Origin of the sequence: Ralstonia sp. AU12-08 (assembly GCF_000442475.1) — a bacterium.
Taxonomy (GTDB): domain Bacteria; phylum Pseudomonadota; class Gammaproteobacteria; order Burkholderiales; family Burkholderiaceae; genus Ralstonia; species Ralstonia insidiosa.
The window spans coordinates 1-40,434 of record NZ_ASZV01000006.1; the positions used below are offsets into that span (position 1 = coordinate 1).

General features: G+C 65.5%; 40 protein-coding genes. 12 read left to right on the plus strand and 28 right to left on the minus strand.

Features of this window, described 5'->3' with window-relative positions; all coding sequences use genetic code 11:
• Positions 1-38: 38 nt before the first annotated feature.
• The gene (locus C404_RS34190; protein WP_021193210.1) at positions 39-416 is read right to left on the minus strand and encodes a cupredoxin domain-containing protein; all 378 of its coding nucleotides are present in this window, start codon (positions 414-416) and stop codon (positions 39-41) included.
• Between the two features lies 1 nt (position 417).
• A complete protein-coding gene (locus C404_RS34195) occupies positions 418-1,380 on the minus strand; it encodes a metallophosphoesterase family protein (RefSeq protein ID WP_021193211.1) in 963 nt (320 codons plus the stop codon).
• Between the two features lie 209 nt (positions 1,381-1,589).
• Between C404_RS34195 and C404_RS34200 the strand changes: the two genes are divergently transcribed.
• The 9 genes from C404_RS34200 to C404_RS34240 all read left to right on the plus strand — a co-directional run bounded on the left by C404_RS34200 (position 1,590) and on the right by C404_RS34240 (position 12,175).
• Entirely contained in the window at positions 1,590-2,231 is a 642-nt protein-coding gene (locus tag C404_RS34200) for an RNA polymerase sigma factor (protein WP_021193212.1), read from the plus strand.
• Positions 2,221-3,054 carry an anti-sigma factor family protein gene (locus C404_RS34205; RefSeq protein WP_021193213.1) on the plus strand — a complete coding sequence of 278 codons (834 nt, stop codon included), beginning with the start codon at positions 2,221-2,223 and terminating at the stop codon, positions 3,052-3,054. The genes C404_RS34200 and C404_RS34205 overlap by 11 nt, the downstream gene beginning before the upstream one ends.
• 251 nt (positions 3,055-3,305) lie before the next feature.
• Positions 3,306-4,982 carry a methyl-accepting chemotaxis protein gene (locus C404_RS34210; protein ID WP_021193214.1) on the plus strand — a complete coding sequence of 559 codons (1,677 nt, stop codon included), beginning with the start codon at positions 3,306-3,308 and terminating at the stop codon, positions 4,980-4,982.
• Between the two features lie 36 nt (positions 4,983-5,018).
• Positions 5,019-5,501 (plus strand): chemotaxis protein CheW, encoded by a 483-nt coding sequence (locus tag C404_RS34215; RefSeq protein ID WP_021193215.1) that lies wholly within the window; start codon positions 5,019-5,021, stop codon positions 5,499-5,501.
• Between the two features lie 5 nt (positions 5,502-5,506).
• Positions 5,507-6,946, plus strand: coding sequence for a CheR family methyltransferase (locus C404_RS34220; protein WP_021193216.1), 1,440 nt, complete (start codon positions 5,507-5,509; stop codon positions 6,944-6,946).
• Positions 6,927-7,631: a chemotaxis protein CheW gene (locus tag C404_RS34225; protein ID WP_021193217.1), complete on the plus strand. Its 705-nt coding sequence runs from the start codon at positions 6,927-6,929 to the stop codon at positions 7,629-7,631. Before C404_RS34220 ends, C404_RS34225 begins: the two co-directional genes overlap by 20 nt.
• A complete protein-coding gene (locus tag C404_RS34230; protein ID WP_021193218.1) occupies positions 7,628-9,997 on the plus strand; it encodes a hybrid sensor histidine kinase/response regulator in 2,370 nt (789 codons plus the stop codon). The genes C404_RS34225 and C404_RS34230 overlap by 4 nt, the downstream gene beginning before the upstream one ends.
• Positions 9,994-11,001 carry a chemotaxis response regulator protein-glutamate methylesterase gene (locus tag C404_RS34235; RefSeq protein ID WP_021193219.1) on the plus strand — a complete coding sequence of 336 codons (1,008 nt, stop codon included), beginning with the start codon at positions 9,994-9,996 and terminating at the stop codon, positions 10,999-11,001. The genes C404_RS34230 and C404_RS34235 overlap by 4 nt, the downstream gene beginning before the upstream one ends.
• A 52-nt stretch (positions 11,002-11,053) precedes the next feature.
• Entirely contained in the window at positions 11,054-12,175 is a 1,122-nt protein-coding gene (locus tag C404_RS34240; RefSeq protein WP_021193220.1) for a diguanylate cyclase domain-containing protein, read from the plus strand.
• Here C404_RS34240 and C404_RS34245 read toward each other — a convergent pair.
• From C404_RS34245 to C404_RS34265, 5 genes are all read right to left on the minus strand, one after another.
• Entirely contained in the window at positions 12,172-14,850 is a 2,679-nt protein-coding gene (locus tag C404_RS34245; RefSeq protein ID WP_021193221.1) for a bifunctional diguanylate cyclase/phosphodiesterase, read from the minus strand. The genes C404_RS34240 and C404_RS34245 overlap by 4 nt on opposite strands.
• A gap of 225 nt (positions 14,851-15,075) precedes the next feature.
• Positions 15,076-16,035, minus strand: a complete 960-nt coding sequence (locus C404_RS34250; RefSeq protein WP_021193222.1) for a fatty acid desaturase family protein — start codon at positions 16,033-16,035, stop codon at positions 15,076-15,078.
• Between the two features lie 27 nt (positions 16,036-16,062).
• The gene (locus C404_RS34255) at positions 16,063-18,189 is read right to left on the minus strand and encodes a 3-hydroxyacyl-CoA dehydrogenase NAD-binding domain-containing protein (RefSeq protein WP_021193223.1); all 2,127 of its coding nucleotides are present in this window, start codon (positions 18,187-18,189) and stop codon (positions 16,063-16,065) included.
• A gap of 12 nt (positions 18,190-18,201) precedes the next feature.
• Positions 18,202-19,407 carry an acetyl-CoA C-acetyltransferase gene (locus tag C404_RS34260; RefSeq protein WP_021193224.1) on the minus strand — a complete coding sequence of 402 codons (1,206 nt, stop codon included), beginning with the start codon at positions 19,405-19,407 and terminating at the stop codon, positions 18,202-18,204.
• Positions 19,408-19,434: 27 nt separating this feature from the next.
• Complete coding sequence (locus C404_RS34265; RefSeq protein WP_021193225.1) at positions 19,435-20,577, minus strand: acyl-CoA dehydrogenase family protein; 1,143 nt, start codon at positions 20,575-20,577, stop codon at positions 19,435-19,437.
• 84 nt (positions 20,578-20,661) lie between these two features.
• On the opposite strand from C404_RS34265, the gene C404_RS34270 reads away from it, so the two are divergent.
• Positions 20,662-21,699, plus strand: a complete 1,038-nt coding sequence (locus C404_RS34270) for a GlxA family transcriptional regulator (RefSeq protein WP_021193226.1) — start codon at positions 20,662-20,664, stop codon at positions 21,697-21,699.
• Positions 21,700-21,726: 27 nt separating this feature from the next.
• On the opposite strand, the gene C404_RS60845 is transcribed toward C404_RS34270, so the two are convergent.
• From C404_RS60845 to C404_RS34345, 15 genes are all read right to left on the minus strand, one after another.
• Complete coding sequence (locus C404_RS60845) at positions 21,727-21,852, minus strand: hypothetical protein (RefSeq protein ID WP_261312900.1); 126 nt, start codon at positions 21,850-21,852, stop codon at positions 21,727-21,729.
• Between the two features lie 63 nt (positions 21,853-21,915).
• Positions 21,916-22,308, minus strand: a complete 393-nt coding sequence (locus tag C404_RS34280) for a tautomerase family protein (protein ID WP_021193228.1) — start codon at positions 22,306-22,308, stop codon at positions 21,916-21,918.
• Positions 22,309-22,360: 52 nt separating this feature from the next.
• Complete coding sequence (locus C404_RS34285) at positions 22,361-22,777, minus strand: MarR family winged helix-turn-helix transcriptional regulator (protein ID WP_021193229.1); 417 nt, start codon at positions 22,775-22,777, stop codon at positions 22,361-22,363.
• A 97-nt stretch (positions 22,778-22,874) separates the two neighbouring features.
• Positions 22,875-23,840, minus strand: coding sequence for a Csu type fimbrial protein (locus C404_RS34290; protein WP_021193230.1), 966 nt, complete (start codon positions 23,838-23,840; stop codon positions 22,875-22,877).
• Entirely contained in the window at positions 23,837-26,176 is a 2,340-nt protein-coding gene (locus C404_RS34295) for a fimbria/pilus outer membrane usher protein (protein ID WP_235180613.1), read from the minus strand. Before C404_RS34295 ends, C404_RS34290 begins: the two co-directional genes overlap by 4 nt.
• Before the next feature lie 53 nt (positions 26,177-26,229).
• Positions 26,230-26,922: a fimbrial biogenesis chaperone gene (locus C404_RS34300; RefSeq protein WP_232317431.1), complete on the minus strand. Its 693-nt coding sequence runs from the start codon at positions 26,920-26,922 to the stop codon at positions 26,230-26,232.
• A 98-nt stretch (positions 26,923-27,020) separates the two neighbouring features.
• Positions 27,021-27,542: a Csu type fimbrial protein gene (locus C404_RS34305; RefSeq protein ID WP_021193233.1), complete on the minus strand. Its 522-nt coding sequence runs from the start codon at positions 27,540-27,542 to the stop codon at positions 27,021-27,023.
• Positions 27,543-27,676: 134 nt separating this feature from the next.
• A complete protein-coding gene (locus tag C404_RS34310) occupies positions 27,677-27,952 on the minus strand; it encodes a hypothetical protein (protein ID WP_152524403.1) in 276 nt (91 codons plus the stop codon).
• Between the two features lie 129 nt (positions 27,953-28,081).
• Positions 28,082-30,277, minus strand: coding sequence for a TonB-dependent siderophore receptor (locus C404_RS34315; RefSeq protein ID WP_080981154.1), 2,196 nt, complete (start codon positions 30,275-30,277; stop codon positions 28,082-28,084).
• A gap of 122 nt (positions 30,278-30,399) precedes the next feature.
• The gene (locus tag C404_RS34320; protein ID WP_021193236.1) at positions 30,400-32,031 is read right to left on the minus strand and encodes a PepSY-associated TM helix domain-containing protein; all 1,632 of its coding nucleotides are present in this window, start codon (positions 32,029-32,031) and stop codon (positions 30,400-30,402) included.
• 2 nt (positions 32,032-32,033) lie between these two features.
• Entirely contained in the window at positions 32,034-32,291 is a 258-nt protein-coding gene (locus C404_RS34325; protein WP_192840329.1) for a hypothetical protein, read from the minus strand.
• Between the two features lie 5 nt (positions 32,292-32,296).
• Entirely contained in the window at positions 32,297-32,581 is a 285-nt protein-coding gene (locus C404_RS34330) for a hypothetical protein (protein ID WP_021193238.1), read from the minus strand.
• A 166-nt stretch (positions 32,582-32,747) separates the two neighbouring features.
• Complete coding sequence (locus C404_RS34335) at positions 32,748-33,104, minus strand: hypothetical protein (protein WP_021193239.1); 357 nt, start codon at positions 33,102-33,104, stop codon at positions 32,748-32,750.
• Positions 33,105-33,325: 221 nt separating this feature from the next.
• Positions 33,326-33,913: a 2-hydroxychromene-2-carboxylate isomerase gene (locus C404_RS34340; protein ID WP_021193240.1), complete on the minus strand. Its 588-nt coding sequence runs from the start codon at positions 33,911-33,913 to the stop codon at positions 33,326-33,328.
• A 28-nt stretch (positions 33,914-33,941) separates the two neighbouring features.
• Entirely contained in the window at positions 33,942-34,676 is a 735-nt protein-coding gene (locus C404_RS34345) for an SDR family oxidoreductase (RefSeq protein ID WP_021193241.1), read from the minus strand.
• Positions 34,677-34,769: 93 nt separating this feature from the next.
• On the opposite strand from C404_RS34345, the gene C404_RS34350 reads away from it, so the two are divergent.
• Positions 34,770-35,351 (plus strand): TetR/AcrR family transcriptional regulator, encoded by a 582-nt coding sequence (locus C404_RS34350; protein WP_021193242.1) that lies wholly within the window; start codon positions 34,770-34,772, stop codon positions 35,349-35,351.
• Here C404_RS34350 and C404_RS34355 read toward each other — a convergent pair whose 3' ends face one another.
• The 5 genes from C404_RS34355 to C404_RS34370 form a co-directional block, all read right to left on the minus strand.
• Positions 35,352-35,888, minus strand: coding sequence for a hypothetical protein (locus tag C404_RS34355; RefSeq protein WP_021193243.1), 537 nt, complete (start codon positions 35,886-35,888; stop codon positions 35,352-35,354).
• A complete protein-coding gene (locus C404_RS34360) occupies positions 35,840-36,364 on the minus strand; it encodes a hypothetical protein (protein ID WP_442792366.1) in 525 nt (174 codons plus the stop codon). Before C404_RS34360 ends, C404_RS34355 begins: the two co-directional genes overlap by 49 nt.
• Before the next feature lie 106 nt (positions 36,365-36,470).
• Positions 36,471-36,788: a putative quinol monooxygenase gene (locus tag C404_RS58735; protein ID WP_021193245.1), complete on the minus strand. Its 318-nt coding sequence runs from the start codon at positions 36,786-36,788 to the stop codon at positions 36,471-36,473.
• A gap of 43 nt (positions 36,789-36,831) precedes the next feature.
• Entirely contained in the window at positions 36,832-37,635 is an 804-nt protein-coding gene (locus tag C404_RS34365) for an AraC family transcriptional regulator (protein WP_064496316.1), read from the minus strand.
• A 74-nt stretch (positions 37,636-37,709) separates the two neighbouring features.
• Complete coding sequence (locus C404_RS34370; protein WP_021193247.1) at positions 37,710-38,609, minus strand: LysR family transcriptional regulator; 900 nt, start codon at positions 38,607-38,609, stop codon at positions 37,710-37,712.
• Between the two features lie 158 nt (positions 38,610-38,767).
• Here C404_RS34370 and C404_RS34375 point away from each other — a divergent pair, with 158 nt between their 5' ends.
• A complete protein-coding gene (locus C404_RS34375; RefSeq protein ID WP_021193248.1) occupies positions 38,768-39,538 on the plus strand; it encodes an SDR family NAD(P)-dependent oxidoreductase in 771 nt (256 codons plus the stop codon).
• Between the two features lie 40 nt (positions 39,539-39,578).
• Here the strand turns inward: C404_RS34375 and C404_RS34380 are convergent, their stop codons facing one another.
• Positions 39,579-40,367 (minus strand): AraC family transcriptional regulator, encoded by a 789-nt coding sequence (locus tag C404_RS34380; RefSeq protein ID WP_031328829.1) that lies wholly within the window; start codon positions 40,365-40,367, stop codon positions 39,579-39,581.
• Positions 40,368-40,434 lie beyond the last annotated feature (67 nt).

Consider the following 40,434-nt stretch of genomic DNA (forward strand, 5'->3'; position numbering starts at 1 on the left):
ATTTCAGGGCGTTTTCTTTGGTACGAGTTGCGCTTGCCTTATGTTACCGTCAACGTCCCATTCATCGTCTCATGCCCCGAGCCGCAGAAGATGTCGCACAGGAAATCAAACGTGCCGGTCTTGTCAGGCGTGAGCGCCAGGCGCACCGTCTGCCCCGGCACCACATCCGCCCGCACGTTGAAATCCGGAATCGCAAAGCCCATCAGGATGTCCTGCCCGGTCAACTCAAACACCACGGGTACGCCGCGTTTGAGCGTGATCTTGTCGGGCGTGAAGGTGAACTTGCGCGCGTGCACGCGGATCACCTGCGGGCCTTCGCCATGCGCAACGCAGGCGAGTGCGGCACCAGCGGCGAGTACGGTGAACTGACGCAGCGCCAGGCGCCGCTTGGGGTTGAGTGCAAGGGTGGGGCGCATGTCAGCTGGTCTCCGGGGTCTTGGTGGTGGCGTTGGTCTCGCTGCTGGCCTGGATCGGTTGTTCGGCCAGCGCCCAGGTGGCAGCATCCTGCTTGCCGTGTTCGGTGATGCTGCGCCAGCCCAGGCCGCGATACGGCGCGGCGGTATCCCACGGGATCGGGTTGCGTTTGGCTTGCGAGCCCGGTGCGGGTGGCGCAGGCAGCGGGAACATCAGCGAGCGCGCCGAGTGGTGCGCGATGTGCCCGGTCATGTGGTGGTGTTCCTGGTGGATGTGGCCGTAGAAGACGGTCACGTTCCGGTGCGGCATCAGCAGGTCTATTACCTGCTGACCGTCGCGCGTGGCCCAGTCCCACTGCGGGTACAGATCAAACAGCGGGCGGTGCGTGAACACCACGACGGGCGTGTGCTCCGGCACCGAGCGGATGTCTGCGGCCAGCCAGGCAAGCTGCGCCTCGCCCACGCGTGCGGATGGGTCCGACACGTTATCGATGGCGATGAAGTGCACGCCCTTGTGGTCGAACGAATAATGCGTGCGGCCGAACAATTCGATGTAGGCGGCGCCGTTGTCGAGCGAGGCGTCGTGCTCGCCCGGCATGTAATGCACCACCGGTACCGTGAGCTTGGCAGCGATATCGCGGAACTCTGTCAGCCGCCTGCGGCGCTCGTCAGGGTCGTCGCTGATGTGGGTGAGGTCACCTGTAAAGACAACGAAATCAGGGGCGGGAGACAGCGCGTTCACGGCGGCAATCGCCTTGGGCAGTGTGCCGCGCGCGTCGGGGTTGGGCGCGCCCTTGAAGCCCCAGTGGCAGTCCGATAGCTGCACGAAATAGAAGTCTTCCTGCTTGCCGCCTACTGCGCGCGTGGTGGCGGCCATTGCCTGCCAGCCGGGCAGGCCGGAGGCATACACCAGACCGCCGACCGCGGCCAGTTGCAGAAACTGGCGTCGTCCGGGTTGTTTGCTCATGGGGTGTCCCCTGCGTTGGGTTGCTGATTCGGTCGTTGATCCAGCGCAATGGAGAACAATGAAGAGAGATGGCGCGCCGGTCCTGTCTGTCATACCGGCCGGCGTGGGCGCGTATTCCACAAAACGCGCGTTTTCAACGAAATTTCTTTCGGCGGGAATAAACTGGATTGCACCCCGGTAGTACGTTCGTCAACCGCCATCAGGCCGCCATGTCCGACCTGTCAGACCCCACGCTCGATCTGCCCACCGACGCCCAGCGCTTCGCCCAGGCGGTGCTGCCGCATGTCGATGCGGCCTACAACCTGGCGCGCTGGCTCTCGGGCGATACGCAGGACGCCGACGACATCGTCCAGGAAGCCTGCCTGCGCGCGTTCCGGCTGTTTGGCGGATTCCGGGGCGGTGATGGTCGCCCCTGGCTGCTGGCGATCGTGCGCAACACGTGGTTCTCGGAATGCGCGCGCCGCAAGCAGGCACCCGCCCAACCGTGGAATGACGAGGCCGCCGCCAGCCAGGCCCAGGCCGATGACGACAGCGCCAGCTACGGTGTGGACCCGGCCGCGCTGCTCGCCCGTATCGACGATGTGCGCCGGGTGCATGCCGCGCTGGCGCAATTGCCGGTGCCGTATCGCGAGGTGCTCGTATTGCGCGAGCTGGAAGATCTGCCGTACCGCGACATTGCCGCCGTGGTTGATGCACCCATCGGCACGGTCATGTCGCGGCTGGCGCGTGCGCGGCAGCAGCTCGCGCGCCTGTTGACCGAAGACACCGCGCCCCCGCGCACCAATGTCACGCCGATCCGTGCATCGGGCGGCACGGGAACCAGTACCAAGGAGGCCCGCCATGAACTGTGACGACATCCGCGCTTTGCTGGCCGCGCGCGCCGATGGCGAACTCGGTGCGGCCGACAGCCTGCGCATGGAAACGCATCTGGGCACCTGCGCGGCCTGCACGGACGTTGCCACGCGCCACGACACCGTGGTGCGGGCGCTGCGCCAGGGGCTGCGCGCGCCAGCGCTGTACATGAAAGCGCCCGCAGGTTTGAGCGAGCGCGTGCTGCACGCTGTGCAGGTTGAAGCGCAGGCCAAAACCGGTGCGCGGCATACACCGCCACCTGTGCCTGCCCGCGCGCCGCGTCGGGCCGAATCCGTCTGGCAGCGTCTGGCCGGATGGCTGATTACGCCAACCCGGGGCCTCGGCGTGGCGGCGGGTGCGCTGGCAGCCGTGGCGCTTGGCGTGGGGGTGCTGGTCGGCCGGCCTGATGCTGCTGCGCTCACTGCGCACGACATCACCGCCAGCCATGTGCGGGCGCTGCTGGGCGCACGTGAGACCGATGTGCTGTCGTCGGACCGCCACACGGTCAAGCCCTGGTTCAACGGCCGGATCGACTACGCGCCGCCGGTCACGGACCTCGCCACGCGCGGTTTCCCGCTCATCGGCGGGCGGCTGGATTACATCGACGGCCGCCCGGTGGCCGTGCTGGTGTATCGGTCCGCGCAGCATCCGGTTGATCTGTACGTGCGCCCCGAGGCCGGCGGCGACGCCGAGCCCGCCCTGCGCACGGAACGCGGTTATCAGTTGATGTATTGGCGCAGTGCCGGCATGGGCTACTGGGCCATCACCGATGCCTCTGCTGACGTAGTGCAAGCGTTTGCGCGTGCCGTGCGCGGTGGTTGAAACCGGTCTTTCTTTCGCGCGTGTGCCCCGGCGCAACGCGCGCCCACAGTGTGCACTTTTGCCGCACCGTGCCGAATGACTGCAATGTTGCCGACGGCTGTCCTGGCAAGGACTTACCCGAATTTGTGTCCGATCGCAAAGGTTTCGGTTCCGGTGGCCGATACGTTCCTTTACCATTCAACTCAGTTTTGTGAGGTGTGCTCTGCGAGCCGCTTCCATGTCTTCCCGGTATCTGTTTGATAGGTTTAAACATGGTTTCTGCGACGCCCCGCATCAGCAACGCAACCCTGGCAAGCATGCTTCGCGGCGGCCGGTTCTCTCTCGGCAACCGCATCGTCTTCAGCTTTGGTGTGCTGTTCGTATTGATGGTCGTCATGGCGGTGGTGTCTTACGACCGCCTGCGCGTGATTGACGAAGAAGCCGTGAGCCTGGAGCGCGACTCCGTGCCGGGGCTGTATCTGGCGACGGCGCTGCGTGGAGCCACGCGCAACAGCCATGCAACGCTCGAACGTGCCCTGTTTGTCGACGCCGACGCTGCAACCGCCAACCGTGATCTTGAGCGCGCCGCCCAGAGCGTGCGCGAGCTCGACCAGCACTCGGCTGCCTACGAGGCCACGATCTTCCGCGAAGACGACCGCCAGCGCTTCCGCGCCTATCGCGCAGTCGTTGACAAGTACCTGCCGATGTTCAACGAGGCCATGCAACTGGCGCGCACCTCCAAGCCCGCCGCACAGGCGGCTACCGTGCGTGGCACCGCACTCTGGGAGGAAGCCACGGTGCTCGCCGACGGGCTGGTCTCCGACAACCGCAAGGTGGCCGATGAATCGGCACGGCAGATCCGCGTCTCCGTGCAAGGCGCCGAGGTGACGCTGGCCGTGGCGCTGGGCTTGGTGCTGCTGGCGGCGCTGGTGCTCGGCTACGTCCTGCACAAGGCGATTACCGTGCCGATGGCGCGGCTGGTGCAGGTGCACGACAACATGCGCACCGGCAATCTGTCTGGGCGGCTGGACCTGCACCGCAGCGATGAATTCGGCACGCTGGAAGAAGGCTTCAACCGCATGGCCGAAGAGCTGGCGAGCCTGGTGTCGCAGGCGCAGAAGTCGTCGCTGCAGGTGACGACCTCGGTGGCCGAGATTGCCGCCACCTCCAAGGAGCAGCAGGCCACCGCTGCCGAGACGGCCGCCACCACCACCGAGATCGGCGCGACCTCGCGCGAGATCTTCGCCACTTCGCGCGACTTGCTGCGCACCATGAACGAGGTGTCGACCGTGGCCGAGCAGTCGGCCACGCTGGCCGGCGCCAGCCAAAGCGGCCTCACCCGCATGGAAGACACCATGCGCGGCGTGATGGAAGCGGCGGGTTCGGTCAACGCCAAGCTGGCGATCCTCAACGAGAAGGCGACCAACATCAACCAGGTGGTGTCGACCATCACCAAGGTGGCGGACCAGACCAACCTGTTGTCGCTCAATGCCGCCATCGAGGCGGAAAAGGCCGGCGAATACGGCCGCGGCTTTGCGGTGGTTGCCACCGAGATCCGTCGCCTGGCAGACCAGACGGCCGTGGCCACCTACGACATCGAGCAGACCGTGAAAGAGATCCAGTCTGCCGTGTCCGCCGGTGTGATGGGCATGGACAAGTTCTCGGAAGAAGTGCGGCGCGGCATGCGCGATGTGCAGCAGGTCGGCACGCAGCTCTCGCAGATCATTACCGAAGTGCAGACGCTGGCGCCGCGCTTCCAGATGGTGAACGAAGGCATGCAGACGCAGGCCACCGGTGCCGAGCAGATCACGCAGGCGCTGTCGCAGTTGTCGGAGGCCGCGCAGCAGACGGCGGAATCGCTGCGCCAGTCGTCGCAGGCGATTGATGACCTGACGCTGGTGGCCAACCAGCTTCGTACCGGCGTGTCGCGTTTCAAGATCGAAGCCTGACGCCTGCCGGAGTTTTTTGCTGTAGCGAGAATCGCCATGCTTTACCTCCTGTTTGAACTCGATGGCGACCGCTATGCGCTCGATGTGGCGCAGATTGCCGAAGTGCTGCCGCTGGCCGCACCCAAGGCGATTCCCGGCGCGCCCGCATGGGTGGCTGGGCTGATCGAGCGGCATGGCACGCCGGTGCCGGTGATTGACGTGCCGCAGCTTGCGCTTGGCCGCGCGGCGCGGCCGCTGCGCTCCACCCGCCTGGTGCTGGTGCAGTACGAGGCAGACACACGCGGTGGCGATGCACCACTGCTCGGTCTGATTGTCGAACACGCCACCCACACGCGCCGCATTGATGCGGCGCGTTTTGCCGACAGCGGCATCGCCATGCCCAACGCGCGTTGGCTCGGGCCCGTCGCCAGTTTGGAAGATGGCCTCGTGCAGCGTGTCGATGCCCAGGCGATGCTCGATGCGCAGGCGCGTGCGCTGCTGTTTCCGGCCGCCGTAGCCGCAGCCACACAGCCGGCCTGATCGTCATGGTGGCCGTTGACCCCCGTTTTGAAGCCTGGCTCTCGCACGAGACCGGCATTGATGCGCCATCGCTCGGCACGAACACATTGGAGCGCGTGGTGCTGGACCGCACCCGGGCCATGCTGGCTGCGCGTGGTGCACCGAACACGGTGGATGCAGCGGCGCTCGACGCGTACTGGCTGCGCCTGAATACCTCGCCCGAAGAGCGCCAGGCGCTGATCGAAGCGCTGGTCGTGCCCGAAACGTGGTTCTTCAGAGACCGCGAAGCCTTTGTTACGCTTGCCCGCCAGGCCGGTGAGAAGCTCGTGCGCGAGCCCACGCGTGTGCTGCGCATCCTGAGCGCGCCGTGCTCGACGGGCGAGGAACCCTATTCCGCGGCGATGGCGCTGCTCGACGCGGGCATCGACCCCGCACGCTTCACCATCGACGCGATCGACATCAGTGCACGCGCGCTTGAAGTGGCCAAGCGCTCGGTCTACGGGCGCAACGCGTTTCGCGGCCATCCGCTTAACTTCCGCGAACGCCATTTCACCGAGGCCGAAGGCGGCTGGCAGTTGAACGACGCCGTGCGCGGGCTGGTGCGCTTTGCGCAGGCCAATCTTTCTGATGCACCGGCTGATGCATTGACCAAGGATCGGCGCTACGACTTCATCTTCTGCCGCAACGTGCTGATCTACTTCCACCGCGATGCGCAGGACCAGGCGATCCGCCGGCTCGATTCACAACTGGCGGACGACGGCATGATCTTCGTCGGCCCGGCGGAGACGGGCCTGATGATGCGCCACGCCATGAGTTCTGCGCGCATTCCGTTGGCGTTTGCCTTCCAGCGCACGCCCGCGGGTGAGAAGCGTGTGCGGACACCGCTACCGTTCCGCTTGCCGCTGCCACCCGAGAAGCCCGCTGCGGCGCCGGTGGGTTTGCCCGGCATTACGCTGCCGACCGTGCCCGTGCGTCCGGTGGCGGCGCGCGTGCCGGCCGCCAAGCCGGCTCCCGCGTTTTCGGCACGGCCTGCGACCTTGGCCGTACCGGCCATCCCCGTTCTGGACGCCCTGCTGCCCGAGCCGCCCACCTTGGCGGAGGCACGCCGGCTGGCCGACGCCGGCCGCTTTGATGAAGCCGAGCACGTGGCGCTGGAGATCGCCAACCTGCGGGCGCCCGAAGCCGATACGTTCTACCTGCTCGGCCTGATTGCCGATGCACGCGGCCGCCACACCGATGCGGGCGACTTCTACCGCAAGGCGCTGTACCTGGAACCGGCGCACTACGAAGCCCTGACCCACCTGGCCGCGTTGCTGGACGTGGCCGGCGACACGGTCGGCGCACGCCAGCTCATGCTGCGTGCAGAGCGGGCCTTGGCGCGCCAGGGCAGGGCGCCTTCCGGACCCTCTGCACCATCCGAACCACCGCAGTACTCACGAGGAACGCATGGCGCACGCCGTCCATGACCACGCGGGCGTCACCACGCTCGTTGATGACTGCTGGAACCGCATCGGCACCCGCGGTGATCAGTCCTGCCCGCAGTTGCCAACGTACACGCGCTGCCTGAACTGCCCCGTCTTTGAACAAGGTGCCGCCGCGCTGCTCGACCGCGCACTCAGCCAGGACGATCTGGAAGCCGCCGCGCGGGCCCACCGCGACGCCGCGCCACTGCGTGCGCACGACCAGATCGACGCAGAACTGGCCGTGCTCGTCTTCCGCATTGCCGACGAATGGCTGGCGCTGCCGGCCACCGCACTGCGTCAGATCGACGAGCCACGCGCCATCCATTCGCTGCCGCATCGGCGCAATCGGGTGGTGCTGGGGCTGGTCAACATTCGCGGCGCACTGACGGTGGCGGTGTCGCTGGGCGAACTGTTGGGCCTGGACTTGTCGCGCAGTGGCAAGCACTCGAGCCGCAATGGCTACGCGCGCCTGCTGGTGGCTGCGTACCAGGATGAGCCGGCCGTCTTCCCGGTGGACGAGGTGGAGGGTGTGCTGCGCTTTCCGGCGTCTGCCTTGCTGCCGGTGCCGTCCACCTTGATCGCCGCCGCCACGGCGCACGCACGCGGCGTGCTGGCCTGGCGCGAGACCACCATCGGCCTGCTCGATGCCGATCGCCTGTTCGATTCGATTGCCCGGAGCCTGCGATGAGCATGGATGACGATCTGGGCCGCCAATCGCTGCTCGCGCTGTTTCACGAAGAGGCGCAGACGCAGACGCGCGTGCTGTCGACCGGCTTGCTGACGCTGGAACGCGCCCCCACCGACGCCGCCGCGCTGGAAGCCTGCATGCGGGCCGCGCACTCGCTCAAGGGGGCTGCGCGCATCATCGGCCTGCAGGACGGTGTGGACGTCGCGCACCGCATGGAGGAATGGTTCGTGGCCGCGCAGCGCGGCACACTGGTGCTGACGGCCGCGCATATCGATGTACTGCTGCGCGGGACGGATCTGCTGCTGCGTGTCGGCCAGCCCGCCACCGTTGGGCAAGTGCCGCGCGCGGAGATTGACGCCGTGCTCGCTGCGTTCTCTGCCGCCGATGGCGCTGAAGCTGGGCCTGCCACTACAACGTTTGCCGACCCCGAGCAGGCCGCCGAAGACGCCACGCTGAAGGCCGCGATGGCCCTGCTGAATGCCGAGGTGGCGGCGCTGTCTGCCCCGGCACCGGCCGCGCTGCCGGAACCGCAACCCGAATTACCGCCCGAGCCCATTACGCCGGCGCCACATCGCGCGCCCATCGGTGCCACGCGCCGAGGTTTCCACGACGGGCAGCGCATGCTGCGTGTGCGTGCCGACAACCTCGACCGGCTGCTGAGCCTGTCGGGGGAATCGCTGGTGGAGTCACGCTGGCTCAAGCCGTTTGGTGAGTCGATGTTGCGCGTCAAGCGCAGCCACCGCTCGGCCACGCTGGCGCTCGATACGCTGTACGAAACCCTGGTCGAGCGGCTGGACCCGCATGCCGATGCCGACATGCATGCCGCGCTCAACGACGTGCGCCAGATGCTCGGCCACATGCAGCAGACGCTGGGCGAGCACATCGACGATCTCGACCGCTTCGACCGCCGCAGCACGCACCTCGCACAGCAGTTGTACGACGAAGCCCTGCAATGCCGCATGCGCCCTTTTGGCGATGCCACACATGCGTACCCGCGCGTGGTGCGTGACTTGGCGCGTTCGCTGGCCAAGCGCGTGCGCTTTGCCATCGTGGGAGAAGCCACGCAGGTTGATCGCGACATTCTCGACATGCTGGATGCGCCGCTGGGCCATCTGCTGCGCAACGCCATCGACCACGGCGTGGAAACCCCGGAAGACCGCGAGGCACAGGGTAAGCCCGCCGAGGCCAGCATTACGCTGGAGGCGCGCCACAGTGCTGGCAAGCTGTTGATTACCGTGGCGGATGACGGCGCGGGCATCGATCTGGAAGCCGTGCGTGCAGCGGTGGTGCGGCGCGGTTTGTCCGATGCCGATACCGCCAGCCGCCTGTCGGACCATGAACTGCTCGACTTCCTGCTGCTGCCGGGCTTCTCGATGCGCGAGCAGGTGACGGACTTGTCTGGCCGTGGTGTCGGGCTCGATGCCGTGCACGAGATGGTCAAGGCGGTGCGCGGCACGGTGCGCATTCAGACCGAGCCCGGTCGCGGCACGCGCTTCATGCTGCAGTTGCCGCTCACGCTGTCGGTCATCCGCAGCCTGCTGGTGGATGTGGGCGGCGAGGCGTATGCGTTTCCGCTGGCCTACGTGCGGCGCACGCTGGAGCTGGCCCGTACCGAGATCGACATGCTCGAAGGGCAGCAGCATTTCCGCTTCGATGGCCGCCCGGTGGGGTTGGTGACCGCGCACCAGTTGCTCGGCACGCAGCCACCGGGTGAGGCGCGCGACAGTGTGCCAGTGGTCGTCATTGGCGAAGGGGCAGAGACCTACGGCATTGCCGTCGACCGCTTCCTGGGCGAGCGCATGCTGGTCGTGCAGCCGCTGGATGCACGGCTGGGCAAGGTGCGCGACATTGCCGCCGGGGCGCTGATGGAGAACGGCGACGCCGTGCTGATCGTCGACGTGGATGATCTGCTGCGCTCGGTCGACAAGCTCGTGCGTGGTGGCCAGCTCGACAAGGTGCAGCGCGGGCAGGGTGTGGTCGTGCAGCATCGCAAGCATGTGCTGGTGGTGGATGATTCGCTCACGGTGCGCGAGCTGGAGCGCAAGCTGCTGGAGAAGCGCGGCTACGTCGTTACCGTGGCCGTGGACGGCATGGACGGCTGGAACGCTCTGCGTGGCGCTCAGTTCGACCTCGTCGTCACCGACATCGACATGCCACGCATGGACGGCATCGAGCTGGTCACGCTCATCAAGCGCGATGCGGTGCTCAAGGCACTGCCGGTGATGGTCGTGTCTTACAAGGATCGGGAGGAGGATCGCCGCCGCGGGCTGGAAGCCGGCGCCGATTACTACCTCGCCAAGGGCAGTTTCCACGATGAAGCACTGCTCGACGCAGTGCGAGACCTGATTGGAGAGGCGCGGACATGAACATCGGCATCGTCAACGATATGCCGCTGGCGGTGGAAGCCATGCGCCGCACGATTGCGCGCCGGCCCGAGCACCGTGTGCTGTGGGTGGCGACCGACGGCGCGCAGGCGGTGGATTTTTGCGCCGCGCAGCCGCCCGACGTGGTGCTGATGGATCTGATCATGCCGCGCTTTGACGGCGTGGAGGCCACCCGCCGCATCATGGCATCGAGCCATCCGTGCGCGATCCTGGTGGTCACCAGCAGCGTGGGCGCCAACGCCTGGCGCGTGTACGAAGCAATGGGCGCGGGGGCACTGGATGCCGTTGATACCCCCACATTGACCAGCGGCACCGATGTCGAGTGCAACCACCCACTGCTGACCAAGATCGACCAGATTGGCCGCCTGCTGGAAAAACCCGTCATGCCCAAGCCGCGCGCCATTGCGCCTGTGCGCGGCGGTGCGGTGCCCTTGGTCGCGATCGGTGCTTCTGCGGGTGGCCCCACTGCGCTGGCTGCGGTGCTGGGCAAGCTGCCGGTGGAGTTTCCGGCCAGCATTGCCGTGGTTCAGCACGTGGACCAGGCGTTTGCCGCCGGCATGGCCGAATGGCTGGATGGCCAGACTGCATTGAAGGTGCGCGTGGCCGTCGAGGGAGATCGCCCGCGTGCCGGCGAGGTGCTGCTGGCGGCCACGAATGACCACATGCACGCGCTGCCCGGCGGCACCTTCGGCTACACACGAGAGCCGGCCGCCACGCCTTATCGGCCGTCTGTGGATGTGTTCTTTCACAGTCTGGTCGAACACTGGCAGGGCACCGCCATTGGCGTGTTGCTCACGGGCATGGGGCGCGACGGTGCCATCGGCCTGAAGGCGATGCGTGCCAAGGGCTATCACACCATCGCGCAGGACGAGGCGACCAGCGCAGTGTACGGCATGCCCAAGGCAGCGGCGGCCTTGGATGCGGCACGCGCCATCCTGCCGCTCGGCCGCATTGCCGATGAACTCACGGTGCTCGTGCGCAAATGAACGCGGCACGGGCCATGATCGACCACACATAACCAAAAACGGGGAGCATCACATGACCAACCAACCACACGACAGTCCAGGCGGCCCAGACAGCTTGGATGGCCCGGAAGACAAGCCTATTCCTGTGGCGGAAGCCACACTGGAGGCGGCGCGTGCCCTGCTGCATACGCCGGCGGCTGCCGACGTACCGGTGATGGTGCTGCTGGTGGACGACCAGGCTATCGTGGCCGAGGCCGTGCGCCAGGCGCTGGCCGGCGAAGAGCGCCTCGACTTCCACTACTGCGCGCGTTCGGACGAGGCAATGATCGCCGCCATTCAGACGCGGCCCACCGTCATCCTGCAAGACCTGGTGATGCCGGGCACCGACGGCCTGACGCTGGTGCGCGACTACCGCGCCAACCCGGTACTGCGCGATGTGCCCATCATCGTGCTGTCCACCAAGGAAGAGCCGGTCATCAAGAGTGCCGCGTTTGCCGCGGGCGCCAATGACTATCTCGTCAAGCTGCCGGACCGCATCGAGTTGCTCGCGCGCATCCGTTACCACTCGCGTTCGTACGTCAACCTGCTGCAGCGCGATGAGGCCTACCGCGCGCTGCGCCAGTCGCAGCAGCAGTTGCTGGAAGCCAACCTGGAGCTGCGCCGCCTGACCAACTCCGACGGCCTGACGGGCCTGGCCAACCGCCGCTATCTCGACGAGTATCTGGGCGCCGAGTGGCGACGCGGTGCACGCGAAGGCACGACGCTGTCGTTCCTGATGATCGACGTCGACAACTTCAAGCTCTACAACGACACCTACGGCCACGTTGCGGGTGACGAGGTGCTCAAGCGCATCGGCAGCACGGTGGAAACGTGTCTGGGCCGACCCGGTGATCTGGCCGCGCGTTTTGGCGGCGAGGAGTTTGCCGTCGTGTTGCCCGGCACCAGCGCAGAGGGGCTGACGGTACTGGCTGAAAAAATCCGGAGCGCAATCGAGGCGCTGCAGGTGCCGCACGTGCATTCGTCCACGGGTGCATACGTGACCGTGAGCGTGGGTGGCGCGATGGTCAACCCGGTGCACGATGTGCCGACCACCACGCTGATCGAAGCCGCCGACCTGGCGCTGTACCAAGCCAAGCACGAAGGCAAGAACCGCACGGTGATCGGCACCGGCGCGGGTGCCGGCCGCAGCGTCTAGGTTTCGGCGAGCTGCCGTTCGAGCACAAAGGCCTCGAACGCTGCCGGCGGCACTGGCGGGCAGAAGAGGTGGCCTTGCCCGTAGTCGCATCCGGCGGCCATGAGGATGGCGCGCTGCTCCTCGGTCTCGATGCCTTCGGCAATGACTTTGATACGCAGTGCGTGTGCCATGCTGACGATGGCGCTGCACAGCGCGATGTCTTTCGCGTCATGCGCCAGGCTGCGCACGAATGACTGGTCAATCTTGATGTAGTCGATATCGAAGCGCTTGAGGTACGACAGCGAGGAGTATCCGGTGCCGAAGTCGTCGAGCGCAATGTCAATGCCGGCGCGACGGAAGTCATTGAGGTGCTCGACCACATCGGCGTTGTCGGCCATCAAAGAACCTTCCGTGATCTCGACAACCAGGCTGTGCGGTGGAATGCCCCTGCGCATCACCACCTTGGGCCAGGACTGATCTCCCGTGGCGTTGACGCGAAACTCTATCGGCGATTTGTTGACGGACACCTGCAGCGCGTTGTCGAGCGTGGCGTGCCAGTGCATGAGCTGGTCCAGCGCCTGGTTCAACACCCACTTGCCGATCTCGACGATCAGGCCCGAGTCCTCCGCCACCGGAATGAAATCTGCCGGATCGATCTCGCCGCGCGCGGGGTGCGTCCAGCGGATCAGCGCCTCCGCCTTGCGTACCTTGCCGGTCTGCATGTCGACGATGGGCTGGTAGTGCACCGCGAGCTGGTCTTGCTGGAGCGCCACGCGCAGGTCGCTCGTGATGCGCAATCGCTCCTGTTCCGCCCGCTGCAATGCCGGTGTGAAGACGGCCCATTGATTGCGCCCGGCGCTCTTGGCGGCGAACATCGCCTGATCGGCGCGCACCAGCAACGTTTCTGCGCTGTCCGCATCGCGCGGGTACAGCGCCAGCCCAATGCTGGCCGACACCTCCACGCTTTCCTGGCCAAGCCGCAGCGGTGACGCGATCCGCGCCAGCAGGGCCCGGATGATGGGCGCCGCGGCGCCGGCATCGGACAGGTCCGGCAGGATGATGGTGAACTCGTCGCCGCCCAGCCGCGCGACCGTATCGGTACCGCGCACGATGGCCGAGATGCGGCGCGCGATCTCCTTGAGCAGGATGTCGCCCTGGTCGTGGCCAAGGGTGTCATTGACCTCCTTGAAGCGGTCCAGATCAATGAACAGCAGCGCGACTTGCGAGTGCGACTGGCGGGCCCGTGCAATCTCCTGGCGCAGACGGTCATAGAACAGGTGCCGGTTGGGCAGATCGGTGAGCGCGTCGAAGTTGGCCTGCCGCCAGATGACCTCTTCCGCGCGCTTCTTCTCGGTCATGTCGTGAATGAGCGCAACGCGGCGCGGTTCGCCCAGCGCGCTGCCGGCAAACGTGTCGATGGTCAGCAAGGCGGGGAACTCGCTGCCGTCCTTGCGGCGGATCAGGTATTCACCACTCCACGTGCCCTTGTCGGCAACGGCCGAGCGCATGGCATCGACGACGGCGCCTTCGTTGCATTCGGAGCGGATGGCATCGCTGGGCTGGCCCTTGAACTCCTGCGCGCTGTAGCCCGTCGTGACGGTAAAGGCCGGGTTGATGTCGACCACCTCGCCGTCGAGCGTCGTCACCATCATCGCTTCGCTGCTGGACGCATAGACGAGCGAGGCCATGCGCATCTCTTCCAGGTGTCGCTTGCGCTCAGCCATTTGCCGACGCAGGGTGAGATACAGCAGCCCCATCAGCAAGGTCGAGGCAATGCCCCCCACCACCGCGGTGTGCCGGTACGTCTCGAACGGCTCCAGCACCGATGCCACTGACTCGCCTACCAGGAAGTAGAGCCCGATCTCGGGCACATGGTGATAGCCGATGATGCGTTCGATGCCGTCGGTGCCCGAGACCACGCGGTAGCTGCCCGTTTCCGGCGCACCCGGTTGGTTGAACTGGCGCTTGCGCGGCGGCTTTTCCATGCCGACGGTCGGGTTGGGTACCCGGGCGATGATCAGGCCCGAGTCCTTGATGATGGTGGCCACGCCGTCCTTGCCCACGGTGAGCGTGTTGGCAAAGCCGGCAAACTGCTCCGGGCTGACCGACACCACCACCACGCCCGCAAAGCGCCCAGCCTTGAGGATGGGCCGCGTGAACTGGATGGACCACTTTTTCGAGACCTTGCCCTGGACCGGGTCACTGATGAACAGCGTGTCGCGTCCGCCCGATGCCTTGTGCACGCGAAAGTGCTCGCGCTGGCTCAGGTCAACGCGGTCGGTGACGGGGCCGATGCTGGAGTAGACCAGCATGCCGTTCTCATCGATGACGGCCACCTGGAAGGTCAGGTCGCGCACGACTTCCTGCCGTTCGTGGATGACCTGTTCGAACACCTCGCGGCCAGCCAGCCAGCTGGCGCGCAGGTCAAGCAGGAATTCCGACACGCGTCGCGTGCTGCCGAGCGAGTACTCGCCAAAGGCCTGCGCTTCGACTTCGGTGCGCGCTTCTGCGTCGCGGATCAGCCGGTCATGCTCCTTCGTGAGCTGGTGGAACGTGAACCACCAGATGAAGACCAGGCATGCCGCCACGCCGAGGTTGAGCGGCGACAGCAGCCAGCGCAGCCCAGAGGGTCTCCCCGGCCGCCTTCGCCGTTCTGACGTCGTGCCATCTGAAGCCTTCGATTGCGCCGCGGCCATCCCCACTCCAGGGTGAGCTCATCCATTTGTCTCCGGGGCCAGTCGTCTCTGGGGGACGTTTTGCGGCCCGGGGTTTCGGCAACTCCATGCACATCACTCTATATCGGAGCAGATCATCTGTGTCTTAAGCCAAACGGTAGGAGGGGGGCTAGAACAGCGCAATCGTTTGCCAGTGCATGCGCGCCTTGAGATTGGTGTTTGGGTGCAACGCGGTGCGCTGGCGGTTCAGCGCATGTTGTCGAGCATGCCGCGCGCCCGGGCGCGGGGGAGGTTGGCCGCGGGTGTGGGGTCTACCCTGTCTGAGGTATAGGCCGCCATGCACCTGCGAATCACAGCCCAGTACGAGGGCGCGACACAGCGGGCATGTGCGTAGTAGCCGCGCTGTGTCAGCAGCCGGTGCAGGGCAGGCAGCTGGTAAGACGGCACGCTCGCAGCCAGGTGATGTTCAACGTGAAAGTTCACCCGGTTCGGGCCGATCAGCAACCGCCCGAGCGGCCCAGCCAGCGTGGTGCCGGTGTTCTCGCGTGGGTCGCGCGAGAGGTGGTCGGGCACGCCGCCGTGCTCGCTCATCACCCGCACGCGCACCAGCAGCGGAAACACGAACACCATGCCGATCCACCAGCAGGCGTAGACCTGCGGCACGCCCAGCGCCCACAGCGTGCCGAACAGCACGCCATGCGAGATGAGGAAGGGGACGGTCGTCTTCCAATGGAACGTCTGCACCTGATAGACGAGGTTCTTCACGCCGTTGATGCCCGACACGTCCCGCAGCAGCTTGCGCGCAAGGCTCGCCCGCGTGGCCGGGTAGCCGTGCACGAAGGCCAGATCGGGGTCATTGGCCGTGCCGGCAGTGCGGTGATGTTCCAGATGCCCTTTGCGATACGCCCGGTACGGCACGTTGGGCAGGCCGCCGAACAGCCACGTCCCCGCCCATTCGTTCATGCGCCGCGAACGGAAGAACGCCAGATGCGCCGTGTCATGCGTGAGGATGCCCAGCCCCAGCGCGCGCCCTGCCAGCACGATGGACGCCACCCCCCACGCAAGCGGATGCGGCCACACAGCGGGCAATGCAAATGCCGCGGCAATCAACGCAAAGTTGACCGCCGTGACCCACCATGCGCGCCAGTCTGATGGCGTGGTCAACGCCTTCAGCTCGGCCTTGTCGATCACGTGCAGGACGGACATCGTGCGGCTCCTGTTTGTGTGTGTGGATCAGCGATCGTAGAACGCAGCCTGCCGCGCGGCCATGTCGCGCAACAACGCGGGCGGCGTAAAACGGCGGCCATGCTTGTCGGTCAACTGGTCGCACAGTGCGACGAACGCGCCTACACCCACGCGGTGGATGTGCGATACCGGCCCGCCCCGGAATGCCGGGAAGCCCCAGCCGAGCAATGCACCCACATCGGCATCGCGCGGGTCGGTCACCACGCGTTCGTCCAGGCAGCGGGCAGTTTCCACCGCCTGCACGGTGACGAGCCGATCGACCAGCGTCTGCACGTCGGGCTGCGTGGCGGCCTTCGGGTATTCCGTCGCCAGCCCCGGCCACAGCGTCTTCTTGCCACCCTCCTGATAGTCGTAGAAGCCCTGCCCCGCCTTGCGGCCGATGCGGCCCAGCGCCACCATGCGCTCGGCCACGGCTTCACCGGGGCGCTCGATGTAGGCGACGCCCAGGTCGGCGCGGGTCTGCTGGTTGACCTTATGGATCAGCTCGCTCGACACCTCGTCGATGAGCGCCAGCGGCCCGACCGGCATGCCCGCTTGTACCCCGGCGTTTTCGATGAGGGCAGGGGCCACGCCCTCGGCCAGCATCGCCAGCCCTTCGAGCACGTAGGTTGAGAACACGCGGCTCGTATAAAAGCCGCGGCTGTCGTTGACGACGATGGGCGTCATGCCGATGGCGCGCACGTAGTCGAGCGCCTGCGCCAGCGTGGTCTGCGAGGTCTGGCGCCCGACGATCACCTCCACCAGCGGCATCTTGTCGACCGGCGAGAAGAAGTGCAGCCCGATGAAGTTGCCCGGCCGGCTGCTGGCCTCCGCCAGCCCGGTGATCGGCAGCGTGGACGTGTTGGACGCGAAGATGGCATCCGGCGACAGCACGGCTTCGGCCTGGCGTGTGACATCGGCCTTGATGTCGCGCTGTTCGAACACGGCTTCGATGACGAGTTCGGCGCCGTCCAGATCGGCATAGCGCGTAGTGGGCTTGATGCGTGCGAGCAGCGCTTCGGCCTGCTCCGCATGCAGACGGCCGCGCTGTACCTGTTTCTCGACCAGCTTGCGCGAGTAGTCCTTGCCGCGTTCGGCGGCTTCCTGCGTGCTGTCGAGCAGTACGACCGGCAGCCCTGCCTTGGCCGTGACGTATGCGATGCCGGCACCCATCATGCCGGCGCCCAGCACACCCACCTTGGCGTAGCGGCGCACCGGCACATCGGTAGGGCGTGCGGCTAGCTTGTTGGCGGCGTTCAGGCTGAAGAAGAGGGTGCGGATCATCGCGCGTGCCTCGGGCGAGAGCACGGCCTGCACGAAGTAGCGCGCCTCCGTCTTCAGGCCCGTATCCAGATCGGTGATGAGCCCTTCGTACACGCATGACAGGATGCTGGCCGCCGCCGGGTAGTTGCCGTAGGTCTTCTGCCGCAGCATGGCGTTGGCCGCCGTGAAGATCTGCTGCACGGCGGGGCTGGAGATGCCGCCACCGGGCACCTTGTAGCCTTTGATATCCCACGGTTGCTGTGCGTGGGTTTGGCCTTCGCCAAGCAGCCACGCGCGTGCGGCGTCGGCTTCCTCACCGGCATTGACCACCGCATCGACGATGCCGAGCTTGAGCGCCTCGGCAGCCTTGATGCGCTTGCCTTCCAGCAGCATCGGCAGCGCTTTCTGCACGCCAATTAAACGCGGCAGCCGTTGCGTGCCGCCACCGCCCGGCAGCAGGCCCAGCGTGACTTCCGGCAAGCCGAAACGCGCACGTGCGTTGTCGGCGGCCACGCGGTAGTGGCAGGCGAGTGCAATCTCCAACCCACCTCCCAGCGTAGAGCCGGGCAGCGCGGCGGCGACGGGTTTGCCGCAGGTTTCCAGCTTGCGCAACGCGCGGTGCAGTTCGCACGTGCGATCGAACAGTGTGGCCGCGTCGTCGCTGGCCTGCAGCCATTCCAGATCGCCGCCCGCAATGAAATCCGGCTTGGCGGAGGTGATGAGGATGCCCTTGACGTTGGCATCCGCCACCACCTGGTCGATGGCGGCGAAGAAGGCGGCGCAAGTCTCGCCGTTGAGTACGTTCTGTGCGCGGCCCGGCTGGTTCCACGAGAGCGTGGCGATGCCGTCGGCGTCGATGGTGATGTCGATCATGTCGGCGCTCCCTTAGATGCGTTCGATGATGGTGGCGGTGCCCATGCCCGCACCCACGCACAGCGTGGCGAGGCCCGTGCTGGCGCCACGGCGCTCCAACTCGTCGAGCAGCGTGCCGAGGATCATGGCGCCCGTTGCGCCCAGCGGATGGCCCATCGCAATCGCGCCGCCGTTCACGTTGATCTTGTCGTGCGGCACGGCCATGACCTCCATGAAGCGCAGCACCACGGAGGCGAACGCTTCGTTGAGTTCGTACAGGTCGATGTCGGATGCGCGCATACCGGCGCGCTTGAGCGCTTTCTCGGCGGCGTAGGACGGGCCGGTCAGCATGATCGACGGCTCCGAGCCGATGCTCGCAAAGCTGCGGATGCGTGCCCGCGGTTTGAGGCCGGCACGCTGGCCCGCCTCACGGCTGCCGATGAGCACAGCGGCGGCGCCATCGACGATGCCTGAGCTGTTGCCGGCGTGGTGCACGTGTTCGATGCGCTCCAGCTCCGGATAACGCTGGCGGATCACGGCGTCAAAGCCGTATTGCTCGCCGAGTTCCGCAAACGACGGTTTGAGTTGTGCGAGCGTATCCACCGTGGTTTGCGGGCGGATCATCTCGTCGCGGTCGAGGATGGTGAGACCGTTCTGGTCGCGCACCGGCACGATGGAACCTGTGAACCGGCCTGCCGTGGCGGCAGCATGCGCGCGGCGATGGCTCTCGGCAGCGTAGGCGTCGACATCGCGGCGGCTGTAGCCAGACTGGGTGGCGATGGTGTCGGCTGACACGCCCTGGGGCACGAAGTACAGCGGAATGGCGGCGGCCGGATCGACCGGCCACGCACCGCCGCTGGCACCCATCGGCACGCGCGACATGCTCTCCACGCCGCCGCCGATGGCGAAGTCGCTCTGCCCGGCCATCACCTGCGCGGCGGCCATGTTGCAGGCCTCCAGGCCAGAGGCGCAGAAGCGGTTGATTTGCACGCCGGCCGTCGTTTCGGCATAGCCGGCGGCAAGCACCGCCACGCGGCCGATGCAGGCGCCTTGTTCGCCTACGGGCTCGACGCAGCCGAGCACCACGTCATCCACCAACGCGGTGTCGAGCTGATTGCGGTCACGGATGGCGCGCAGTGCGGTTGCGGCCAGGCGCAGCGGCGTCACGCCGTGCAGGCTGCCATCCTTCTTGCCTTTGCCGCGCGGCGTGCGTACGGCGTCGTAGATATAGGCTTCCATCGGGTTCGGTCCTTGGTGTTGTACGCGTCAAAGGGTGCGGGCGATCAGCTCTTTCATGATCTCGTTGGTGCCGCCGTAGATCTGCTGCACGCGCGAGTCGGCCCACGCGCGGGCGATGGGGTATTCCCACATGTAGCCGTAGCCGCCGTGCAGTTGTACGCAGCGGTCCATCACTTTGAATTGCAGGTCGGTGGTCCAGTACTTGGCCATCGACGCGGTGGCGGCATCGAGCTTGCCGTCGAGCTTCAACGCGATGCACTGGTCCACAAACACGCGGCCGATCTGCACTTCGGTTTTCAACTCCGCCAGCGCATGGCGGGCGGTCTGGAAGTCGAGGATGGATTTGCCGAAGGCCTGGCGCTCGCGCACGTAGCGCAGCGTCCAGTCGAGCGCACCTTCGGCCGAAGCGATGGCACCGATGGCAATCTGCAGCCGCTCCCACGGCAACTCCTGCATCAGGTAGCCAAAGCCGCAGTGCTCTTCGCCCAGCAGGTTGGCGGCGGGCACACGCACGTTGTCGAAGAACAGCTCGGCCGTGTCCTGCGCCTTCATGCCGACTTTTTTCAGGCGCTTGCCCTTGCTGAAGCCGTCCATGGACGTATCCACCACGAACAGGCTCGTGCCCTTGGCGCCGCCCTCGGGCGTGGTGCGCGCCACGACGATCACCACGTCGGCATGCCAGCCGTTGGTGATGAAGATCTTCGAGCCGTTGAGCACGTAGTGGTCGCCATCGCTGCTACGTGTCGCGGTGGTGCGCACGCCTTGCAGGTCGGAGCCGGCGCCGGGCTCAGTCATGGCAATCGCGCCGATCATCTCCGCGCTCGCCAGTTTGGGTAGGTAGTGCTGCTTGAGCGCCTCGCTGCCGTAGTGCAGCAGGTAGGGCGCGACGATTTCCGAGTGCAGGCCAAAGCCCAGGCCCGTGGCACCCGCGCGGGCGATCTCCTCCATCAGCACTGTGCTGTAGCGGATGTCCGCACCGGCGCCACCGTAGGCCTCGGGCATGCTGGCGCAGTGGTAGCCCGCGGCAGCGGCTTGCTCCCAGATGGCGCGGTCGACGTAGCCCTGGTCTTCCCAGCGCTCGTGGTGGGGCATTACTTCTGCGTCGATAAAGCGGCGGACGGATTCGCGAAAGGTGTCGTGTTCAGCATCGAACAGCGTGCGGGAAATCATGGTGGCTCCGGATGCGCGGGTGGGTTGCCGTATTTCAGCAAGGCCGCGACAATTCCGGTTGATCTGAATAGCCACGTTCTTGATATGAGCAGACAGTCGAAATCTGCCTCCAAACGTCCTGATCGGCCCCATCGTCCGGACCGCGCTCGCATCGCCATCCTGCTGCCGCCGCGCCTATTTGCCGGCTACGTGTTCCTCACGCACGAGATGCTGCTGATTGCCGGCACCATGCAGGCGCGCAGCGTGGACGTGATGGGCAGCCGGCTGTTCGAGATCGATCTGCTCTCAGCAGACGGGCAACCCGCCATCAGCTTTGCCGACATGGCCGTGCCGGCGAGTGGTGCGTTGCGCACGGCCGGCCTGCACGACGTGGTGATCGTGCCTGGCCAGTTCGCGCCGCAGGCCATGCTGGAGGCGGAGGAGTCGCTATTTGCCGATTGGTTGCGCGCGCAATACGACGCGGGCGCGCTGGTCGTGGGCTTGAATGCCGCGCCGCTGTTCGCCAAGGCAGGCTTGCTCGATGGTCGCCGCGCGACTGGGCTGGCGAGTGAGCGGGCGTGGTTTGCTCGACACTTTCCCGAGGTGCAGTACACGCCGGACAAGCCGCTCGTGGTGGACGGCCGCCTCATCACGGTGAGCGGCATCAACCCGGCGGTGGATGCGTGCGCCTATGTGATCGATCACTGCCGAGGAGCAGGTGCCTCGCGGCGCCTGCTGCGCACGGCGCTCACACAGTCGCTGCCGTCTTACGAGCACATGGCCGTGTGGACAGCGCAGTTCAAGCGCCACGGCGATGCGGCCGTGCTGGCCATTCAGGAGATCGTGGAACGGGAGTTGGCAGCGCCCCCGGCGCTGGCGGAGCTGGCCGCGCAGGCGGCAATGAGTGAGCGGACCCTGACACGCCGTTTTGCCGCTGCCACCGGCAGCAACCTGCGGCGCTATGTGGCGGCGTTAAGGCTGGAGTTGGCGGCGTTCCTGTTGCGCACCGGCAGGCAGCCGCTGGATCACATTGCGGACGAGTGCGGCTTTGGCAGCGTCAGTGCACTCAGCCGCGCATTTGCAGCGGGCTACGGCAGCAGCCCGCTGCGTTACCGGGCACACCAGCGGGGCGGCCCGGCGTAAGTGCCCGCGTGCATACATCAAGGGCGGTCATGGACGGAACAGATCGTAGCCGGCCAGCAGCACCACGCCAGCCAACGCCGTGAGCGCCAGCGAATGTTGGCCGAAATACAGCAACGCAGCGGCCACCCAACTGGCCGCGAAAAAAGCACTCATGCGGTTCATGATCACACCTGGTTGTTTTGTGGTTGGAGCGGCGCTGCCAGCACATCGTGCGCATCACGCGTGCTGGAAGCGATACTCCTGGGTCTTGCCGCCATAGCCATACGTTGCGGCGCGAACGTCCTGTACATAGATATAGGACTCTTCGTGCAGATTGCCGAGCAGCGCTGCAAATGCCTCGAACGCCTCGGCGATGTACTGCGCCTTCTCCGCCTTGGTGTTGGTTTCGTCCGTCACCTTGATGTCGAAATAGACGCTGTGCCTGCCTTGCGCCGCGAGCGTTTGCCCGCCAACGATCCAATCCGCCGGGTCGACGTAGTCGATGGCGATGGCCGTGACCTTGGGGTCTTTGCCGAGGATGCGGGAGGTGAGTTCCAGCAGCGTGGTGGAAATCTTCTGCGTCATTTCCGCAGAACGCTGGGCACTGACTTTGACGTTGAGGATCGGCATGATAGCTTCCTTTATTAGTTAGCAATGCAACTATAAGAGCCAAAAAAAACGCTCAGCTCAGGGTCGAGCGCACACCCCGGATTTTCGACACCGTATCGGTGAACTCCGCACTGCCCAGCACGCGTTTGAGGCGGGCGGTGACGGCGCCACTCGCATCATTCAGAGCCGCACCAATCTTCATGGCCTCTGGCGTCGGGAAGATCGCGGTCTCGCGGCCGTCGGCTTCTGTCTTGCGGCGCTCGATCAGGCCTTTGGCTTCCAGGCCGTCCAGCGCGCGCGTGGCCGTGGGGCGCGTGACGGACATCGCTTCCGACAGCTCGCTTTGCAGCATGCCGGGACGGTCGACGATCGCTCTCAACATGAAGCCTTGCGGAGGCGTCAGGTCGAAGGGCGCGAAGGCATCTGCCCAGACGCGTTCGAGCTTGCGGGCCAGCGCGGAGGTGTTGAAGTAGAGGCAGTGGTCAAACATGGTGAGTTGGATGGTAGGCGGTTATAGTTAGATATGCAACTTATTCTTGTTGTGTGGTGCGGGCTTAGTCCAACTGGATCCATGCACCGTGCCTGGCTCAGTACGTCACCGTCACGATGATTGTGTCGTTATAAACCCCGGCCTGCGGCGTCACCTGTACGGGTACGCGCCCATACACCGTCGATACCTGCGATGCCCCGCTTCCGATGCCGGCCACCGTTGAGGTTCCGGCCGTGCCATCCCCCCACACGGCGGCGAACGCACTGGTTGTGTAGAGTCCGTAGCCCACGGTTTGGGTGCCGCCCGTGCGTGTCAGCAACCGGTTGGCGACCGTCGCGCCGCTGCCCCCGCCGGCGGACAGCGACAACGTCCACGGCGACTGGTTCGTGCAGTTGAGTGTGATGGCGCTGCTGGCGGTGACGGCCGCGTTGAGTAGCCCGGCTGTGCCGAAGTTCAGATTCGTTGCGCTGATGATGCAGTCGTTGATCAGGCTGGCGGTGGCAGAGAACGAAAACGTGGTCGGGTTGGTGGTGATGCTCGCGCACGTCGTGGTGCCGGGGTTGAACAGCGAATAGGTGGTCGCGCTGGCGCCAGAGAAGCTCTGCGTGTAGGTGCCGGCGGGCAGCGTGGTTTGACCGCCAGTGACGCGGCCATACACCGTGACGGTGGCGGAGCCTGCGCCGAGCAGGCCCAGCGGTACATCCACTGTCAGCGCCGGTGTGGAAGGGGTCGTGCGCCCACCCCAGACGGTGCTGCGCCCGCTGTCTGTGTACACGTTGTACTGCAGTTGGTTGCTGCCGAAACTCAATACGCGTGGCGTGATGCTTGTTCCGCCACTGCCCGTGCCCAGATTCAGGCACGCGCGTGCGGAGCCCTGGAGCAGCGGAAAGCCGTTGCAGTTGACGGTGAGCGTGGTGGTGACATCGGTGTTGCTGCCCTGCACGGGGCTGATGTTGCCGAAGTTGATGCTGGCCGTGGTCACGGAGCACGACTGTGCGTGCGCATACGCCGGCAGCAGCACGGCCAGCATCAGCAGACAGGTGCGCAGCCAGCGCCGGCTCATGGCGCACCACGCTGTGGTTGAGGCACGCAGCGCAGCGGGCCGAACGTCGGCAGCGCGCCAGCATCAGCGGGGTAGGTGAACTGCACCACGCAAGGCGGGCTCACGTCATCCACGCGTACGGTGTTCTCTGTGTCCAGCGTATCGATGAAGGCAAGGCCGTCATAGCCGATCGGATAGCGCTGGCCATTTCGCACGAGTGTGGCGGTACTGCCGGCCGGCAGTGGTTGGTCGTGCGCATCGACCAGGCGAAGTTGCGCGCCGCGAAAGGTTTCGATGCGAAAGCGTGCCAGCACACCCGAGCGGTCAGCCGGGGCAATCGTCATGGTGCTGGTATCGAGCTTGGCGTTGATGGGCAGCACGAGCGGGTCGATCGCCACGCGGTTGTTCTCGTATGAGACGAGGTCCGGTACGAGCAAGTGGCCACCCGCATTCGTGCGGCCCATCAGGCGGTTCTCGAAGGTCACCGGCACGTTGGGGATGCCTTCGGTTGAGACCAGCGCAAATCCGTCGTTGATGCGTCTGCCCGGCAGCACGTCGCCATCCATGACAACAACCGAGCCGGTCAGGTCCACTGCTGTGCTGGTCTGGCCGTTGACCTCCTGCGCGGCGACAAAGGCATCGCCGTAACGGCTGCGGTAGTTCAGCTGCGCCAGGGATCGGCGGTCCGACCCGGTCTGGTTCGCTTGCAGCTGCCAACCGAAGCCACCGCCGTATTCCGGCGTGCGGATGGCGCTGACGGTGGCCGAGGTGTGGCCGCGGTCGGTACCCACGCCAACGGCCGTGCTGGTGTCGTTGCCCAGTGCCATGGTGAGCGCCATCAGCACACCGCGCGCGCGGCTGTCTGCGAGATCTTGATAGGCACTGGCGCTGAGCGAGAAATCGCGCCCGACCTGCGTGCTGTACGACAGCGAGACGATACGCGACTTGCCCGTCACTGGGTCGGACACACCGATATAGCTGGCCGCAACGCTGCCCGAGCGGCCTGCCGGCACCGACACCGTGGTGCGCAACAGCGAGCGTAGAAACGGCGCACCTGCAGCGCTTGCCAAGTCGCGGTACGTGCCGAAGCTGCGCATGCCTTGCACGTCAACGTTGAAGATGGGCGTGCGGTATTGATAGCCGATGGTGCCCTGTGCGCCGTTCTGGCCGTCGCCTTGCGAGTACGCGGCCGCGCCAGACAGCACGCCGCCCTGGCCCAGTCGCACTAGCGTACCTCCGCCGGCATTGGCGACGCTGCGCGTGGCTTCTGCATGACCTTCAAGCGTGAGGCTGCTGGTGAGGCCATAGCGCATGGATGTGCTCAGCGCGGGGCTCGATGCATAGTCGAACGAGCGCACGCCATAGTTGTTGCGCAGGAAGCCCATTTCAACGGCGTAGTCGAGCAGCCCTGCAGCAAGCAGCCGCGTGTCGATGTACAGCGGCACCGATGTCACCACGTCACGCCCGAGCGCATCCTTGACCACGATCACCGCCTGCCCGGCGCCCGTGATGGCCGGCGCGTTATTCAGCACGAACGGCCCGCTGCCCACTTGCCCAGTGAACTGCCGCACGTTGTTCACATAGAGATCGACCGCCGTGGGCACGGCTGCGCTGCCGCCAAGCGCGGGCAGCGGGTACGTCACCAAGTCGGGGCGCAGTGCGAAGTTGCGTCGCCACTGCATGCCGCCCAGCCGGACGGCACGGCTCCAACTGAGTGATGACGTCACGGTGTCGCCCACGGCGAGCGTCGTAAGCCTGTCGGCATCGGAGTGCGACCAACTCGTGTCGAGCCGGGTGTAACGGTGTGCGCTGGAGCCGAACACGGCAACGCCGCTGTTGGCGAACACGCCGCCCGGGTGGAAGACACGCTGCTCGCTGAACAGGCCCAGGCTCGGGCCGCCGGGGCCGAGCGTGGTGGGTTGCAGGTAGGCGTCGTAGTTGAGCACGAGGCCCGTGCCGCTGGTGGCGGCCACGCGGCGTTGCGTCTGATAGCTGAGCACGTTGGGCACGCGGCGGGTGTCGTCCAACGCGAATTGCGCCTGCTGGGTGCGCACGTCGTACACATAGCGCAGACCGGGGATACCGTCGAGCGCGATCAGACCGTTCGCGTTGGGTTGCAGATCATCGACGCGGATGCCGATCGCGCGCAGTTCATCGGCGGTGGTGGACAGCCGTCCATCATGCAGGCGGAAGCGCGCGATGATCTGCGTGGACGTGCCGTTGATGATGGCCTCCAGATAGATGTCGCCCAGGCCGGCGGCGGGCAGTGGGCCGTCAGGGCGTGTGGCAGCGAGCAGGGCGGGTGCATCGGTGCCAGCGCTGAGATGCTCCTGCGCGGCGGCGGACGCGGCCAACACCAAGCCGCAACCCAAGGCAAGTACGCGGCGGCAGGTCGTGCCCGCGTTGCACATCAGTCGGCACGGGCAAGCGGAATCTCAACCGCAACGCCATTGATCTGCGCGCGCAGCCGCTGTGGCACGACACCCGTTGTGCGGGCATCCGCGATGGGCCACGTGCGTGTGGCGCCGGCCAACGCATAGCCGAGTAGGCCTGGGGTGATCTCGTTGCGCGTGCCGTCGCTCCATTCGATGGAGACGGCCGAGAGTTGTGCGTGGTACCTGTCGATGTTGCGCACCACCAGCACGGCCTTGCCGCCGTCTTGGCGCAATGTGGCCGTCAGCTTGGGCGGCGCATCCGCAGTTGCATTGACGAACACTGGCACCGAGTAACGCAACTGCATCGTCACGCCGGTCAGCGTTTGCGGGCGACGATCCGGTAGTTCGTCGATCAGCAGGCGGTAGGCCTGTTCACCCGCGCCGGCAACAGGCGGCTGCGTCAACACCACACGCACAACCTGTTCGCCGCTGGCCGGAATCTGCACGATGGGCGGGCTGGCGACCAGTGTCGTGGCAGGCTCAAGGTGATCGCCATCGGCATCCTGCGTCCATCGGAACACGCGTACCTGCGCGTTGAGTGGTTGCGTGCCGCGGTTGTGCAGCATGATGACGGCCGCCATCTGGCCTGGCGGCAGGTCAAGACGGATGGGTGAGATCTGCAGCGCAGCCGCGTGCGCGGCGAATGGCGCGAGCGCTGCAATCAGCACGGCAAGGCTCGCTACCCAGACCCAGCGCACGTGTCGGCATCGCAACGCCGTGACGTTGCGATGCGCCGCATGCGAGGCAACCCCAAGGCCGAGCAAACTCAGAACGTGATGGTGGCGGTGACGGTGGAGGTATAGGTGCCGGCAGCTGGCGTGCTCTGCTGTGGCACACGGCCGTAGACCGTCAGGGTTTGCGCAGTGCCGGTACCGGTGCCGGTGACCGTGTTGGTGCCGATGGTGTTGCCCCAGACCTGGGTGTGGGCGCTGTCACTGTAGAGCTGGAAACCCACGGTGGCACCACCGCTGCCCGCCAGCAGGCGTGCGGCGACGGTTGAACCTGTGGTGGTGCCTGCATCCAGCCCCACGTTATAAGGTGCAGCGGTGCTGCATGTGACACTCAGGCTGGTGGTTTGGTCCACGTTGGCGCTGAGCACGCCCTGGGTGCCGAAGTTCAGCGGGTTGGCGCTGATCAGGCAGTTGTTCTGCAGCGTGAGCGTGACCGTGAAGGTGGTCGTTTGGGTAGCGGCGCTCAGCCACCCGGGGGCAGCCAGCAGGCCGGCCAGCACGATCAACCGGGGGTGGAGGCGGAACAGACGGGATGTTGATGAGCGGTTGCCACGCATCGGGCTCTCCTCGGAAGATGGCCCGATGATGCGTGCGGCAGCACATGCATCGACAGTGACGTCGCGGGCTCTGCTTGTTGTTGAAAGGTGATCGTTTCAACATAGTCAAAGAGAGGTCCGCTTCCCACTGATTATCAAAATTCCACAGTCACAATCTGTTGGTGTGCTGAGATCGCCGCATCTTCGACTTGCGCCGGTAGAGCCGGTATGGCAGCGCCGCGCGATATGCGGCTGGGTGACGCGCCCAGGCATTGCACGCTGACAGCGGCGGGTGGTTGGCTGTTGATCATGCAGCTATCGGCCACCGCAAGGTTGATGGTCAGGCTGGTGCGGGTTGCGGCCACCGGCACGGTGGGGGTTGCGCCCAGGGCCAGTGGGGCAAGGAGTGCAAACGTACGAGGGAGTTTCACGAGATCAACGGACGAGCGATGAGGAGCGCCGGCCATATCGCGGCCGGTGGACTTCGTCTGTATCGGCACCCGGGGCCAAAGATATAGGCCCCGGGAGAGCGAAATCTCCCCCGGTGGAGGCCGCTATGCTCAAAAGTTGATCGTGGCACTGGCCCGGAACGTGCGCGGCGCCCCTTGCGCGAGGATGAACCCCCAGCTCGGCAGCCAGTATTTCTCGTTGGTCAGGTTGTCGATGTTGAAGCGGAACGTGACGGCCTTGCCGCCCACCTTGGTGCTGTAGCGTGCACCCGCATCAAACGTGTGGTACCCCGGCACGATATTGCTGTTGTTGGCCTCCAGCGCCGAGTTGCCGACGTACTGGCCACCGGCTGACAGCACCAGCCCGGGCATGGCCGGCACCGCGTATTCGACATACGCCGTGGCCTTGTACCGCGGCGATCCGTAGGCGCGCTTGCCAAGCACCGAGGCATCGGATTCCGTGTTCTCCGAGTTCATGAACAACACTCCACCAAGCAGCGTCCAGTCCCGTGCGATCTTGCCGCGTGCGCTCAACTCCAGGCCGCGGTAGCGCGTCATGCCGTCCTGCGTATAGACGTTGTCCGGGCGCAGGTATGCCAGGCCACGTTGCACCTGGAACAGCGCCGCACCCAGGCTCCAGTCGTGCAACTCCGCCTTGGCGCCCACCTCGACTTGCTTGCTCTTGAGCGGGCCGAACACGGTACCCGCATTGGCTGCTGTGATGGGTGCGCTGGCGCCGGCTTCGAGCGATTCCACATAGCTCGCATACAGCGTCATCGGCTGCACGGGTTTGAACATCAGCGCCACCGTGGGCGTGATCGGCTCGCGGTCGTACTTGGCCGACACGTCACCGCTCGGGGTGTAGCCGGTCTGGCTAAAGCGCGTGTAGCGCAGGCCGCCCAACACCGACCACTGTTGGTTGAACTTGACTGTATCGCTGGCGAAGACCGAGGTCTGGTCGATCTTCGAAGTGCGGTACATCCCCTCGGATGACGGCACCCGCATCAACGGCGCACCCGACGACACAAACGCCGATGGGTTGTACAGATTGCCCGTGCCCAGGAAGGTGGAGGCGAAGCCGGTATTGGCCTGCGTCAGGCTTTGCCACGATGTGCCGAACACCAGTTCATGCTCGATCGACCCGGTGCGCACGCGGCCATTTGCCATCACCTGCGCTTGGCTGTACGCATAGCGCTGGTACGAGCCGTACTGCAACTCGCTGAAGGTGCCGGCGTTGTCGGTCAGCTGGATGGCGCTGTCGGCGTTGCCGCGGTTCTGCTGCGTGTAGCGGTATGACGCGCGCACGTTCCAGTCGGGTGCGGCTGCCCAGTTCAGTTCGGTGCCGACGGTCTTGATTTCGGTCTCGTAGTACGAGCCGCGCGAGGCCACGCGCTGGCTGCCGTCAATGGCGCGCGGTGTGCGCACGAACTCGCTGACCGGCACGCCAAAATCTTGCCCGGGGATGATGCCGTAGTACGCGCCCTGCACGTTGCGCTGCATGTACAAGCCATCGAACGACCATTGCAGATTCGGCGTGATGCGGGCATCGAGCGCGAGTGATGCGGAGTCACGCTTGATATGGCCGCCGTCGACAAAGGTGTCGCCTTCTTCATGCACCACGCCAAGCCGTGCACCCAGCGCCTTGGTGGGGCCAAAGCGGCCGCCCAGGTCAATCGATTCCTTGAGCGTGCCGCCGCTGGTATAGCCGAACGTGGCGCTGCCGCCAAAGGTGTTGGTCGGGCGCTTGGTGACGAAGTTGGCAATGCCGCCCGGCGTGCCGAAGCCGTACATGAAACCCGACAGGCCCTTGAGCAGCTCCACGCGCTCGAAGTGTTCCAGCGGCACATCGCTGCCCCAGTTGGGCACGGCCATGCCGTCGATCTTGTAGCCCTCCAGCAAGTCGAGTTGCAGGCCGCGGATGGTGATATTCGATGCCTCACCAATGTAGCCGTCGTTGTTGGCGGTCACGGACGGGTCACCCTTGAACACCTCGCCAATCGTCTGTGCCTGGCGGTTCTGGATCAACTCCTGCGTGACGACGTTGATGGAGAACGGCGTGTCGAGCAGGGGCTTGTCACCCAGGGCACCGGTGGCGGCCTGCTTGGCACCGTACGCAGCCGCTTTGCCGGCGGAGACCTGCGTGGCGGGCAGGTCGACCTGGGCCGAGGTCTGCTGCGCCCAGGCGGGTGCGCCCGCACTCATGGCCGCGAGCATCCACGCGAGTTGCCGCGCCAAAGGCGTGACGCGTGGACGTGCGGCGCGCGTGCGGCGGCGAAGGGTGGATCGGCGTGAAACGGCGGCTGGCATCTGGTGCTCCCCTGGACAGCGTTGTCAGTGAAATGCGGCGTGCACGTGCCCACGCATGCCGTTGAACGGCAGGCGCGGGAACGTGCGGGTGGTGTGGTTTGTGCTGCTTTTTTTTTTGGGCGTTAGGGCTCTTTGGCCACGCTCGGATGCAGGCCGTTGCCGGCGGGTGCGTTGTCGGCCTCGCGTGCAGGCATCGCCCAAACAGAATCAGGCGCACCCTGGCGCGCCCGGCGCAGCGTGGCACGTGCGAGAGCGACAAAGCCGCACGCAAGCACCAGCGCGCCGAGGTCGAAACCGGCCACGTTCCATTCGCCACGCGCGATCGTGCGCAGCAGGTGGTCGCCAGTCACGACGGCATTGGTGATGGGCACCAGCACCGCTGCAATGGCCGCGGCGCTCAGCAGTTCCACTGCACCGCGTGCGGGCGGTCGTATCAATGCCCACGCAATCGCCCCAAAGAACACCGTGTAGTACGTCACGCCCGTCGAGCGCTCCGGCCACAGCAGCGCCGCTGGGAACATCGCCATCACACCCACGCAACAGCCAATGCACACGCCCACCGTGGCGCGCGCCAGCAACTGGTGCACGCGTGGCTGATCGAGTTTGCGCTGCTTGCGGCGCGATTCGATCCACAGCAGGTTGCCCGAATAGAAGACGAACGCGCCGGCAATACCCATCACCAAGTAAGCCAGGCGCAGGACGATGTCGCCGTAGGTGCCGAAGTGCAGGCCGTAGACGAGGCTGAAGATGGCGTGGTTGGTGTCGCGCGCATCGGGCGTCTGGTTGCTGACCAACTGGCCGCTGTTGGGTTGGCCAGCGGCGGCGTGAATGGCGACGGAACCGTAGTCGCCCACCGCGCGCGTGCTGCTGCCGCGCACTTCTGCCACGGCGTTGGCATCTCCAATGTGCTGGTAGTGGATCGACTTGACGGTGAAATTGGGTCCGGCGGTTTCACGTGCGCGGGCCAGCAGTGCCTCGGCTGACAACATCGAGGCCGAGCGATTGGCAGCCACCACCGTACCGGCCGCGGTGGTCACGCGCGGCACGGCATCAAACAGTTTGCCGTTGAGCGTCACGCTGTTGAACACCGTCATCAGCACCACGCTCAGGCACAGCACCGGCGCGGTCATCGCAAAGATCAGGTGGAACGGCAGGCTGAACAGGCCGAGCACGTTGTGCACGTCCATCCAGAAGCGCTTGAGATTGCGCCCCGGGCGCACGGCCAGCAGGTCTTTCTTCAGGCGCGGCAGGTGCAGCAGCACGCCCGAGATGAGCGCCACGCCATACAGCACCGAGATCGCGCCCATGAAGTACATGCCCATATCTTCCAGCCCCAGCGAGTAGTGCAGCCGGTTCAGGAAGTTGGCCAGCTCCCCCTTGGAGGGTTCGAGCGACAGGTCCTTTGGCGTGGTCTTGCCGGCGGTGAGCTTGCTGCCGGTGGTGGTCTGCCAATCGCCCTTGCTGTTCTGCCAATAGGCGGAAAACTCGGGCTCGCCTTCGTTGGGGAGGATCACGTAGGCGCTGGCGGCCGCTGCCGGGTGCGTGCGCACGAGCGTGTTCACGAAGTGGTCGACGTCGGCAGGCGTGGTGGCAACGGCAGCGTGTTCGGCCCGCAGCGGGTTTTGCCACGCGTGCAGCTCCTCATGGAATACCGTGAGCGCACCGGCAAAGAACGCAATGAACAGTGCCCAGCCAGCCATCAGGCCGACCCAGGTATGCAGCGTCTGATACAGACGGAGAGTGGCGGATTTCATGGTCAGGGGTGCAGCAGGCGCGGCAGCCAGAGCACGCCAAATGACAGGAGATTGGCCGTGCCGAACACGACCCACGCGTGAACGCTGGTCGAGAACAGCACGCTTGCGCTGATGAAGACCACCCACAGCGGCAGGCAGACGAGCAGCGCGCCGATCAGGCCGCTCTCCCAGCCGCCCGGCAGCCACAGGATCGCCAGCGTGCACAGCGCAATCGACAACGGCAGGCCGAGTACCACACCGGCCAGCCACTTGGTGCCCATGCCGGTCACGGCCGTACCTCCGCCGCCTGGCGACGTTGCTGTACCCACGCACCGGCCATTGGCCACAGCGAGAGGCCACCTGCTACCACCAGCAACACACCGATGGTCGCGCCGGCCCAGCCGAGCACGTCGTTCCACAGCACCACGGCAATTGCCGCCATCACCAGTGCGGCCGCGCAGAGCACGCGGCCACGCGCAAGCGAACCGGGCGCGAGCAGCGCCTGATTAGGCGACGCCGCGTACAGGCAGCCTGCGGCCAGCAACCCGAGCAGGAGGGCAACACCGTGCATGACAGAGTTCAGTGGAATCAAGAACGCAAATGATAATGATTCGTATTGAATGAAACAAGCCAATGCCGGTCGCGTTGTAAGGTTGGAGAGGCGGGGGGCGGGTGAGCGAGGCCGCGCCATGCCGGCCGCACGTCGGCGGCCGGCTGGCGGGTAGGGGAAGCGGGGGTTACTGCTGCAGGACCTTGTATTCGATCTTTTTCAGCACACCGTCCGAATCATCAAAGTAGAACGAAGCCACCTTTTTTGAGCCAACAGGAATCCCGACGAACGCGATGCCGATTGCCGCGTTGCGCGAATAGCGATAGTTCCAGATGTCGAGGCCACCAGCCGTTGCCTTGTCGCTCGGTGCGCCGAGTTCCAGTGCAACGTCTTCGCGCTTGGCAACGCCCGGGACGAACTGCTTCTGCAGCGATTCCTGCGTTGCGTCAGAGATTTTGTCGACGCCCGTGCCACCACCGACGCTCACGGCGCAGCCGGACAGGGCAAATGAGAGGGCGAGACCGGATACAAGAATACGAAACATGAAAGTCCTTCTTATTGGTTGGAGTATGGAAAGCCGCTTCGATGCCACAGCGTGAACCGCGAGTTCGCTGCCCCCGCATCGCATGCGCGCCCGCATCGTAGAGAGGGTGCGCGGAAAGCGCATCCCCTTAAGCGTCGTGTTTCCGCCAAATTGAAGTGAAACTTTCTAAGGTCTCGTCTGATTGATCTTTAATTCCAGGCTGGGAGCGGGTTTGCGCTGGCTTAGCTGAGCGCTGCCTCGACAAAATGCAGACGATCCTGCCCCCAGAACATCTCATCGCCGACAAAGAACGTGGGCGCGCCGAACACGCCGCGCGCCACGGCTTCTTCGGTGGTTTTGCGCAGCGTCTGCTTGACGTGGTTATCCTGCACCAACTCCATCATCAGCGCGGGCGAGATACCGGCGGCTTCCAGTACGGCCGCCAGCTCGTTCAGGTCACCCAGGTTGCGCGGGTGCTCGAACATCGCGCTGAAGATGGCACCGAGGTAGTTGTGGAACTCGGCATCACTGCGCAGTTGCATCCCCACGGCACCGCGCATCAGCTGCAGCGTGTTGATCGGGAAGTGCGGGTTCTGCTGGATCGGCACGCCAAAGTATGTCGCCCAGCGTTCCAGGTCGATGTTGGAGTACCGGCCCTTGGCCGGAATGGTGGCCGGGCTGCTGTTGCCCGTGGCCTGGAACACGCCGCCCAGCAGCATCGGCCGCCAGACGATCTCCGCGCCCTTGGCTTGCGCAATCTTCGGCAGTTGGTGATACGCGAGGTAGCTGTACGGGCTGCCCACATCGAAGAAGAATTCGACCTGCTTCATGCGTGTGTCTCCTGGTGTTGTAATGGTGTTACCAGCGCTCGATCCACGGGCGCAGATCCAGCTCGTGCGTCCAGGCGTCGCGCGGTTGCGTGTGCAGGTACCAGTAATTCTCGGCGATGTGCTCGGGGTTGAGGATGCCGTCCTGGTCTTTCAGGGCATAGCGCTCGGGAAAGTTCTCGCGGATGAACTCGGTATCGATGGCGCCATCGACCACCACATGCGCCACGTGGATGCCCTTGGGGCCCAGTTCGCGCGCCATGCTTTGCGCGAGCGCCCGCAGCGCATGCTTGGCGCCCGCGAATGCCGCAAAATTGGCCGATCCGCGCATCCCTGCCGTTGCGCCGGTGAAGAGAATCGTGCCGCGCCCGCGCGTGACCATGCGCTTGGCCACTTCACGCCCGGCCAGGAAGCCGGAGAAGCACGCCATCTCCCAGATCTTGAAGTACTTGCGGGCGGTCTCTTCCAGGATGCTGCTCGGCACGTTGGCGCCGATGTTGAAGACCATCACCTCGATCGGGCCGACGTCGCGCTCGATGTCGTCGACGAGCTTGATGACGTCTTCCTCCTTGCGCGCATCCGACGCGAAGCCGAGCGCCTGACCGCCTTCCGCACGGATCGCTTCGACCAGCGGCTGCAGCTTGTCGGCCGAGCGGCGCGTGACGCAGGCAACCAGGCCCTCGCGCGCAAAGCGTTTGGCGATGGCGCCGCCCGTGGCATCTCCTGCGCCGATGACGAGTGCCGCCTGCTTGTTGCTTGTCTCCATATCCACCTCGTTTATAGAATAACGATCGTTACCATAACAAACGTTATGCTACTGGTTGCATAGTGTCAAGCGAGTCGAAGTACGGAGGTAAAGATGCGATACCAGCCGGGTCACAAAGAAGAAAAGCGCAAGGAGCTGCTCAAGGCAACCGCCCGCAAGGTCAAGATCAGTGGGTTTGCGGCGACGGGCGTGGATGCCCTTGCGCAGGCTGCCGGCATGACCAGCGGCGCGTTCTACAGCCACTTTGGTTCCAAGTCGGATTGGCTCAAGGCGTTGATCGAGTCCGAACTGGCCGCCAGCCGCGAGATGTGGGCCGGCAATCCGCACGACACTGCGCAAGACTGGCTGCGCTTTGAACTGGACCGCTACCTGAATCTCGCGCACGTAAAGCATCCCGAAGCAGGCTGTGCGGTGCCTGGTTTGGCGGCAGAGATTGCACGCGCAGACAACAGCGTGCGTGCGCTCTATCAGGAAGAGATGCGCAAGGGCCACGCGGTTCTCGCGCAGCGCCTGGGCGATGACGATGCGGCGTGGGCGATGATCGCGCAGTTGGTAGGCGCCATCCATATCGCCCGGGCCATGCCGGACGAGGCCATGCAGCAGGTCGTCATCGAAGCGAGCAAGCGGTTCTTGCAGGACGCTGTGATGCGTCTGGCCGCCAAGGCTCAGCCGTAATTACTGCAGATTGCCCCAGCGCGGCACGGCGGGTTCTGCATTGGCCCATTGCCAGGCGTTGCCGTTCTGGCAGGCGTAGATGGTGTAGCCGGGTGCGGTCTTGGGGGCATCGCCGTCCTGCACGGTGAGGATGGCCTCGCGGCACGTTGCCAGCGGCGTGGTGAAGGTGCGTACCAGCACCACCTTGCCGTGTGCCTTGGTGATGCCCATCAGGCGTTCCAACGACCAGTTGAGCGAAGGGGCGCCGTCACTCAGGCGGCCCACTGCTGTGGCCAGCGCGTCTTGCTCACTGGCGGCCCATTTGCGTGTGGCGTACTTGATCGATGCATCGGTAGCCGCGTTGACCGTGACCGCCACGCCATAGGCCACTGCCGGATTGGCCGTCACCGCGCCGCTGGCCACACCTGCCGCCGCGCCCGTCAGCGGCCCGACCGAGGAGCATCCGGCAACCAGGCCAGCGCAGCCCAACAGAAGCCAGCGCAACGCCCTCATTGCAGCGAGCCCCAGCGCGCGGTGGCCGGCTCGGCGGTCGCCCATTTCCACTGCTTGCCGTCGTTGCAGATCGACGCGATGAAGAAGTCGACCTGTGTGGCCTCGCCGTCCACGGTGAAGAGAATTTCCTTGCAGCTGACGAGCGGCCCGTTGATCGAACGGGTGACGACGACACGCCCGCGTTCATCGGGCTCAAGGGGAATGCGGTGTTTGATCTGCCAGTTGCCGACAGTGTTGTCAGGCAGTGCGCCTGCGATCTGGGCAATCTGATCCTGTGTCTCGGTGTGCACGACGCGTTGGGTGTGCTGCAGCGCCGCGCGGGCGCCGGCCTGCACGCCCAGGCCGATGCCGGTGGCCACTGCCGCGTTGTCGGTCACCTTGGCGGCAAGGGCCGCGCCACCAATGCCGGCCGCGGCCGTCGTACCTTCCGACATGAAAGAACTGCAGCCGCTGAGGACGGGCGCGCTCAGGGCGAGGGCACAGCCCAGCATCCGTGCGGATGTGAACCAAGGTGTGCGCATGGGGGGCTTCCAAATCTGCAACGCGCTTGATTCTAAGGGATGTCGCTGCCCGGAAACGGTTATGTGGCGCGGATTCCCACAATTGTTTTCAGTTCGCGCGGGTCACCTATACTGCTTCGCCCAGTGTCAAACCATGCGCTTCCATCAGCGTTCCGCTGGTGATTTCTGGAGGTGCTGTGAGCAGCGTGTCGAACGTCGACAGCGCGCGCTGCACGGGTTCGGAGGCCATGTGCGCCTCCCACGCGGCCCGGTCCCGATACACCTCGTGCAGGAGAAAGACGTCCGACTCGTCATGCGCGCGATAGAAGGAATACGCCAGCGTGCCGGGCTCCTCGCGCGCCAGTGCCACCAGCGTCGAGAGCTGCCCGCAGAGCGCATCAACGGTTTCGGGCCGCGCCCGCAGTCGAACGATCAGCAGATACATGCTTCACCTCAGAACTAGGAAGATGGGTTGCCATCTTTAATGGTCAGGCGAGCGAGGTCTTGTAGAAATGCGTCTTCGTTTGCGCGTCCCGCCGATAGCGCAATGGCGATTGCCCGGTGAGCGATCGAAACTCACGGTTGAACTGCGGCTGGTCGTAGTAGCCATGAGCGAGTGCGGTATCGAGCAACGGCAATTGCGGTTGCAGATGCAATGCGCGCACGGTGTGCTGGAACCGCACCAGCCGCCGGAATGCGACCGGCGCTAAGCCTTCTACCGCCAGGAAACGACGCTCCAGTTGCCGCCGGCCGAGCTGCAAGCGTGCGGCCAGCGCATCGATGGAGGTGGTGTGTGGCGCGGCATAGAGCGCGGCAACCGCTGCAGTCACCTGGGCGTCGGCGCGCACAGGTGCTAGCCGTGCCAGCAGGAATGCATCGATCAACGCAACGCGCTGTGAGAAATCGGCGGCCTGCGCCACCTGCTCGTGCCAACCGAGCGCTTCGCGGCCCCACAGTGCGTCGATCGGTGCCTGTGTATCCAGCAACCGGCCGATGGATTCGCGGACCAACGCCCCCCATCGGCCCGCGCGAATCCGTATCGCTGTGAAGCCGATGTCGTCGGTCGATGCCAGTGCATAAGGCTGCAATCGCACGCACAGCATGTGGGCGGCGGGCAGTGCGGCTCCGTTCTCGCTACGAAACGGCTGGCGGTGATGGAGAAACACTTCGGTGCCGGTGCCAGGCAGGAGCCGCGGCAGCGCAATGCGCTCGCCCGGCGCGGCTTCCCAGCTCCAGTAGCGGTCGATGTACGGGCGCAGTGCGGGATGCGGGCGCGCCATCTGCGTTTGCACGGGTTGGCCTCCGGGCGGTCGACACGCCATTGTGCTGCAGTGTTTGTGCAGTGGGGCAGCCGCGTTGCCCGCTTTCACGTACGGCAGAGCGCCTTCAGGTGCGCGACCAGCGCATCGAACACCACCCGCACGCGCGTTGGTACGGGCCCCCGCTGCGGGCGATAGACGTGAAGCGTCCATGAAGGAGGCTCGAACCGCCGCAACACGCGCACCAGTTCCCCGCGCTCGACGTGCGGGCGCAGCAGGTACTCGGAGGTTTGCGTGAAGCCCAGGCCCGCGCAGGCGGCTTGCACCTCGGTCTCCGGGTCATCGGTCACGAAGGCCGTGTGGCGGGGTTGGATCTGGGTGTCACTACGGAAGGCCCACGACCAGGCACGGCCATCCGTGCGGTTGATGAGCGTGGTGACCGGCAGCGCCAGCAGTGCATCGGGTGTCTTGGGTTCGCCCACGCGGGCGAGCAGCGCGGGTGCGCCCACCACCCACAACGGCACGGTGCCGATCGAGCGCGCCACGAAGCGGTTGTCACCGATGAAGCCGACGCGCACGCCCACGTCGATCTGCTCATCCACCACGGCGGAAGGGGTGTCCGACAGGCGAAGGTCTGCGACCAGGCCCGGGTGCTGTTGCATCAGTGCCGTCAGCACAGGCATGACATAGGTGCGCCCCACATGCGAAGGCGCCGTGACACGCACGATGCCGCCCATCTCTGCCGCCTTGGCCGACGAGGCATCGAACAGGCCATCGACGGTCTGCAGCGCGGTCTGCGCCTGTGCGGCGAAATCCTGCCCGTAGCGCGTGATCTGCACGCTGCGCGTGTTGCGGTGGAAGAGCGTCTCGCCCAGCGTGTCTTCCAACTCGCGCACCGCCCGCGTGACGGCCTGTGGCGACACGCCAAGCCGTGCTGCCGCTTCTCGAAACGTCGTCGCGCTGGCGGCCGCAGTGAAGATGCGCAGCAGTTCAAGCCGGTCTTGCATGGCAACCCCTTGAATTCCAGAAATGGGAATTTTGTTTGCCGGATTATTCCATTTATTTGCCGCATCAGCCTACCCATACTTGGCTCCAAGCCTGGCGGTACCGAGCCCCAACCAACCGCCGGACGCCAGATTTCTCCATCTACGGCAAGGAGCCGAACATGAACGCAGCAACGCAACAACTGAAGGACAAGATCGCTCTCGTGACGGGCGCCAGCTCGGGTATCGGGCACGCTTCTGCCATTGAACTGGCCAAGCGCGGTGCCAAGGTGGTCGTGGCTGCTCGGCGCAAGGCAGAACTCGACGCGCTGGTGCAGACGATCCGCGCGCAAGGCGGCGAAGCGGCCGCCGTCGAAGCCGACGTCACGCGCGAAGACGACATCCGCAAGATGGTCGACTTCACCGTCAGCACGTACGGGCGCCTCGACATTGCCTTCAACAACGCAGGCACCGAGGGCGTGTTCGCACCGCTCACCGAGCAGACGGACGCTACCTACGACAAGGTGTTCGACCCGAACGTGCGCGGCGTTTTTCACTCGATGAAGTACGAGGCCGAGGTGATGCTCCGCCAAGGCTCGGGCAGCATCATCAACAACGCATCGATGGGCGGCGTGATCGGTTTTGAGAACGCGGGCCTGTACATCGGTACCAAGCACGCGGTGATCGGCATGACGAAGACCGCGTCGATCGAATGGTTCCGCCGTGGCATTCGCGTCAACGCGCTGGCGCCGGGGCTGATCGAGACGCCGTTCCACCATCGCGGTATCTGGCCGTCGGCCGAGGCGATGTACGACTTTGCCGCCGGCACGCCAGCGGGCCGCGTCGGCAGTGCGCAGGAGATGGCGACGATCGTGGCCTTCCTCGCCTCGGATGACGCGAGCTTTGTGTCGGGCCATGCGCTCGTGGCGGATGGCGGGTACTCGGTGGCTTGATGTGGTGGGCTATGCGGCGGGGCCAGGGTTTGTTGAGACCCTAGGTCTCGCCGCACATCTGCCGCCGGTAGCGCTCCGGCGAGAAACCGAGCTGCTTGCGGAACATCGTGATGAACGCCGATGGCGTGCTGTAGCCGAGTGCCAGGGCGATGTCCTGGATCGAGCAATCCTCCTTGAGCCATACCAGTGCGCGCAGCAGCCGCACGCGGTTGCGCCATTGCACGAAGCTCATGCCGAGTTCGCTCTGGAAACGGCGTGCGAGCGTGCGCTCGGTGCTGTGCACGCGTTCGGCCCACTGCTGCAGCGTGGTGTTGTCGGTCGGGTCCAGGCGGATGGCCTGCAGGATGGGCTCGAGATGGCGATCGGTGCTGTCCGGGAGGTAGCTGTCGGTATGCCCGGCGCGAACGAGGGTTTCGACCAGCAGCTCGAACTGGCGCAAGTCCCAGTCGTCCGCCATGGCGGTGACGCGGCGCGCGGCAAAGTCTTCGAACAGCGCGCGCACCAGCGGCGTTTGCGGGATCAGGCAAGCCATGGGCGGCAGCCGTTGCGCGAGCGGCTCGGCCAAGTACACGGAGAGGAAATCCGTCGCCTGCCGGATCGACGCCGAATGCGGCTGGTTGGCCGGCACCCAGATCAGGTATTCGGCCGGCGCCGTCAGCCGGCGCCCATCGACCACGACCTCCATTAAGCCGAGGTTGATGCGGTTGATCTGGCCCCACGGGTGCGTGTGCGGCTCGATAGCGGTCTCGGGCTCGAAATGGTCGTAGCGGAAGTAGAACGGGGCGCCCTTGGGCACCCGCAGGTCGGCTTCACGGTAGGCGGTGTACATGTTGGCGCGCTTTGTCGCTTTCGATGCGTTAAATTGTCTGGTTTGCATTATATGTTCCGAACCAGAC

Coding starts and splice junctions, on each gene's coding strand:
- C404_RS34190 (WP_021193210.1), bottom strand. CDS start 416: ATGCGCCCCACCCTTGCACTCAACCCCAAGCGGCGCCTGGCGCTGCGT.
- C404_RS34195 (WP_021193211.1), bottom strand. CDS start 1,380: ATGAGCAAACAACCCGGACGACGCCAGTTTCTGCAACTGGCCGCGGTC.
- C404_RS34200 (WP_021193212.1), top strand. CDS start 1,590: ATGTCCGACCTGTCAGACCCCACGCTCGATCTGCCCACCGACGCCCAG.
- C404_RS34205 (WP_021193213.1), top strand. CDS start 2,221: ATGAACTGTGACGACATCCGCGCTTTGCTGGCCGCGCGCGCCGATGGC.
- C404_RS34210 (WP_021193214.1), top strand. CDS start 3,306: ATGGTTTCTGCGACGCCCCGCATCAGCAACGCAACCCTGGCAAGCATG.
- C404_RS34215 (WP_021193215.1), top strand. CDS start 5,019: ATGCTTTACCTCCTGTTTGAACTCGATGGCGACCGCTATGCGCTCGAT.
- C404_RS34220 (WP_021193216.1), top strand. CDS start 5,507: ATGGTGGCCGTTGACCCCCGTTTTGAAGCCTGGCTCTCGCACGAGACC.
- C404_RS34225 (WP_021193217.1), top strand. CDS start 6,927: ATGGCGCACGCCGTCCATGACCACGCGGGCGTCACCACGCTCGTTGAT.
- C404_RS34230 (WP_021193218.1), top strand. CDS start 7,628: ATGAGCATGGATGACGATCTGGGCCGCCAATCGCTGCTCGCGCTGTTT.
- C404_RS34235 (WP_021193219.1), top strand. CDS start 9,994: ATGAACATCGGCATCGTCAACGATATGCCGCTGGCGGTGGAAGCCATG.
- C404_RS34240 (WP_021193220.1), top strand. CDS start 11,054: ATGACCAACCAACCACACGACAGTCCAGGCGGCCCAGACAGCTTGGAT.
- C404_RS34245 (WP_021193221.1), bottom strand. CDS start 14,850: ATGGCCGCGGCGCAATCGAAGGCTTCAGATGGCACGACGTCAGAACGG.
- C404_RS34250 (WP_021193222.1), bottom strand. CDS start 16,035: ATGTCCGTCCTGCACGTGATCGACAAGGCCGAGCTGAAGGCGTTGACC.
- C404_RS34255 (WP_021193223.1), bottom strand. CDS start 18,189: ATGATCGACATCACCATCGACGCCGACGGCATCGCCACGCTCTCGTGG.
- C404_RS34260 (WP_021193224.1), bottom strand. CDS start 19,407: ATGGAAGCCTATATCTACGACGCCGTACGCACGCCGCGCGGCAAAGGC.
- C404_RS34265 (WP_021193225.1), bottom strand. CDS start 20,577: ATGATTTCCCGCACGCTGTTCGATGCTGAACACGACACCTTTCGCGAA.
- C404_RS34270 (WP_021193226.1), top strand. CDS start 20,662: ATGAGCAGACAGTCGAAATCTGCCTCCAAACGTCCTGATCGGCCCCAT.
- C404_RS60845 (WP_261312900.1), bottom strand. CDS start 21,852: ATGAGTGCTTTTTTCGCGGCCAGTTGGGTGGCCGCTGCGTTGCTGTAT.
- C404_RS34280 (WP_021193228.1), bottom strand. CDS start 22,308: ATGCCGATCCTCAACGTCAAAGTCAGTGCCCAGCGTTCTGCGGAAATG.
- C404_RS34285 (WP_021193229.1), bottom strand. CDS start 22,777: ATGTTTGACCACTGCCTCTACTTCAACACCTCCGCGCTGGCCCGCAAG.
- C404_RS34290 (WP_021193230.1), bottom strand. CDS start 23,840: ATGAGCCGGCGCTGGCTGCGCACCTGTCTGCTGATGCTGGCCGTGCTG.
- C404_RS34305 (WP_021193233.1), bottom strand. CDS start 27,542: ATGCGTGGCAACCGCTCATCAACATCCCGTCTGTTCCGCCTCCACCCC.
- C404_RS34315 (WP_080981154.1), bottom strand. CDS start 30,277: ATGCCAGCCGCCGTTTCACGCCGATCCACCCTTCGCCGCCGCACGCGC.
- C404_RS34320 (WP_021193236.1), bottom strand. CDS start 32,031: ATGAAATCCGCCACTCTCCGTCTGTATCAGACGCTGCATACCTGGGTC.
- C404_RS34325 (WP_192840329.1), bottom strand. CDS start 32,291: ATGGGCACCAAGTGGCTGGCCGGTGTGGTACTCGGCCTGCCGTTGTCG.
- C404_RS34330 (WP_021193238.1), bottom strand. CDS start 32,581: ATGCACGGTGTTGCCCTCCTGCTCGGGTTGCTGGCCGCAGGCTGCCTG.
- C404_RS34335 (WP_021193239.1), bottom strand. CDS start 33,104: ATGTTTCGTATTCTTGTATCCGGTCTCGCCCTCTCATTTGCCCTGTCC.
- C404_RS34340 (WP_021193240.1), bottom strand. CDS start 33,913: ATGAAGCAGGTCGAATTCTTCTTCGATGTGGGCAGCCCGTACAGCTAC.
- C404_RS34345 (WP_021193241.1), bottom strand. CDS start 34,676: ATGGAGACAAGCAACAAGCAGGCGGCACTCGTCATCGGCGCAGGAGAT.
- C404_RS34350 (WP_021193242.1), top strand. CDS start 34,770: ATGCGATACCAGCCGGGTCACAAAGAAGAAAAGCGCAAGGAGCTGCTC.
- C404_RS34355 (WP_021193243.1), bottom strand. CDS start 35,888: ATGGGCGACCGCCGAGCCGGCCACCGCGCGCTGGGGCTCGCTGCAATG.
- C404_RS34360 (WP_442792366.1), bottom strand. CDS start 36,364: ATGCGCACACCTTGGTTCACATCCGCACGGATGCTGGGCTGTGCCCTC.
- C404_RS58735 (WP_021193245.1), bottom strand. CDS start 36,788: ATGTATCTGCTGATCGTTCGACTGCGGGCGCGGCCCGAAACCGTTGAT.
- C404_RS34370 (WP_021193247.1), bottom strand. CDS start 38,609: ATGCAAGACCGGCTTGAACTGCTGCGCATCTTCACTGCGGCCGCCAGC.
- C404_RS34375 (WP_021193248.1), top strand. CDS start 38,768: ATGAACGCAGCAACGCAACAACTGAAGGACAAGATCGCTCTCGTGACG.
- C404_RS34380 (WP_031328829.1), bottom strand. CDS start 40,367: ATGTACACCGCCTACCGTGAAGCCGACCTGCGGGTGCCCAAGGGCGCC.